This is a genomic window from Mesorhizobium sp. ESP6-5 (assembly GCF_020164695.1).
GTDB lineage: Bacteria > Pseudomonadota > Alphaproteobacteria > Rhizobiales > Rhizobiaceae > Mesorhizobium > Mesorhizobium australicum.
The window spans coordinates 115,343-172,478 of record NZ_JAIUGR010000009.1 but is presented as its reverse complement, the minus strand read 5'-3'; the positions used below and the strand labels follow the sequence as shown (position 1 = coordinate 172,478).

The 57,136-nt window shown below is 60.2% G+C and carries 52 protein-coding genes and 2 pseudogenes (2 of these 54 cut by a window edge); 22 read left to right on the top strand and 32 right to left on the bottom strand.

All coding sequences use genetic code 11. The annotated features are described in order from the left end of the window. Positions 1-484: the end of a M81 family metallopeptidase gene (locus LB524_RS16865; protein WP_224528433.1), read on the top strand. 998 nt of this gene lie to the left of the window's left edge; only the last 484 of its 1,482 coding nucleotides appear in the window; its start codon lies off the left edge, out of view; the stop codon is at positions 482-484. Between the two features lie 23 nt (positions 485-507). On the opposite strand, the gene LB524_RS16860 is transcribed toward LB524_RS16865, so the two are convergent. Further along, positions 508-948, bottom strand: coding sequence for an Lrp/AsnC family transcriptional regulator (locus LB524_RS16860; RefSeq protein ID WP_140787409.1), 441 nt, complete (start codon positions 946-948; stop codon positions 508-510). 134 nt (positions 949-1,082) lie between these two features. On the opposite strand from LB524_RS16860, the gene rocF reads away from it, so the two are divergent. Continuing rightward, entirely contained in the window at positions 1,083-2,015 is a 933-nt protein-coding gene (gene rocF / locus LB524_RS16855) for an arginase (protein ID WP_224528430.1), read from the top strand. Between the two features lie 2 nt (positions 2,016-2,017). After that, positions 2,018-3,073, top strand: coding sequence for an ornithine cyclodeaminase (locus LB524_RS16850; protein ID WP_224528421.1), 1,056 nt, complete (start codon positions 2,018-2,020; stop codon positions 3,071-3,073). 52 nt (positions 3,074-3,125) lie between these two features. On the opposite strand, the gene LB524_RS16845 is transcribed toward LB524_RS16850, so the two are convergent. Genes LB524_RS16845 through LB524_RS16830 form a run of 4 tightly spaced genes read right to left on the bottom strand, consistent with a single transcriptional unit; the run spans position 3,126 to position 7,133 of the window. Beyond that, on the bottom strand, positions 3,126-4,058 hold the full coding sequence (locus LB524_RS16845; protein WP_224528416.1) for a 3-keto-5-aminohexanoate cleavage protein: 933 nt from the start codon (positions 4,056-4,058) through the stop codon (positions 3,126-3,128). Positions 4,059-4,100: 42 nt separating this feature from the next. Continuing rightward, a complete protein-coding gene (locus LB524_RS16840) occupies positions 4,101-4,949 on the bottom strand; it encodes a carbohydrate ABC transporter permease (RefSeq protein ID WP_140793789.1) in 849 nt (282 codons plus the stop codon). After that, positions 4,946-5,881, bottom strand: a complete 936-nt coding sequence (locus tag LB524_RS16835) for a carbohydrate ABC transporter permease (protein WP_140793787.1) — start codon at positions 5,879-5,881, stop codon at positions 4,946-4,948. Before LB524_RS16835 ends, LB524_RS16840 begins: the two co-directional genes overlap by 4 nt. Before the next feature lies 1 nt (position 5,882). Beyond that, positions 5,883-7,133 (bottom strand): extracellular solute-binding protein, encoded by a 1,251-nt coding sequence (locus LB524_RS16830; RefSeq protein ID WP_140793785.1) that lies wholly within the window; start codon positions 7,131-7,133, stop codon positions 5,883-5,885. Positions 7,134-7,270: 137 nt separating this feature from the next. Here LB524_RS16830 and LB524_RS16825 point away from each other — a divergent pair, with 137 nt between their 5' ends. The 4 genes from LB524_RS16825 (at position 7,271) to LB524_RS16810 (ending at position 12,063) form a co-directional block, all read left to right on the top strand. Further along, positions 7,271-8,206: a BadF/BadG/BcrA/BcrD ATPase family protein gene (locus LB524_RS16825; protein WP_224528413.1), complete on the top strand. Its 936-nt coding sequence runs from the start codon at positions 7,271-7,273 to the stop codon at positions 8,204-8,206. After that, positions 8,203-9,225: an SIS domain-containing protein gene (locus tag LB524_RS16820; RefSeq protein ID WP_224528411.1), complete on the top strand. Its 1,023-nt coding sequence runs from the start codon at positions 8,203-8,205 to the stop codon at positions 9,223-9,225. Before LB524_RS16825 ends, LB524_RS16820 begins: the two co-directional genes overlap by 4 nt. 140 nt (positions 9,226-9,365) lie before the next feature. Next, positions 9,366-10,571, top strand: coding sequence for an ROK family transcriptional regulator (locus LB524_RS16815; protein ID WP_140793780.1), 1,206 nt, complete (start codon positions 9,366-9,368; stop codon positions 10,569-10,571). Positions 10,572-11,922: 1,351 nt separating this feature from the next. Continuing rightward, the gene (locus LB524_RS16810; protein WP_181171522.1) at positions 11,923-12,063 is read left to right on the top strand and encodes a hypothetical protein; all 141 of its coding nucleotides are present in this window, start codon (positions 11,923-11,925) and stop codon (positions 12,061-12,063) included. A 5-nt stretch (positions 12,064-12,068) separates the two neighbouring features. Here LB524_RS16810 and LB524_RS16805 read toward each other — a convergent pair whose 3' ends face one another. Beyond that, positions 12,069-12,275, bottom strand: a complete 207-nt coding sequence (locus LB524_RS16805) for a hypothetical protein (protein ID WP_140793778.1) — start codon at positions 12,273-12,275, stop codon at positions 12,069-12,071. Positions 12,276-12,692: 417 nt separating this feature from the next. Here LB524_RS16805 and LB524_RS16800 point away from each other — a divergent pair, with 417 nt between their 5' ends. Next, positions 12,693-15,377 (top strand): PAS domain S-box protein, encoded by a 2,685-nt coding sequence (locus tag LB524_RS16800; RefSeq protein WP_140793776.1) that lies wholly within the window; start codon positions 12,693-12,695, stop codon positions 15,375-15,377. Beyond that, positions 15,367-15,864 carry a response regulator gene (locus tag LB524_RS16795; protein ID WP_224528408.1) on the top strand — a complete coding sequence of 166 codons (498 nt, stop codon included), beginning with the start codon at positions 15,367-15,369 and terminating at the stop codon, positions 15,862-15,864. The genes LB524_RS16800 and LB524_RS16795 overlap by 11 nt, the downstream gene beginning before the upstream one ends. A gap of 468 nt (positions 15,865-16,332) precedes the next feature. Here LB524_RS16795 and LB524_RS16790 read toward each other — a convergent pair whose 3' ends face one another. After that, positions 16,333-17,067, bottom strand: a complete 735-nt coding sequence (locus LB524_RS16790) for a Crp/Fnr family transcriptional regulator (RefSeq protein ID WP_140793774.1) — start codon at positions 17,065-17,067, stop codon at positions 16,333-16,335. A 209-nt stretch (positions 17,068-17,276) separates the two neighbouring features. On the opposite strand from LB524_RS16790, the gene LB524_RS16785 reads away from it, so the two are divergent. Next, on the top strand, positions 17,277-17,381 hold the full coding sequence (locus LB524_RS16785) for a putative RiPP precursor (protein WP_224528406.1): 105 nt from the start codon (positions 17,277-17,279) through the stop codon (positions 17,379-17,381). 313 nt (positions 17,382-17,694) lie between these two features. Next, positions 17,695-18,018: an ArsR/SmtB family transcription factor gene (locus tag LB524_RS29090; RefSeq protein WP_224528404.1), complete on the top strand. Its 324-nt coding sequence runs from the start codon at positions 17,695-17,697 to the stop codon at positions 18,016-18,018. Positions 18,019-19,947: 1,929 nt separating this feature from the next. Here the strand turns inward: LB524_RS29090 and LB524_RS16775 are convergent. The 3 genes from LB524_RS16775 to LB524_RS16765 form a co-directional block, all read right to left on the bottom strand. Further along, on the bottom strand, positions 19,948-20,808 hold the full coding sequence (locus LB524_RS16775) for an NADH dehydrogenase ubiquinone Fe-S protein 4 (RefSeq protein WP_224528402.1): 861 nt from the start codon (positions 20,806-20,808) through the stop codon (positions 19,948-19,950). Positions 20,809-20,882: 74 nt separating this feature from the next. After that, positions 20,883-21,392 carry an Hsp20/alpha crystallin family protein gene (locus LB524_RS16770; protein ID WP_224528400.1) on the bottom strand — a complete coding sequence of 170 codons (510 nt, stop codon included), beginning with the start codon at positions 21,390-21,392 and terminating at the stop codon, positions 20,883-20,885. 87 nt (positions 21,393-21,479) lie between these two features. Further along, positions 21,480-21,956, bottom strand: a complete 477-nt coding sequence (locus tag LB524_RS16765) for an Hsp20 family protein (RefSeq protein WP_224528397.1) — start codon at positions 21,954-21,956, stop codon at positions 21,480-21,482. Between the two features lie 1,066 nt (positions 21,957-23,022). On the opposite strand from LB524_RS16765, the gene LB524_RS16760 reads away from it, so the two are divergent. Next, a complete protein-coding gene (locus LB524_RS16760) occupies positions 23,023-23,232 on the top strand; it encodes a helix-turn-helix domain-containing protein (RefSeq protein ID WP_224528394.1) in 210 nt (69 codons plus the stop codon). A 301-nt stretch (positions 23,233-23,533) separates the two neighbouring features. Here the strand turns inward: LB524_RS16760 and LB524_RS16755 are convergent, their stop codons facing one another. From LB524_RS16755 to LB524_RS16735, 5 genes are all read right to left on the bottom strand, one after another. Next, complete coding sequence (locus tag LB524_RS16755; protein ID WP_140792077.1) at positions 23,534-24,319, bottom strand: anti-sigma factor family protein; 786 nt, start codon at positions 24,317-24,319, stop codon at positions 23,534-23,536. After that, positions 24,306-24,839, bottom strand: coding sequence for a sigma-70 family RNA polymerase sigma factor (locus LB524_RS16750; RefSeq protein ID WP_224528392.1), 534 nt, complete (start codon positions 24,837-24,839; stop codon positions 24,306-24,308). The genes LB524_RS16755 and LB524_RS16750 overlap by 14 nt, the downstream gene beginning before the upstream one ends. A 938-nt stretch (positions 24,840-25,777) precedes the next feature. Next, a complete protein-coding gene (locus tag LB524_RS16745) occupies positions 25,778-26,266 on the bottom strand; it encodes a hypothetical protein (RefSeq protein WP_224528389.1) in 489 nt (162 codons plus the stop codon). A gap of 259 nt (positions 26,267-26,525) precedes the next feature. Then, complete coding sequence (locus LB524_RS16740; RefSeq protein WP_224528386.1) at positions 26,526-27,083, bottom strand: SH3 domain-containing protein; 558 nt, start codon at positions 27,081-27,083, stop codon at positions 26,526-26,528. Between the two features lie 263 nt (positions 27,084-27,346). Beyond that, positions 27,347-27,754 (bottom strand): hypothetical protein, encoded by a 408-nt coding sequence (locus LB524_RS16735; protein ID WP_224528384.1) that lies wholly within the window; start codon positions 27,752-27,754, stop codon positions 27,347-27,349. 1,050 nt (positions 27,755-28,804) lie between these two features. On the opposite strand from LB524_RS16735, the gene LB524_RS16730 reads away from it, so the two are divergent. Beyond that, positions 28,805-29,206, top strand: a complete 402-nt coding sequence (locus tag LB524_RS16730) for a BA14K family protein (protein WP_224528680.1) — start codon at positions 28,805-28,807, stop codon at positions 29,204-29,206. A gap of 34 nt (positions 29,207-29,240) precedes the next feature. Here the strand turns inward: LB524_RS16730 and LB524_RS16725 are convergent, their stop codons facing one another. Continuing rightward, complete coding sequence (locus LB524_RS16725; protein WP_224528382.1) at positions 29,241-29,690, bottom strand: cupin domain-containing protein; 450 nt, start codon at positions 29,688-29,690, stop codon at positions 29,241-29,243. A 174-nt stretch (positions 29,691-29,864) separates the two neighbouring features. Between LB524_RS16725 and LB524_RS16720 the strand changes: the two genes are divergently transcribed. Further along, positions 29,865-30,974 (top strand): helix-turn-helix transcriptional regulator, encoded by a 1,110-nt coding sequence (locus tag LB524_RS16720; RefSeq protein WP_224528380.1) that lies wholly within the window; start codon positions 29,865-29,867, stop codon positions 30,972-30,974. 258 nt (positions 30,975-31,232) lie between these two features. Here LB524_RS16720 and LB524_RS16715 read toward each other — a convergent pair whose 3' ends face one another. Next, entirely contained in the window at positions 31,233-31,694 is a 462-nt protein-coding gene (locus tag LB524_RS16715; RefSeq protein WP_140792130.1) for a cupin domain-containing protein, read from the bottom strand. Between the two features lie 105 nt (positions 31,695-31,799). On the opposite strand from LB524_RS16715, the pseudogene LB524_RS16710 reads away from it, so the two are divergent. Continuing rightward, positions 31,800-33,363: pseudogene (locus tag LB524_RS16710) on the top strand (winged helix-turn-helix domain-containing tetratricopeptide repeat protein). A 637-nt stretch (positions 33,364-34,000) separates the two neighbouring features. Here LB524_RS16710 and LB524_RS16705 read toward each other — a convergent pair. Next, positions 34,001-34,747 carry a hypothetical protein gene (locus tag LB524_RS16705; protein WP_224528369.1) on the bottom strand — a complete coding sequence of 249 codons (747 nt, stop codon included), beginning with the start codon at positions 34,745-34,747 and terminating at the stop codon, positions 34,001-34,003. A 378-nt stretch (positions 34,748-35,125) separates the two neighbouring features. On the opposite strand from LB524_RS16705, the pseudogene LB524_RS16700 reads away from it, so the two are divergent. After that, positions 35,126-35,683, top strand: a pseudogene (locus LB524_RS16700) (cysteine hydrolase family protein). 125 nt (positions 35,684-35,808) lie between these two features. Here the strand turns inward: LB524_RS16700 and LB524_RS16695 are convergent. Then, positions 35,809-37,143: an FAD-binding oxidoreductase gene (locus LB524_RS16695; RefSeq protein WP_224528367.1), complete on the bottom strand. Its 1,335-nt coding sequence runs from the start codon at positions 37,141-37,143 to the stop codon at positions 35,809-35,811. Positions 37,144-37,310: 167 nt separating this feature from the next. Here LB524_RS16695 and LB524_RS16690 point away from each other — a divergent pair, with 167 nt between their 5' ends. Further along, on the top strand, positions 37,311-38,219 hold the full coding sequence (locus LB524_RS16690) for a LysR substrate-binding domain-containing protein (RefSeq protein ID WP_224528366.1): 909 nt from the start codon (positions 37,311-37,313) through the stop codon (positions 38,217-38,219). 402 nt (positions 38,220-38,621) lie between these two features. Here the strand turns inward: LB524_RS16690 and LB524_RS29010 are convergent, their stop codons facing one another. Continuing rightward, entirely contained in the window at positions 38,622-39,425 is an 804-nt protein-coding gene (locus LB524_RS29010; protein WP_224528364.1) for a hypothetical protein, read from the bottom strand. A 51-nt stretch (positions 39,426-39,476) separates the two neighbouring features. Further along, positions 39,477-40,121 carry a winged helix-turn-helix domain-containing protein gene (locus LB524_RS16680; RefSeq protein WP_224528362.1) on the bottom strand — a complete coding sequence of 215 codons (645 nt, stop codon included), beginning with the start codon at positions 40,119-40,121 and terminating at the stop codon, positions 39,477-39,479. A gap of 119 nt (positions 40,122-40,240) precedes the next feature. Here LB524_RS16680 and LB524_RS16675 point away from each other — a divergent pair, with 119 nt between their 5' ends. Continuing rightward, positions 40,241-40,498: a hypothetical protein gene (locus tag LB524_RS16675; protein ID WP_140792142.1), complete on the top strand. Its 258-nt coding sequence runs from the start codon at positions 40,241-40,243 to the stop codon at positions 40,496-40,498. A 465-nt stretch (positions 40,499-40,963) separates the two neighbouring features. Here LB524_RS16675 and LB524_RS16670 read toward each other — a convergent pair whose 3' ends face one another. Both LB524_RS16670 and LB524_RS16665 read right to left on the bottom strand, forming a co-directional pair. Next, the gene (locus LB524_RS16670) at positions 40,964-41,107 is read right to left on the bottom strand and encodes a hypothetical protein (RefSeq protein ID WP_181171421.1); all 144 of its coding nucleotides are present in this window, start codon (positions 41,105-41,107) and stop codon (positions 40,964-40,966) included. A gap of 999 nt (positions 41,108-42,106) precedes the next feature. Continuing rightward, positions 42,107-42,619 carry a ferritin-like domain-containing protein gene (locus tag LB524_RS16665; RefSeq protein WP_141907417.1) on the bottom strand — a complete coding sequence of 171 codons (513 nt, stop codon included), beginning with the start codon at positions 42,617-42,619 and terminating at the stop codon, positions 42,107-42,109. A 561-nt stretch (positions 42,620-43,180) separates the two neighbouring features. Between LB524_RS16665 and LB524_RS16660 the strand changes: the two genes are divergently transcribed. Further along, a complete protein-coding gene (locus LB524_RS16660) occupies positions 43,181-43,804 on the top strand; it encodes a chemotaxis protein CheB (protein ID WP_224528361.1) in 624 nt (207 codons plus the stop codon). 278 nt (positions 43,805-44,082) lie between these two features. Here LB524_RS16660 and LB524_RS16655 read toward each other — a convergent pair whose 3' ends face one another. Further along, positions 44,083-44,403 (bottom strand): DUF982 domain-containing protein, encoded by a 321-nt coding sequence (locus LB524_RS16655; RefSeq protein WP_224528359.1) that lies wholly within the window; start codon positions 44,401-44,403, stop codon positions 44,083-44,085. 387 nt (positions 44,404-44,790) lie between these two features. Next, positions 44,791-45,186: a class I SAM-dependent methyltransferase gene (locus LB524_RS29085; protein ID WP_224528345.1), complete on the bottom strand. Its 396-nt coding sequence runs from the start codon at positions 45,184-45,186 to the stop codon at positions 44,791-44,793. Positions 45,187-46,191: 1,005 nt separating this feature from the next. On the opposite strand from LB524_RS29085, the gene LB524_RS16645 reads away from it, so the two are divergent. The 3 genes from LB524_RS16645 to LB524_RS16635 all read left to right on the top strand — a co-directional run bounded on the left by LB524_RS16645 (position 46,192) and on the right by LB524_RS16635 (position 49,020). Then, positions 46,192-46,428: an FAD-dependent monooxygenase gene (locus tag LB524_RS16645; RefSeq protein ID WP_224528343.1), complete on the top strand. Its 237-nt coding sequence runs from the start codon at positions 46,192-46,194 to the stop codon at positions 46,426-46,428. Between the two features lie 649 nt (positions 46,429-47,077). Continuing rightward, positions 47,078-47,527 carry a hypothetical protein gene (locus tag LB524_RS16640; protein ID WP_224528711.1) on the top strand — a complete coding sequence of 150 codons (450 nt, stop codon included), beginning with the start codon at positions 47,078-47,080 and terminating at the stop codon, positions 47,525-47,527. 647 nt (positions 47,528-48,174) lie between these two features. Then, positions 48,175-49,020: an SDR family NAD(P)-dependent oxidoreductase gene (locus LB524_RS16635; RefSeq protein WP_224528341.1), complete on the top strand. Its 846-nt coding sequence runs from the start codon at positions 48,175-48,177 to the stop codon at positions 49,018-49,020. Between the two features lie 108 nt (positions 49,021-49,128). Here the strand turns inward: LB524_RS16635 and LB524_RS16630 are convergent, their stop codons facing one another. The 7 genes from LB524_RS16630 to LB524_RS16600 form a co-directional block, all read right to left on the bottom strand. Then, entirely contained in the window at positions 49,129-49,428 is a 300-nt protein-coding gene (locus tag LB524_RS16630; RefSeq protein WP_224528326.1) for a hypothetical protein, read from the bottom strand. Positions 49,429-49,570: 142 nt separating this feature from the next. Further along, a complete protein-coding gene (locus LB524_RS16625; protein WP_224528323.1) occupies positions 49,571-51,589 on the bottom strand; it encodes a sensor histidine kinase in 2,019 nt (672 codons plus the stop codon). A gap of 291 nt (positions 51,590-51,880) precedes the next feature. Further along, positions 51,881-52,777 (bottom strand): carbohydrate ABC transporter permease, encoded by an 897-nt coding sequence (locus tag LB524_RS16620; RefSeq protein ID WP_224528320.1) that lies wholly within the window; start codon positions 52,775-52,777, stop codon positions 51,881-51,883. Between the two features lies 1 nt (position 52,778). After that, a complete protein-coding gene (locus LB524_RS16615; RefSeq protein ID WP_411909919.1) occupies positions 52,779-53,630 on the bottom strand; it encodes a carbohydrate ABC transporter permease in 852 nt (283 codons plus the stop codon). 274 nt (positions 53,631-53,904) lie between these two features. Further along, positions 53,905-55,233: an ABC transporter substrate-binding protein gene (locus tag LB524_RS16610; RefSeq protein WP_015316625.1), complete on the bottom strand. Its 1,329-nt coding sequence runs from the start codon at positions 55,231-55,233 to the stop codon at positions 53,905-53,907. A 39-nt stretch (positions 55,234-55,272) separates the two neighbouring features. Then, positions 55,273-56,328, bottom strand: a complete 1,056-nt coding sequence (locus LB524_RS16605; RefSeq protein WP_015316626.1) for an ABC transporter ATP-binding protein — start codon at positions 56,326-56,328, stop codon at positions 55,273-55,275. Positions 56,329-56,968: 640 nt separating this feature from the next. After that, positions 56,969-57,136, bottom strand: the 3' end of a protein-coding gene (locus LB524_RS16600) for an O-antigen ligase family protein (RefSeq protein ID WP_224528319.1). 1,320 nt of this gene lie beyond the right edge of the window; 168 of the gene's 1,488 nt are visible here — the last part of the coding sequence; its start codon lies off the right edge, out of view; its stop codon occupies positions 56,969-56,971.

Below are 57,136 nucleotides of genomic sequence, written 5' to 3'. Positions count from 1 at the left end.
TGCGTGTTTTGGCCCAATGGTTGATGCCGGGACAGTTAACCAGCTATCAAATGCGAAGATCGGTGATACCGTTTCCGTTTCCCTGGGCGGCAAGATGGACCCGCGCTTTGGCGGACCACCATTGCAGGTTGAGGCTAAGCTTTTGCGTCTAAGCGACGGAAAGCTTGTAGGCACCGGGCCGCAGTTGGGCGGGCTCCAATTCAGTTTTGGTCCCACGGCCGTCATCTCGGTCGGTGGAGTGAAGGTGCTCGTCATCACTGAGCGCTCGCAGTTGCTGGATCAGGAGCAATTCCGAGCCTTTAGCATAGAGCCGACGGCACACGACGTCATCGTTGTGAAATCCCAACAGCATTTCCGCGCGGACTTTGAATCTATCGCTGGAGAGATCATCATCTGCGATTGCGGTGCCCTGTCGACGATGGACTACGTCAAAATGCCGTTCAGGAACGTGCCGCGGCCGATTTACCCGCTCGACAAATTCTAGTGCGACGATCCCGACCGCCGGTACTATGTTAGGCGTGCTCGCGTCGTGCGCGGCGTAGCTAGCAGAAGGCTGGTTTCGCTCCCGGTTATGCCGCCAATCAGGCGGATGCGGCGCAGCACCGCATCGAAATCAGTCAGCGAGGCGGTTCCAAGTTCCACAACCAGATCCCAGCGGCCGTTGGTGGTATGGATAGTCGACACTTCGGGAAACCCGCCCAGTGCCCTGACGACGCGGTCGGCGGCATGACCCTCAATTTCAATAAGCATGATGCCCCGAATGCGTTGATCGACGGCGTCCGCGCGCAGCACCACCGTGTAGCCGATGATGTCGCCGGATCGTTCCAGCCGCTCCATGCGCGTCCTGACCGTGGCGCGCGAGACGCCGAGATCGACGGCAAGATCAGACACGCTGCGCCTGGCGTCATGCCGAAGCAGGGTCACAAGGCGTTCATCGAGAGCGTCCATTGAGGTACCATTTTGATCAATTTCGCTGCCATTACGATAAACAATGCTTTTCGGATTGCCAATTCACCTGCTTCATACCGCCGGCTCACCGTGATCTCATCCCGGCCATTCGAAACTTGGTCGTCGGGAAAACAATGCGTTGCAAAATCGTCGGGGCGCCAGTGCAAGATGGCGCTGGCAGGATGGGATGCGAGATGGGGCCGAGCGCGCTCAGGACCGCCGGGCTGGCCGAGGTGCTGGCCGGCCTTGGCCATATCGTCGAGGATCTGAGCGCCGTCCAGCCGCTTCCGGCAAAGCGCGTCGTGCATGGCAATCTGGCCCTGAAGGCCCTGCCCGAAATATCGGCCTGGACATCTGCCATCGCCGAAGCCGCCTATGCCGCAAGCGAGGACGCCATGCCGATCTTTCTGGGTGGCGATCATTCGATCTCGGCCGGGACCATCGCAGGCCTCGCGCGCCGCGCCGCCGAAACCGGACGTCATCTGTTCGTATTGTGGCTCGACGCGCATCCAGACTTCCACACGCTCGACACCACCGCCAGCGGCAATCTGCATGGTGTTCCGCTTGCTTACGCCAGTGGTCAGCCCGGCTTTGGGGGCTATTTTCCGGAGCTGCCGGCAGCGGTCGATCCCAAGCGTATCTGCACCATGGGCCTGCGCAGTGTCGACCCGGCTGAGCGAACGGCGCTCAATGAGGCCGGAGTAACCGTGCACGACATGCGCGCCATCGACGAGCATGGCATCGCTCCGCTGCTGCGCGCTTTCCTGGCGCGCGTGTCGGCGGAAGACGGCCTGCTGCATGTCAGCCTTGATGTCGACTTCCTCGACCCGTCGATCGCTCCGGCAGTCGGCACCACCGTTCCTGGCGGCGCGACTTTCCGCGAGGCACATCTGATAATGGAGATGCTGTCCGATAGCGGCCTCGTCTCAAGCCTGGACCTTGTCGAGCTCAATCCCTTTCTGGACGAGCGTGGCCGCACCGCGACGCTGCTGGTCGACCTGACGGCCAGCCTGATGGGCCGCCGCATCATGGACCGCCCCACCCGCAGTCATTCCGGGAGCTTTTAATCATGAACACGATGAAGCTGAACGTCGTCCCCTTCGTCAGTGTCGACCGCATGATGAAGCTGGTGATCGCCATCGGTGTCGAGCGCTTCCTGACCGAGCTCGCCAGCTACATCGAGGAAGATTTCCGTCGCTGGGAACTGTTCGACAAGACGCCTCGCATCGCCTCGCATAGCCATGACGGCGTCATCGAGCTGATGCCGACAAGCGATGGGCGCCTCTACGGCTTCAAATATGTCAACGGCCATCCGAAGAACATGCGCCAGGGCCTGCAGACGGTGACGGCCTTCGGCGTGCTCGCCGATGTCGGCAACGGCTACCCGATGCTGCTCACCGAGATGACCATCCTGACCGCGCTTCGCACCGCTGCCACGTCCGCGGTCGCCGCGAAGTATCTGGCGCCGAGCGGCGCGCGCACCATGGCCATCATCGGCAATGGGGCCCAATCTGAATTCCAGGCGATCGCCTTTAAGGCGCTGACCGGCATCGATCGGCTCAGGCTCTATGACCTCGACCGGTCCGCCTCGCTGAAATGTGCGAAGAACCTGGCCGGGATGGGCTTCGACATCACCATCTGTGGGAGTGCACAGGAGGCGGTTGAAGGTGCCGGGACTATCACGACCGTTACCGCCGACAAGCAGAACGCCACCATTCTCACAGATAACATGGTCGGGTCCGGCGTCCACATCAATGCCGTCGGTGGCGATTGCCCCGGCAAGACTGAACTGCACAAGGACATCCTGCTGCGCTCTGACATTTTCGTCGAGTTTCCGCCACAAACCCGCATCGAGGGCGAAATCCAGCAACTGGATTCCACCCATCCCGTCACCGAACTCTGGCAAGTGATCGCTGCCAAGGCGCAAGGTCGGCGAGACGCCAAGCAGATCACGCTCTTCGATTCCGTCGGCTTTGCGATCGAGGATTTCTCGGCACTGCGATATGTTCGCGATCAACTGCAGGCGACCGGCCTCTATGAGGAGCTCGATCTGCTGGCCGACCCCGACGAGCCGCGCGACCTCTTTGGCATGCTGCTGAGGGCGGCCCTGCAGCCGGCAGCTTAATGAATCGGCCGAGCTAACGGAGATCGGTGACCGCGCTCATTGGTGTTTTACCTTAGAAAGAGACCTTGTCGCCGCCCTTGAGCTGCAGGATCCGCCGCGCCTCGTCGGGGGTGGCGATGGAGGCGCCGAGCCCCTCGATGATCTGGCGCACCTTGTTCACTTGCTCGGCGTTGGATTTTGCCAGCTGGCCCTTGCCGATCCACAGCGAGTCCTCCAGCCCAACGCGCACATTACCACCCAGCGCTATGGCCTGCGTGGCGATCGGCAACTGGCTGCGGCCGGCGCCCAGCACGGACCAATGATAGTCATTGCCGAACAGGCGGTCGGCGGTGCGCTTCATATGCGCGACGTCCTCCGGATGGCTGCCGATGCCGCCCAGTATGCCGAACACGCTCTGGACGAAGAACGGTGCCTTGACCAGGCCGCGCTCGACGAAGTGGGCAAGCGTATAGAGATGGCCGATGTCGTAACACTCGATTTCAAAACGAGTGCCGCTTTCCGCGCAGGTGCGCAGGATGTGCTCGATGTCACCAAAGGTGTTGCGGAAGATGCGGTCGCGAGAGCCTTCGAGATAAGGGCGCTCCCAATCATGCTCGAAGGTCTTGAAGCGCTCCAGCATCGGATAGAGACCAAAATTCATGGAGCCCATATTCAGCGAGGCGACTTCCGGCGCGAAGGTCGCGGCCGGCTTGACCCGCTCCTCGACGCTCATCGTCGCGGCGCCGCCGGTGGTGATGTTGATGACGCAATTGGAGCGCTGCTTGATCACCTTCAAGAAAGGCGCAAAGGCCTCGGTCGACTGGTCGGGCCGGCCGTCGGCGGGATTGCGCGCATGCAGATGTACGATGGCTGCACCAGCCTCGGCCGCCCCGATCGCGGCGTCGGCGATCTCTTGCGCGCTCACCGGCAGATGCGGCGACATTGACGGCGTATGGATCGAGCCGGTGACCGCGCAGGTGATGATGATCTTGTTCTGGTTCGCCATTTGAAGGTATCCTGGTCCTTTGAGCGCTTGGTTCACCGCGCCTTATTTCACCGCACCTTGCGTGATGCCTGAGATGAACTGCTTCGACAGCACGACATAGAGCAAGGTGATCGGTAGGGCCGCCAGCGTCAGCCCGGTGAACAGCACGCCCCAGTCGGTGGTGAATTCGCCGACGAAGACCGTGAGGCCCTGCGGCAGCGTCTTGAGATCGTCGGACGTGATCAGCACCAGCGGAAAGAAGAAATCGTTCCAGATCGGCACCGCATTCTGGATCGCAACGATAACCAGGGCCGGGCGCGCCAGCGGCAGCATGATCGAACGCATGATGCGAAATTCGCTGGCACCGTCCATACGCGCCGACTCCTCCAGTTCGCGAGGCAAGGTCCTGAGAAAGCCGGTCATGATGAACACCGCGGAGGGAATGCCCATGGCAACATAGACCAGCACCAGGCCGGCATAGCTGTCGACCAGGCCAAGCGAATCCAACTGGATGAACAATGGAATGATGGCCAGTTTCAGCGGCACGGTCATGCCGCTCAGGAAGAACATCAGCACCAGCGCGCTCAGCCTGAACTGGTAGCGGGCGATGGCATAGGCGGCCATGGTGCTGAACAGAAGGACCAAGGCCACGGCGGCCATGGTGATGCCGAGGGAATTGGCGAGGTAGCGGACGAAATTGGTTTCGCTCCACACACGCTCGGCATTGGCCAGCGAAAAGTGCGCCGGCAGGGCAAAGGGCGACGAGAAGATCTCGGCATTGGTCTTGAAGGATGACATCACCATTACGAACAGCGGATAGATCATGATCAGGGCATTGATCGCCAGCATCAGCTGGATGGCCCCGTTCTTCAACAGCTCGCCGGGTTCCCTGGTGCCGACCGCTGCGCTCACAGTTCGATCTCGCGACGGCGCAGATAGCGAAGCGCGATTGCGGTAACGCCGGCAACGATGACGAACATCATCACCGCCAGCGCGCTGCCCTGGCCGAAATCTTGAATGCCTGTCGTCGTCGAGCCGAAGGCGGTGCGGTAGAAATAGAGGCCGAGCACATCCGTCGCGCCGCCGGGGGACCCGGTTAGGCCGGCCATGACATAGGGGATTTCGAACCAGTTGAAGCTGCCGATGAAGGTCAGGATGGTGACGATGGTGACGCTCGGCGCAATCAGCGGCCAGATGATGCGCGTCATCAGCACATAGTCGCCGGCGCCATCGAGACGGGCAGCCTCGATCACCTCCTTGCCGATGCGCTGCATGCCGGCGAGCAACACCAGCGTCGGGAAGCCGAGCCAGTGCCAGACATTGGCGAACAGGATGCTGCCCAACGCGGTGTTTTCATTGCCGAGCCACGGGATGGCACCGATGCCGACAAGCGCCAGCGTCTGGTTCACAAGACCAAACAGCGGATGCAGGAACAGTTTCCACAGGAAGCCGACGATGACGGCCGACAAGACGACAGGCAGAAAGACGATGACTTGGTGGATGCGATGGCCGGGCAGCGCCTTCAGCAATGCGTAGGCAAGCAGGAAGGCGGTGCCGTTCTCGAACACCATCAGGGCCACGAAGGCGATGATGTTGTGTTTCAGGGCGTTGTAGGTCCAGCCGCTATAAGGCTGTTCGAACAGCACCTTGCGGAAGTTTTCGAAGCCGATGAATCCGGTCGGCTGCAGGCCGTTGAACTCATAGAAGGCAAGCCGGAAGGCCGAGAGCAGCGGCCACAGCACGAACAGCACCATGACCACCAAGGCTGGTGTCAGCAGTGACGCGATCCAGAGTGACCGGCGCCACGGAAAAGCTTTTGTGGTGTGGCTCCGGCCACTGCTCATCTCACTTGCCCTGGAAAGGCTTGTACCATTTGGCGAGGCCGTCGGTCAGGTCGGCGGCCAGTTGGTCCGGGGTGATCGAACCCGACATCATCTTGGTGATGTCGCCCTGCAGCAGCTCCGATCCCGTCGGCTTCTGGAAACGGAAGTAGACGACATTGATATGCGGCATGGCGGTCTCGTTCAACTTGGCGATGTGGGCGAGCAGCTCGTCCTTAATCACTACGCCCTTGATCGGCGAGATGTTGCCGAGCAACGCCGAGAACTTGTCGCCGAACTCCTTGGTGCCCATCCAGTTGACCAGCTTGAGCGCGGCCTCCTTGTTGGCCGACTTGGCGTTGACGGCGTAACCGCCGTCAAAGAACTTGGTCGCCTGCGGCACACCGCCGGCCTTGGCCATTGGCGGGGCGACGAAGTCCATGTTGATGGCGGGGTTCTGGGTCCGGTAGCTGGCGATGTCGAAGCTGCCGCCGGCCAGCATCGCCGCCTTGCCGCTGATGAACAGCTGGCCAGCGGTGTCGTAGTCGATGCCTTCAAAACCGGGAGGCATGTAGTTGCGCAATTCGAGCAGCTTGCCGAGTGCCGCGATGTAGCGTGGGTCCTTGAAGGTGGTCTTGCCCGACGTCAGATCTGTGACAAAGTCCTGGCCGAGGAACGGGTTGGTGAAGATGGCGACGAACATCTCGTTGAACCAGCTTGTCCCCATGCCGTTGGCCAGGGGATAGATACCCTTGTCCTTCAGCGCCTTGCTGACGGTTATGAATTCGGCCCACGTGGTCGGCGGGGTCAGTCCGGCCTTGGCGAAGACGTCCTTGTTGATGAACAGACCGAGCGTCTGCGAGGCAAAGGGCAGGGAATAGACCTTCTTGTCGGCGCGGTAGGTGCCGGCCACCAGCGCATCGGCGGGCTGGTTGGCGAGTGAAGGAATCGTGGTCAGATCCTGCGGCTCGAAATAGCCTGCTTTCACGAACTGCTCGAGCCAGCCATAGGCGTGGGTATGGATGACATCGCCACCCTTGCCGGCGGCCAGCGCCGTGGAGACGATGGTCGGATAATTCTCGTCCGGGAACGACTCGAAGTTCACATGGATGTCCGGATTCTCCTTGGTGAAATCGGTGAAAAGCTCGTTGTAGGCGGCCTTGTCTTCCTGACGCCAGGTCCAGAACGAGATGTCGGTAGCGTGAGCCACGCTTGCCGTAAGTCCCCATGCGAAAGACGCGGCCGCGAGGGCCAGACCAATCCTTCTCCTGCTCATGTTGCAATCTCCCAATCGCGCTTGATGCGCTTTTACGACGATTACCAAATCATAGTTGTTGCCGTCTGGGAAGATAGTTTGTAAAGTTTCCTAACTAAGTTATCGGACGCTGCAACCCGCTTTGTCCGGCATGCGCGGTGGATCTCTTGACTCAGAAAATCATTGCAGGCGTGGATATAGGCGGCACCAAGACGCGCATCATGGCGTGCCTGGGCGAGCGCACGATCGCCGACGAGGTGCTGGTCACGGAGAGTTGGCGTATTCGGCAGATGGAAACCGATGCCACGAGGCTCGCCAACATCGTCTTCGGGTTGTGCGGTGGCGTGGCGCCCGTTGCGCTGGCAGTCGGCGCGCACGGCTGCGACACGGGTGAACAATGCCTGCGCTTCCAGGCGCTGCTGGCGAGCCGGACCGGCGGCGCGGTGCAGGTGGTCAACGATGCCGAACTGATGGTGCCCGCCGCCGGCCATGCCGACGGCATCGGCGTCGTCGCCGGCACAGGTTCCATCGCGGTGGCGCGCACGGCCCAAGGCAAGATGCTGGCGGCCGGCGGATGGGGCTGGATCCTCGGCGATGAGGGCAGTGCGCCGGCTTTGGTCCGCGAGGCCGCCAAGGCGGTCCGCCACAGCCTCGACAGGGGCGAGGATGGTGACCCGCTGATTGCCGCACTGATGCACGAACTCGATACCGATGACCAGACCAAGCTCGGCATCCTGCTCAACGAAACGCGCGGTGCCGCGGTCTGGGGGCGCTATGCCAATGCCGTGTTCGACGCGGCCATCGCAGGATCGGCTCTGGCCATCCGCGTTATCAGGGAAGGTGGGGCAGGACTTGCCGCGCTTGTCGAACTGTTGATCGAACGCGGCGCCAATCCTGCTCTGGTCGTGGCTGGCGGCGGTGTCATCTCGGAGCAGCCGATGCTGATGAAGGCATTCGTCGAGGCCATGGCGGAAGTGTCGCCGGCGAGCCAGATTGTGCTGCTGCGCGAGCCGCCGGTGCTCGGCGGGGTCGCCTTGGCCCGGCGGCTGCTCGTCGGCCAGGGCTGTCCTCCCACATTGGAGCTGTTTGAATGATGAAGCGTATTGGCTATCGCCCGGCGGTGACGCGCCAGACGGAAAGTCTCGAGATCGGCAGGCGCTCAGTGGCCGCGGCACTCGACGGCCTCGATCTGCGAGCCTTTGCCGGCAAGACGATCGGGCTTGCCGGCATCGGCGCCAGCTACCAGGCGGCGCTGGCCGGCGCGCTTTATCTGCGCGCCTCCGGCATCAGGGCCTTCGCCTATACGCCGACAGAGCTCTATGGCCGCACGGATGCTGCCGCCGATGCCTTTATAGCATTGTCGGCCTCCGGGCAGAGCCGAGAAATTTTCGATGTCATGCGCGAGGCATCCGCGTCGCCCCGCGTGGCAGTCTGCCGTGGCAGCCACAATCCGCTGGCTGATTTGACCGGCGCTGTTCTTGCCACGGATTCGGGCGACGACAATGGCGCCAGCTCGACCGGCTATACCGGGACCTTGCTGGCGCTTGGCATGCTGATCGACAGCCTTGCCGGCAACAGCTTCGACTGGACGCGTTTGCCCGGCGCGGTCGCGACCGTCCTCTCCGGTGCGGAACATGCTGGCGGTCAGGCGGCGCGCCTGCTGCAGGGCAGAACATCCATAGACATCGTCGGCGCCGGTGTCAGCTTCGCCAATGCCGGCGAGGCGGCGATGCTGATCCGGGAGGCTGTTCGCGTGCCGGCGTCCGGATGGGATACGCTTAACTATCTGCATGGACCGATGGAATCGCAGGATACGGCGACCGGATTGATCGCCATCGGCGATGGTCGTGAGGTGAAGATCGCGCAGGATGTCGCCGGCTTCGGCTGCCCATCAGTGCTGGTCACGCGGCGCATGGACGTCGTTTCGGCCGATAGGCTGGTGGTGATTTCCATCCCGGCCCTTGGAAATACAATCGCCGATGCCATTCTGGAGATCGTCGCCATCCAGCTTGTCGTCGGCGATATGCAGGACGCCGCCGGCCTGACCGACATCGTTTTCCGTTACCGGCAGACCGATACCAAGCTGAAGCCGTGGTCGCCGACGGAAGTCTGACATCCTTGTGCGGACGTCGTGTAAATTGCCAAACCGGCCACCAATGGGGCATTGAGGATGGGATGCGACTTTGAGTCTTGGCGGCGTTTTCGCTGCACCGACCGGAGACAGGATTTCAGGGCAAAGGTCGAACGGCTGAGATGACGGCTGCGGAAATCCCCAATCTGACCGACAGCGCCCGAGCCGTGCTGCGCGTGCTCGCCGCCCATGGGCCGGTCACGCGGCCGAAGCTCGGTGCCATGCTCGACCTGTCGAAGCCGACGATGTCGGCAGCCGTGTCGGAGCTGAGCGCGCTCGGTCTCGTCGCCTCACGCGGCCTGGAACGCGGCGCCATTGGCCGCACCGCGACCATCTACGGCATCGGCTCGGGAGCGGGCTACGCGATTGGCATCGATGTCGGCGCCGCCCAGGTGCGGGCGGTTGCCTATTCGATGGACACACAGAAGCTGGCATCTGCGGAAGAACCGATTCCGGAAGCCAACGCCGGCGATGCCGACGAGGTCGGCGCCATCGTCCTGTCGGTGGCGCATGCCACGATGGCCAAGGTCGGCAAGAGTTTTCGCGCGCTGCGGGCCATCGCCGTGGCGGTGCCGCGCATTGTATCCAATGATCGTTTCGACCGCCCTGGTGGGCCGTCCGCGGTGCTTGACCTGCTGCGCCGTAGCATCGAGGTGCCGATCATCCTGGAAAACAACGTAAACTGCGCGGCTATCGGCGAAATGCATTTTGGCGCCGCGCAGGGCCACCGGACCTTCGCCTTCCTGCAGGTGGGCGTACGGATCGGGCTCGGCTTCATCACCGAAGGACGCTTGTTTCGCGGCGCTGGCGGTGCGGCCGGCGAAATTGGCCGCATGCCGTTTCCGTGGTCAGCCAGCGAAACGCCCTATCGTGAGGGGCTCGAACATTATCTCGGCTCACGGGCGCTGATCGAGCGTTGCCGTGCCGACTGGCCCTCCGGAGAGGGGGCGCCGCCGGATTCGGCCAAGGGTCTGTTCGCGCGCGCGCTTGAAGGGTCACGGCCGGCCATAGTGGCCGTCGAGCGTCATGCCGCCGATATCGGCAGGCTGGCGGCCGGCTGCATCGGCATGCTTGATCCCGGATTGATCGTGCTTGGCGGCGGGGTCGGCCGAAACCCGCTGATGACGGAAAGTGTTGGAAGGGTGGCGGCGGAACTTGCATGGCCCACACGGATCGCCGTCAGTTCGCTTGAAGATGGCGGCACCGCGCTGGGGGCGGTGAAACTGGCCATGGACTACAGCCTCGGACTGATGCTGCGCGAAGGCCGGCATCCGGCTGTCGTGCTGCCGCCACTGTCCGAGTTGCAGACGGAAGCAAGGAACACTTGATAAGAAGGAAAGGCAGGCCCGGGGCGCGCCTGCCTTCGATGCGGGATGACGCCGTGCCCTACGCGGCCGCAGCGGCTGCGCGTCGGGGCCCACAACGGCAGAAGCTCGATGCCTCGTGGAAAAAGAAGCAGAGCTATGCAATCGCGATGAAATCTGACGAGCCCTGGAGTTGTCAGGCATGCGTTTAGGTGCCTGCGTGATGCCCGCAAGGTGATGACGCGCGCGGAGTTCACAGCCTATGTGCGCGAGCACGTTGATCAGCTTGTCGGTCGAGCCTTCGCGCTCGACAGTTGGCGATCTGATGTTGAGGCGGCTGCCGTTGAGTAGACTGCCGCCGATCGGCGCGCCCGAGGCGCCGCGTCGCGCCCTCAACAACTGCCAAAGCAGAGACGCGCTGAAAACCGCACGCGAATGCGCTCCTCCCGGCTCTTGCGGCATTTTCTCGTGCAGAAAACGGGGCGCCGCGCGGGTGTTGCTTAATGCGGTTCCACAGTGAACCCTGCCGTCTGTTCGAATGACGCCAGTCCACAGCCACAATGCTAGTGTTGTCGAAGCTTTGGGCGGTTGTCAGTTAGGCTCGGTGGCGTGGCACCTTGCACCGCGAAACCGCCTCGCCGATGCTTTGGGTAAACAGATGCCGAGGCACCGCCATGAAACGAATCTATGAAACGCCTGTTCTGACCAGGCGTGAATGCTTGTCGGCTGTTGCGGCCGCGATCCCGCCGTCGGTTTTGATACTCACTCCGCCCGGCTAAGGAACCGCCTTGTTATGAAGAGGCCAGCTGGCGGCTGGCGGCGTTTTGACGCTTGGGCCCGTTGGCGATGAGTTCCCTGAAGACTTGACACCAAAAGCGGTAGTCCACATTTCGACCGGCGAAATTCGCCTCCAGTGCGCAACAGGCCGCGGAGATAGCCGCCTCCGGTCCGCAGAGTTCGATTGCTGCTCTGACGGCGCGCCCATCTCCCACCGTGCCATGCGGCCGACAGCGCGACCACCCTCGAATTTCGCGCTGCTGGCTCCGGTCGGCGGGCAAACTCGTGACTCGCATTCTAGCTATGGCAGCCTACAGAGCCACTGATCCATACGGAGCAGCGGTTAGTCAGAGGTATAGGACTGACCGCCGAACGTCCGACAATCCTCATCTTGGAGGACGAACCTCTGATCGGGCTTGAAGTCGAGGCTTTCTGGTCGAAGCGGGCTTCAACGTCGCCATGGCTGCAAGTTGCGCTGGGGCAGAGAAGGTATTGGAGGAACTCCATCCGGACGCTGTCGTACTCGACGGGCCGGCACTGCCGCCGCTGCGCTTCCGTACCTGCCTGCCCGGCGGCTGCATCGTCGACCTGAGTCTTGATGGGACCTTGGCCACCCTGCCGCGACGGCACCAGCCTCAAGGTCAAGGGGGCCGCGGATGGAGGCAAGGAGACGGTGCTTGCCCTGGCGCTGAACGGCTTTCCCAGCGCGATCGACAGGATGGTCGCGCTGTGGAAGTAGACGTTCTATTCCCCGTATCGCTGCTCCAGCGCTTCGGCAATTTGTTCGCAAAGCAACTCCCCGCTGACAATGGTGACGTGGAGACGCATGCGTGCGCCCTGGGGATCGACCATCGTGACCGCCGCGCCGCGGTCGGAGTATTCGAACGTGTCCAGAACCTTGTGAATGACGAAGTCAGCTACATTGGGCTCCGCGCCGGCGTGGTCTTCCACGGCCTTCCTCCATCCCGAAATTACTGGTGCGTCCCTTTGGTCGGCAGTCGTGTGCCTAGGAGGTCTCCTCTGACAGCTGCCCGACGGATAACATATGTAGCGGATGTATTAGCGTCGAGAAGAATATTACCGCTCCGCAGCTCTATTGCGTCATGTTTCTGGAGCGGGCGGCCTCTCGGCAGAAGCCAAGCCGGGAAACCCAAATCTTTGACGGGCTTCTTTCTGGATAGGTCTGATAAGCGCCAGGTCGCGGTGATGTGCAAGGCTGCGGCGAATGGCTCGAAATCTTCGAGTTACCGGATTTGCTAGCCCAGCACCGGCTCACGCCTTCCCAGCATCAACATTTAATTGTGCAGCCCGTTGGAACCTGTTCTGAGATCGGGCGTTGATGTGCGTTTAGGGGAAATTCAGGCTTTCATGGAACAACGAGCTTTGCCCTCCAGCATTTCTGGCGCGAAATCCTTGGGCCGTCGGGAAGTGGAAGGGCAAGGTGCGGTCCTGCTCCCCGGCAGCGAGACGGAAGATTTCTTCGAGAATGCAGCCGTTGCTCTCCACCTGGTGGGGCATGATGGCACCATTTTGCGCGCCAATCGAGCCGAACTGGAATTGCTCGGCTATGCCTCGGAGGAATACATCGGCCGCAACATCCGGGAATTTCACGCCGATCCCACCGCAATCGACGACATTTTGAACCGTCTCTCTCGGCATGAGCACCTTCAACATTATCGCGCGAGGCTGCGCGCCAGAGACGGCTCCATCCGTTGGGTGGAGATAACATCGAACGTGCGTTCGGATGACGGTCGGTTCCTCAACACGCGCTGCATCACCATCGACGTGACTGAAAAGGTCGAAGCGGAAGAGTTGTTGCGCGAACAGGAGCAGAGACTTGCCCTGACTTATCACAGCGCTGGTGTGGGAATCGTGGAAGCCGACGCCGAAGGTCGGCTGCTGCGTGTGAACGGGCATCTGTGCCGTCTTTTGGGCTATAAGCAGGAGGAGCTTGTTGGTCGATCGATTTTCGATCGGACCTTTCCTTCCGACGTCGAGGCGGATCGCGCGAAATATTTCCAGCAGGTTGCCGGCGAGATCGAAAGCTACACAATCGAGAAGCGGTTCGTCCGTAAGGACGGATCGCTTTTCTGGGCAGTCGTGACGTCTTCCAGCGTTTACGACAGCAGCGGACGGTTTCGTTACGCAGTACGGGTGCAGCACGATATCAGCGAGCGAAAAGCGATTGAGGCGACACTCGCTCAAAGGGCCGAGGAGCAGGCTGCGCTGCATCGATTGACGGAAATGCTGCAGCACGCCCTTACCCGCGAAGACGTCTACGAGGCTGCGCTCGGCGCGATCCAGCGCGGTCTAAGATGTCAGCGCGCTTCTATTCTGCTTTTGGAAGGCGGGATCATGAAGTTTGTCGCGTGGCGCGGCTTGTCGGACGCGTATCGAAGCGCCGTGGAAGGCCATTCGCCCTGGTCCGCAGCAGACCACGACCCGCCGCCCATTTGCATCCGCGATGTGGAACAGGCAGAGCTCCCCAGCACCTTGAGACACGCAATCCGAACAGAAGGCATCGGCGCGGTTTGTTTCATTCCGATAACCGAAGGCGGGCGTCTGTTGGGCAAGTTCATGGCCTATTTCGACGAGCCGCATGATTGCTCTGCTGAAGAGATTGAAGTCGCTCGGACAATCGCGCGTCAGCTCGGGTTCGGCATTGAGCGTGTGAGGACACAGGATTCGGCCCAGCGACTGGCGGCAATCGTGGAGTCGTCCCATGACGCCATCGTGAGCAAAGATCTCAGAGGCGTCGTCTCGAGCTGGAACCGCGGTGCCGAGCGCTTATTCGGTTATACGGCCGCGGAGATGGTAGGCAAGCCCATCACCACTATCATTCCCGAGGATCGGCTGGATGAGGAGCCGCTGATATTGGGTCGCATCCGCAACGGCGAACTCGTGGATCATTTCGAAACGGTTCGCCGCCGCCAGGACGGAACGCTGGTGGATATCTCTCTTACAATATCGCCGGTGCGGGATGCGTCAGGCCGTACCGTCGGAGCTTCCAAAATCGCCCGAGACATAACTGAAAGAAAGGTAGCGGAAACGAAGATACGAGACAGCGAGCGCCACCTTCAAGACCTGCTCGCCGCCATTCCTGCCGCGATCTACACCACTGATCGCGACGGGAAGATCACCTACTTCAATGAAGCGGCGGTGCAACTCGCCGGCCGAACGCCCGTGATTGGCACCGACGAATGGTGTGTGACATGGAAGCTTTACTGGCCGGATGGGACGCCGCTTCCCCACGATCAATGTCCGATGGCTGTCTCACTGCGTGAGGGGCGGCCCATCCGGGGATATGAAGCGGTGGCCGAGCGGCCGGATGGTACCCGGGTTCCCTTCATCCCATATCCGACTCCTATGCGCGATGCGGCTGGAAACATCACCGGCGCCATAAACATGCTGGTCGATGTGAGCGAGCGTAAGCAGGCCGAAAGCCAGCAACGGATCTTGCTCGACGAGCTCAATCATCGCGTCAAGAACAACATGATGATGCTGAAGTCCCTGCTTTCGGTGGCCGCGAGGACGAGCAAGAGTTCGGAGGCTCGGATTGTTCTGGATGAGGCCAGCAAGCGCGTCGCCGCCATGGCTGCCGCTCAGCGGGTCCTCTATGACACGCCCGATGCCATCAACTTCGGTGCTGAGCCTTTCCTGGGAGCTGTTTGCGAGACGGCAAAACAGATGTTCCCTCCAGCCGTTCAATTGGTCTGCCAGGCAGATCCGATCCAACTGCCAAACGACATTGCGATGCCGCTGGCGCTCGCTATCAACGAGCTTTTGATCAATGCCGTGAAGTATGGCTTGCCCGGAAATGGGCATGGAACCATTCGCGTTTCCATCAGGCAAAACGGCCGACGCATTGGCCTGGTGGTCGAGGATGAGGGCCCGGGCTTCGAATTGGATTCTGTGCGCTCCTCTTCGTCAGGCCTGCGACTGGTCGAAGGCTTGGTGCGACAGATCGGCGGGACTTTCGAAGTCAGCCGGCACCCGTCCAGATGCACCGTGACCTTTCGTCAGATGCCCCAGGAGAATGGCCTTGCCAGCTAAAGCAGCAATACATGAGTTGAGCCACGCGGCGGACGTCAATCGATCCTTCAAGCCGCGGGTGGTGTTCTCCCGGGATGATATGAGCGGCGGACAGGCCGAAACCACTCGGAGCCAAGTGATCTTGGTCGTCGAAGACGATTATCTGATCGCGCTGGACATAGAGGCCGGACTGCTGGCCGAAGGCTTCTCGCTGGCAGGCCTCGCGACCAGCGCCGATGAGGCGATAAGCATGGCGCTCTCGACCAAGCCGGTGCTTGCCCTCATGGATATCCGCTTGCTAGGCAAGCGGGACGGCATCGAGGCCGCTCTGGAATTGTACCGCGATCTTGGCATACGATGCATCTTTACGACGGCGCATGGTGATCGCGACGTGAAGCTTCGAGCTGAAGCGGCCAGACCGCTGGGATGGGTGCAGAAGCCTTATTCGATTGCGACGCTAGTCGCAGCCATTCGAAATGCTTTTCAGGAGCTCGAGAAGGAGAGCTGAACGCGGGGGGAAGGTCATTAACAGTTGGACGCGCCGAGCGCGCCACGTCAGTGCTTGGTCCCTGCAATATCCGCCCCTCGGCAGCACGGCTGAGGTCACTGTGCCGAAACAATTCGCCTGCTGTGCGGACCTCCGGATCCTTAGAATGCTCCATTCAAAGTTTCGGAGGCGGAGGTTGGGGCTTGGTGGCAGCCTCTCCAGGCTCGCCGCTGGTTGAGGTCCGGGCCTCAACACCCCGCGTTTCTGCCGAGGGGCGCGACCGACCTTTTTTAGGGCCAAAGATGCCACGCAGGTAGACAAGCTCAGGCACGTACGGATCGACCGCGAATCTCGCGTGGTCATCGACGCGGAGCGCAGAGCCGGTGAAGCGAAGACAGCTCGTTTAAGCGCCCATCGGCTGGCGCAGCGTTCCGTCCTGCATGCAAATGTCGAGCGGAAGACATGTATCGTGGGCAGGCTGGCGGCCTATCATGCAACGTCAGGGACAGAACTCTCGCGTGGCTGGGCATGTAATTTACGGAATGGGCGCTGCTCTTCCTCGCCGTAAGCACCGTTTGACACAATGACCAATCCGGCGCGATCGAGGATCTCAACCGCACCACGTTTGGCGCTGATGAGGCCTCGATATTCCAGCATTTGCATTGCCGTGGTCACGCCGGGGCGCCTGGTTCCAAGCATCATAGCCAAGAATTCATGGGTCAGTTCGATCCTATTGGAATCAACGCGGTCATGAGCCATCAGCAGCCAACGCGCCAATCGCTCTTCGATGTTCGAGCGGCTGTTTACGAGCGATGTGCGTGACGACTGAATCATGAAAGCGTGAGCATATCTCAACACGGTATCGCGGAGGCTCGAACTTTCGGCCAGTGCCGTGCGGAGCATTGTTGCTGACAGGCACGATCCGTTGCTGGCGATTTGGATAAAAGTTTGGTCTGGCGACCTGTCTTGGCCGAGCGCCAGTGCAAGACCAGTCATGCCCTCGCGTCCGATGACGCCGACTTCGCTTTGATGTCCGCCGGCCAGCGTGGCGACCACGGAAGCAACACCCGCCTCTGGAAAATAGACAAGTTTGATGGGCTCATTGGCCACCACCAACGGCGTCTTGATGCCGAGAATGACACGGTGCAATGAAGGCCGCACCAGCGCGAAGTCCGCGGGCGTTAGTGCCTTCAAGATATGATTGCGAAAAGTGGATTGCGGCATAGCTCTCTTCCCATTTCGGGCAAGAGCATGGTTCTCTCTCACGGTCGGACGCATCCGGCGAAAACGGCGGCCGATAGGCCACCGTATACCCCCTGTGCTGCGAATGCAAAAACGAGGGTCGACGCAAAACTGGTGATCTCACGACGGGCGATTGACAAATCTCGCTGCCGCAACGCATTTTGGGTTCGAGGTAAGCGAGGAGCACCACCATGAAGAAAACCTATGAGAAGCCTGCTCTGACCAAGCATGAACGTTTGTCCGCTATTACGGCCCTGACTTCTTCGTCGATTACCGTTACAGGCCCGATCGACTAACTGAAACATCTGCCTTTCACCACCCGCCCGCTGGCTCAGGCCGGCGGGCTTTTTTGCTTGCGGCGGGAACCAATTCTATCTGGCCAGGTTCACTCCCCGGCGTCCCTCGACACCCCCCGGACAGGAGCGCCGGAAAGTTGCTCGACAGCTTTCAAACAAAGCCCGCCACCGTCCCCTCAGTGGCGGGCTTTGGTGTGTTTAGCGCGGCGAGGTGGACTTGAGTACCTACGTGAGACAGCGTCTCGCTGAAATCAAAGCTGATCCTTCGCTTCGGAGGCGTTCCCGCGTCAGGCGGCGGCTTAGGCTAAAACAGATGTCCCTTGCTTCGGAGCTGTTTGCAGCCTTAGGTTTCCGCAAACGGCTGCTGATCGTCATCTACCTGGTTGAGGGGGAGCGATCCGTTTCCGACCTGGTGGCACTGATTGGTGGGTCACGGACCGCCCTTTCACGGCATTTGAGCGGTATGGCCAAGCTGGGTATCGTCCAAGCCCGCAACCAAGGTAGCCAGCGCTGCTATTCCTGTGTTTCGAACGAGGCGAGGATGCTTGTGCGCGCTCTCAGCGACATCGCTGACAGGGACAAACTTCCGATGGGAAGACGGTCGGGAAAGGGATCATCTTCGTGGCGCCAGGGATAATGCGATGACCAAAGCCTGTTGGCTCCGGCCGGCGAGCTTTTTGTGCGCGGGAACTTGTCCGGTAGCGGAGGTTAAGTGGTCGATTCCTTACAGGATGCATCCACTAAAGAAGCCCATCGCGGGAGGCCACGCGGCGGCTTTTCGTTTCATAGCGGCACAGTTTCATTGGCACCGAAATTGCAGCGTCTATCTCAGCTTGGGTCACCAACGCCCAGGCAGTCCCTTTTACTCATCCCCAGGGACGCCCGCCGCTGCCGTGAATGGGGCGGCGGGCAATTTGGGCAAAACACGTCGAAGTGCTATTGTGATCCACAACTGGACGGAGGCGTCGCATGCGAATCCTCGTGGTTGCAATCGTGGAGCTTGTCTTTATGGCGGGCGGCTTGTGGCTGGCGGCGGACTGGGTGGTTAGCCGTCCTGCGCTGATCATCATTCCCGGTTGACATGCGCCTCTTTTGGCCGCTGCAAGGTTGCAGGCGGCTCTTCAAAGACGGTCCGGCGCCGGTAGCAAGGGGAGTGAAGTCGGCCGACGCAGTGCCTGAGAGCTACCGCGTCGGCCAGGCGACCTACAGGTCCGCCGCGCGCTGACAAGACAGAATGATGGTCACGCCGTCAACTCATTGCTGGGACTTCAGTCGGACTCGCTGCAGCCAAGATTCGGGGTATTATCCCGTCTTCTTCTGTTTGTCAGCGATGGGTCCCGATGGGCAGTTTGAAGCGCATACTTCCGCCTGGATTCACCACTCAAGAGCTTATACGAGCTGTACGTCCCGACTGTCGCCAAGGGGATGTGATCTCTATCGGGGAAACCATCCAGGAGCTTCGCGCACGCGCGCCTGGTTGCGCCGATACCGACGAGGCCCTTACGGCTGCTATCGTGAAATTCGCAACTGGTAGGGCCATGGCGGTCAGCTTCGATGGGCGAGAGCGTCCAACGTCGCATTGACACTGACCAAGAACCCCCATCCGCTGCCAATGTGTCGTTCTAATACGCATGTCCTGGCACCAGCCTTGCACGGCCATTTCATCTTGGGAGAAGATGAAAATGGCTCTATCCAATCAGCTGCTTGACGAACACCTGACTTTTCAGTGTCCGAGCTGCAAAACCCCACTGGTAAGGAAAGGCTCCTGGGTCAAGTCCGTAACGACGTTCACCTGCAAACGATGCGGCGAAAGGGTACGGCTCTCGTACAGCGAGAAGCTTGAAATTTTCAGGTTGGGTGCCGCTGCGCGCGACACTGGAACCTGACGTCGCGTTGTCTTCTTTGTTCGTCCGTTTGAATGACCCGGGTCAATGGCCACGATGCTAATTTCAGATAAGCTGGCTACGGTTTTGCCAGTTAGGCTCGGTGGTTTTGCCCTGCGAGATCAAACCACCGAGCCGCCGCCTGGTCAGATGGGCCTCTCCATGCGGGCTGCAACATACCATGCAAAGGTCTAGAGCTAATTAGCTATAACTAATTGAATCGCGGTTGGGTAACAATCGCGGACGTGAGGGTCGGAGTATCGAGTTGAGATTATGGCCGGCGGGTCGTTGTGTCTTCGCAGGTGGTCATGGCCCAGGTGCCATTCAAAGCGGCAGAAGCACACCTCGGCCAGCCGGTCACATTGAGGCATTAGGAAGAAAACTGGCTGCGTGTCACCGAAATAAGAGGCGGGAAGCGAACCTTCGCTTATGTTCCGTCGGGTGAGGGCGGCATGAGCACTCGCCGCGTCAAACTTCTCGACAAGCGGCTGAGCAGCCAGTCCAAACGTGATCTCGGTCTCGGAGGCTATTCAGAAGCTTTTCGCCGACGCCAAGGCGATCGGGATCAGCAGTACCGAGTTCGAGGATGGCTGAAATGGGCGGTCTCCGGACGGTCCGCTATCGGAGGTCGAGGATCAAATAGCGGCCGTTGAAGGGCTCCGATTCAGCGACGGCTTTCGACCTCATTTGCGTCGGCTGAGACGCGGAGGCGCATTGTCGTGGGAAAGCGGAAGGCGGCATAGGACGGCGTCGCCACGCCGATCAGCCATTTGCCGTCGCACTGAGAGCGAGGCTCTCTTGCCTGAACCATCCCGGTTGGCGGCAACCTCGCGTTCGAGCGCGAGCAGCGCCTGCTCGACCTCATCGAGACGCGACGGCCGACTGTTTTCAGGCATGCCCTCATTGGTCGCCTGGTCGATCAGGTACTCCGTCAAGACCCAGTTCATCAGGATCGAGCGCTTCGCCTCCAGCGGCAGCGTCAGATCGCGGACCAGGTCCATAGGCGATGTCCAGCCATCCGATCCGGAGGGATCGTTGCGATTGGCGGCACTGTCGAGGGCGCGCCCGTAGCTCTCCTGAAGGACGGCAAGTCCGAGCCGCTCAAGCACAGCATCTGAGGAAGCGCGCGTAGAACTCCCGGCCTGTGCAGGCATCTCATCGAGCCGCAGGCAACGGCCCTTGCCGACCAGCGCGGTCGGCGTCTGGACGACATAGGTCAGGCCCTGCCGCTCGGCGTAGCGGATGGCCGATTCCAATGTCGGAAAGCCAAGCTCGACCTGGGCCAGCGTGTCGTCGCCGCTCGTATAGCCCATCAGCGGCTCGATGAACGGCGCTGTGCGTCGCTCGAAAACGAGGCGCCAGCCCTTCGAGCGGGCCTTGCCGAACGTGGTCACCGCGCGCGACGGCTTGTAGATGCGCGCGACCGCATCGTCTGTGAAGAGCGAGCGCCCCATCGAAAGGGGCTTGTGCAGGTTGTCGTTCGACGGCCACCCCTGCGGGTCTGGCATTCTGGTTGATCTGTCGACCTGTCTCGTCATCTCCATTGTTCATCCCTCCCTGTCTGGCGAAGGATGCTGCCGGCGGCGGCAGCTGGCCCGCCGCCGGCGCCTGCCATGCGTTAGCTCTTGATGGCGATGCGCTTGACCTGCGACTGCGCCCTCTCGCTCTTGGGCAAGGTCACGGTCAGCACACCATTGCTGAAGCGCGCGTCGACCTTGTCGTCCTTGACCTCGTAGCCGAGTGGGATGCGCCGCTCGAAGTGGCCATAGAAACGCTCGGAGAACTGCCGGTCCTTGTCCTCCGTCTCGGAGTGTTTTTCACCCTTCAACGTCAGCACACCGTCGTCGAGCAGAACTTCGATGTCCTTCTCTTCGAGGCCAGGTATCTCGGCTGTCACCTTGATCTCCTTCTCACTGTCGGAAATCTCGACGCTCGGCCAACCGCCGCTGAAGGCGGAAGGAGTGTTGAAAGAGGGAAGGTTCGAGCCGAAGCCGCGAAAGACGTCGTCGAACAGCCGGTTCACCTCGCGATGCAGGGACAGGAATGGGTCGCGCTCGCTATCGCGGAACACAGTTGGAACCTGGTTGCCGTTGCCGCGGTTCCAGGGGATCAGATCACGGACATTCATTGTTCTTCTCCTTCTGTTTGTTCGTTTGTTCCCGCCAGCGCCGGGGATTGCCCGACGCCGTGCCCAATTGGCGCTGTGGGAGCGGCTTCAGGCGGCCTGCTTATCGGCCTCGATCTGCTTCGTCTCGACCTTGGGCAGCGCCTCGCCGGCCGCAATCTCGATCTTGCGGGGCTTCATTTCCTCGGGAGTCTCGCGCTTGAGATCGATCGCCAGCAGGCCATTGACTAGGCTTGCGCCTATGACCTTCACATGGTCGGCCAACTCGAAGCGGCGCTGGAAAGGACGCTCGGTCACACCGCGATGCAGATACTGGCCGGTGTCGTCGCCAGCCTTTTGACCGGACACCATGAGCATGTTCTGCTCCTGGGTGATGGTCAGATCGTCCTGCGAAAAACCGGCCACCGCCATGGTGATGCGGTAGTCGTGCTCGCCAGTCTTGACGGTGTCATAGGGAGGCCAGTTGTCGATAGTTTCGACGCGGCTTGCAGCCTCCAGCGCGTCCAGCACTCGGTCGAAGCCGATGCTCGACCGGAATAGGGGAGAAAAGTCGAGAGTGGTTCTCATAGCCACATCCTCCTTTGAGCAATATGGATACAAGGTCTTCTGCCACCGGATGCTCTCCGGCCGGCATACCGGCCCCGATGGCGCCGGCGGTCATGATTTAGTTCACTGGATTGGCTGTTCAAGAGGCCGGCGTCTTACTATGCCTTTAACCGGAACTCGACTGGGTGCTGATGTCTTGGCACGTCTTCACCAGCCAGACTTCAGCGACTGACATAAAGATCGGACCTGCCCCTCGGCGACGCCCGATTGAGATCAGCACTCTGCGATGAGCAGACCAGGACTCGCCCGCTGCCGTACTCAAGCAGCAGGCCCAGCGCATCGCGTCCCACCTGCTCAAGCTATTTTTGAACGGCCTGATAACCTAGGAGCAACTTCTGGACGCCGAGAGGAACCGGGCCGGACGGCTAGAGCATCCGCTTCCGCCCCAGAACGTTGTGGCCGACAGCCAGCTGCACGTCGGCTAGGAAGTTTGCCCAGCTCCCCGGCCGGGTGCCGCCTGCCTTTTCACAGACGGAAGGGAAGCAATTGAGGAAGCGTGTGTGAAGGCTGGAGCAGGCGCTGAAGCCAGCCAGTTCACAGCCGCTGTCGTGAACGAGACAACTGAGGTTGGTGATGTCGGAGCTCAAGTTCCGCACCCCGTCGAGCGAGAGCCAGGTAGCGCCAAACTCATGGTCTGGATGGACGTCCGCCCGGCCTTCACATTGTTGGCCATTTGGAAGGCGGCGCGGTGGTGCCGCGGTGCCCGGCAAGACCGGCCGTAAGCACAGAGGCTCTCCCTGTGCTATTTGCTTACGATCAAGTCCACCAACCGAGGATCTACGATCGGGGAGCCGGTATATACCCGGACAAGTTCCTCAGCGTATTTTCGCCACTTGCTCTCCGGGATGCCTTCTTCCAAGACCGATTTTTGGAAGGTCGTCCTCAGAATATCCGCATCGAGTGCTGACAGTCCGTGTTTCGCCATGTTTCCTTCGTGCCCCCCGGCCCGGCTGCATCTCGAATGTAAGCCCGTAGGGGACCTGTTTCCCGAAGCTTCAAGCCGCGCGGTCAAGCGGCCTTCCTTTTGATGGACCGCAACCTCCAGGAGAAGGTGTCGGTCACCGAGATGGCGGCCAGATTGAATTGCTCCGGGCGCCAGCTGGAGCGTCTCTTCGGCATAGAGTTGGGCGCAAGCCCCATGGCCGCCTATCTAGCTCTGCGTGTGCACGATGCGAAATCGCTTCTCGACGCCAGCGATCTGCAGATCGGTGAAATCGCGTTCCGATGCGCCATCTAACGTGAGCGGTCCGGCATAAACCCCGCGGAACGCCGGACCGCTAAGGAAGTGCTCGCGCGTTCGCACTTCCTCGATCGAAAAGGCTTAGAGCTGCAACGCCGCAGTAACCGTATTCATTGGCGCCCAACCGATGCGCTGAATTTTGCAAGGCCTCACGTCGACCGCAAGTTTGTGTCCTGCGAAAATCAAGCCGATTCCGCTCGCAAATTCCAGTTTTCAGTCACCTACTGCCGAGCTTCCAAAGCCCTCAATTCCGTGCTCCTGAGCCATCCGTTCGTCCCTGCTACGGCCGATCAGCAGCTTAACCTCTGACCTTGGGGGCGACATTCCTGCGGCTAGCCACTTCGATTTCCTTTGCTTCCTTCTCTAGGCGATCCGGCGTGGCAGAACCCATCAGCGCATATGCCGTGCCACCTGACTGCCAGTACACGGTGGGCACTCGACCGTCAGTGGCCGGAGTTGGGGGGACGGCGTCTTCCCCGTTCATGGGAACTGCCACCAGCGTAATGCGGCCGACGCTTGGGGTATCAGCCGTCACAACCAGGCTCTGCTTCCCGTTCCAGGGTTGAACCTGAACGTCCTTCACCTGCCAAACAGTCGGAAGAGCGGGCATGCTTATGTTTACCGCTCCGATCAGCCGTTCGATCTTATCCTGCTTCGGCTCGCTGCCCTTCTCAGGGCCGGCATTGAGCTGGGCGACCCGTAAGGCGTCCCGCGCGGCGAGAATGAAAGTTTCATCCGCCTTTTGACCGCCTTGGCGAAGCGGCTCGGTCAACGAATTGGCTGACCAGCCCAAGAAGACCAGCGCCGCCGCAGCCAGCTGCAATTTGAACACGGCAAATACTTTCCTTCGTCGGAAGGCGTTCTCCAACTCCCGGGCCCTGTCCAGGCTTGCTCGAGGGGGAAACAGGCGCTGGGGCTGTAGATTGCGCAACGCTTCCATGCGCTGTGCTTGTGCGAATACCTCCGCCGCTGCTTCGGGCTCGCGGGCAAGACGCGCCTGGAGTTCAGACCTCCGGGACGGCAACAGCTCGCCGTCAAGAAACCGGTTTATCTCCTCTTCGGAAATTCGGTCACTTGGCCACATCACGGCCTCCCACTATCTTCAATTGAGCACGTGCGGCGTCGTTCGTCTTTTCCATATTGAGTTTCAGGGCAGTCCGGCCGCGGCTCAGACGAGACATCACTGTTCCCACGGGAACCCCAAGCACCGCGGCAGCATCCGAATAGGTGAAGCCTAAGACGGCGACCAAATGAAGCACTTCGGCTTGGTCAGACGGTACTCCCTCTAGCGCCCGTTGAACGTTGGAGAGCTCCGCGCAGTGTTCTTGTGATGGCATCAGCAACGGGTCGCATTGTTGGGCATAAGCGGCCAAGCGACGGCGCTCAGCATCAGCTCGGACAGCGCTGGTGAAAAATGTGTTCCGCACGATCGTGATCAACCACGGCATAAGCGGGCGCGACGCGTCGTAGGTGCGCGACAACCCGAGTGCCCGAACAAGCGCCTCCTGCACCAGGTCATCCGCGTCGGTGTCATTTTTTGTGAGCACCCTGCTGTAGCGCCACAGGTCCTCCAAGTGTGGAGTGACGTCGAAGTTCACCTTCATGGCCCTATATACTGACTGGGAGCCGAAACTATTCCAACCCACTCGACTACAATTTGCTTGGCTGCCGGTCTGATCCTGCCGATGGGATCAAATCGTCGCCTGGGACTGGATCCATCAACCGTGTTTCCAGCCACTCGCTCTCTCAATGAGATAATCGCGACTGACATTCATCTGGCTCGCCAGAGTTGCCAGCCCATCTACAGTTTTTGGCGCCAGTGGCACACCTAGCGGATTCCGCAACATAAAGGCTGCGCAAGGTCCGAGCGCTGCAATCCGCTACTTCGTGGCCGGCCGTGTCATTCCTGGCGCCAGACAGTGGATGATCCTTTCGACGAGGGAGGCCCAGCAGTGAAAGGACAACCAAGGAGGGCCTGCTGGGCCTGACAGGCGAGGGGCGACTAGCTTGCCTGTCTTGGAATATACCGGACAGCACCGGAAACTATTCCAAGGCCGCCGGATTTTTGCCCGCCCATGCCGAGACGGATCACAGCTGTATCTCCTTCTCGGGGGACGAAGAGATCGGCGCGGGCGTTAAAGAGATTAACGCCCCGACACCTTCAAGCGTCGTGCTTGGCATCGGGAGTGAATGGGTGCCGCCAAGCTGGATGATCACCAGCTCAGGCCGCTCTATCTGAGGCTGCGGGCAAACCAAGGCCGATGTCTGCAAGAGGCAAGCGAGAATGACCGGAACTAACAATCGGATCGGACGGACCGGTGCGAAAACCTCTTGCTGCCAGCAAAAGTAGGACAACTGCGAGCGCGACCAACGTGATCACGATAGCAGTTTTGAAAATCTCTCTCATGCCTTCCCGTTCAAGATGGTGAGAGTGAGCCTGCTGACATGAGCGGTGGCTCCCAGTCGATGTCGAGGCCATGAAGGCCTCGCACCAACCCGGTCTTTGACGAGGTCAGCAGCACAAGCAGGGCCATTGGAATTTCTATTTGCACGCGCTACTCGCCTGCAATGCGGCGCTCAATCCCATCAGGGAATATGCGTACTGGGTTTGGGTGCCCCTCCAAGACGTGGCGAAAAGCTTCATGTTGCTCCCGGCCCGCATGGCACTGACCATTGACCGATCCTCATTGGCGTTCTGAAGCCAGGCATTGTTGTCCTGCGTGAACATCGAGAAGCGCTGGTCTGCGATCACCACATGGATGTCTGACCCTGGCTTGAGCCGATACCCCATGATTGCGTCGGGCTGTTCCTCGACCGGTGTGCGCGAGACCGTTATGAAATTTTCGCCATGATCGATACCGGCCGGCAGTTTGGAAACGGGGACACTCAAGACATAGCACCTTGTCTTGTCAGCGCGATAAGAATAGACGCCCCAAGCGCCGTGCTGCGAGAGGAGTCTTGGGGCAGCCTGCACCCAAGTGATGGAAACTAATAAACATGCGACGCCCGCTCCAACTGATTTGATGCCCATTATTCCTTCCAGCTTAGCAGCGCCATAGAGTCCCCGAAGGGTTTTCGCCTGGCAAAATCGGCTTTCGGCTCCACTTGGTGATTGGAGGCTCGTGACCCCGTCAGCTTGCCATCACCACGATTCACGAAATGGTGAGTGGAAGGCTCCGGCCCGGAACAGGCAGCACGTTGTCCACAAGATAGGGGGTCGCTCAACAATCCGTCCTCTGGAATGCTTGCCTGTGATCGTCTGCAAAGCCACTCGACCCGCGTGGGCCACTTCAAAGCACCTCGCCGGGATAGACGCCCCACATACTCGTCTGCCTGATGAAGCCGGATTTGGGCCCTAGTCCAACAGCACACCATTGTCCGTCGCATCGGGTCAGTTCTACCCGCACGCAAGGCTGCAGCCAGGCAACAACCGAACTTCCAATGGACGGTTTGTCGCGCAGGGCAACGTTGTCCTTGGCCCAGGGCGCGACAACGCCCGCCCTGCGGCCTGACAGAAGCGCTCCATGAATCCATCCGCTGGTTCCGTCCCAGTCTCTGACCCGTCGCCAATTGTCATACTGTTGATAGACTTCCAGCGGCATTCCCGGGCGCATAAGGACCCATTCAACTTGGTACCCCATGCCAGGTCCGACACGAAGGTTGGCTGATGAGGCTCTAAGCGTGGCAAAGCGAGGCAGAACAAGAAGACTAGCCTTGGGGTGGAGTCCAGTCGCCGTTGCGGATCCTGCGAGCGATGCAGCTATCAGAATGAACCGGGCAAGAGAGATAGACCAGTGATGCCCGGCTTTGCTGAGGACCTTCGGGCCGAGATTCGCCGTCGCTTTCATGCAATCTGCCACGGAATGTGGAAAGGCAATCTCGCATAGCCACAAACGAGAGCGTTGATTGCCGGACGCCGTCCTATGCTCTTGTAGAAGCCCGACTGAGCTTTGAGGCGAGGTGGATTCCAATGCCGCGAGAAGATGCACAATTCGTCGTCCAGGTAGCGTCTGGCTCGGGCCACCGCACTTCAAGTCACCACGGGTCTCAGGTCAGGGCTTACGGGTTGCGACATACGCCTGTTGAGGTTCTCGCCAGCAGACGTATGGCATCAGCCCTTCGTCTGATCCTCAGACACAGTGCTCGTCGGAATCGCGTCCAACGCGATCAGTTTTTCCGCGCACAGATCGGCGGCGCCCGGTGCATCCTTTTTTATTCCGGCGAATTTGACCCACCCACCGTCAGTAATGAAACCATCCCTCTGGTAGGAAGACGTTTCCTTCAGCTTGGCCAGATTTTGGCTCGCGTCGGATGCCGTGATAAACTTTTGGACACACAGATTGGCGGCCAGTTCTGCCCTGGCTTTTATGGCGGAGGTCTTGGCGATTTCCGCCGCCGTTCCTGCCAAGGTCCAGCCGCCGGCAGTGAATCCGATGATCATGGTGAGGACCACGGCGCCTACCAGTGACCAGAACCAGAGCGTCTTGGAAGGCCGATATTCTTCGAAGGGTTGCGACATTTCCTGGTTCTCCGTTTTGTTTGTTCTCTGTGGACTGGGCCAACCCCGGGTGCTCAAAAGCTTACTGCTGGCTGTCCAGCAGGTGGAGGGGTGGGGCATCTCACCGGCAGAGCTTCCGATTTGTCTGATGCACAATATACTTAGCAATCGCGGAATTTATTCCACGCCGGTCACATGTTTCCGAAGGCAAGCGCTACAGCCCTTGCCCTCAAGACGCGGATGGGCCTAGTGATCTGATAATAAGAACCTTTGCAAATCCCCGGCCTGGCGCGTCTGGCGGTCAGCAGGGAGATACCGATTCGCTCGAACTCCCAACTATCCGTGGCCGGCCGCAGTGGATTGACGAGACCCTGACTTGGGCTTCGGCGCGCAATGTTCAAGCTGCCCGAACAAACTGCTTCAGCTCCCTTCAAAACGCGAGCAAGGAAAGTGCCCGCCGCGGCACATTCCCGAACAGCCTTTCAGGATGGAATAGTTTCCCGGCATGCTCAGTAGATGGGGTGCGAGTAAGTTTCGATGTGCCTCGAGGCCATCGGCGGCCGCAAGGAGTGGTAGCGCGGGCTAAGTCTTGGGTAGCCAGCGCTTTGCGCTTAGGGAGGAGCGCCTTCCTATCAGCCCAGCGGCTGTTCCCTGGCCGCTGGGCCGGTCCGCATTTGTGAACAGATCGGCAGTCTTGACCATGGATACATTGCTTGAAAGCAGAAGATATTACCCGTCTATTTGCCCAGTCTGCGCGGGAACGGCACTCGAAGCCGATCTCCGGACGCAGCTGTGCGAATTTCAGTGCGGCTTTTGCGGGGCCTACGAAATCACTGGCGCCGCGCGCTCCGTAATGAAAGGCATCTCCCAGGAGTACAGGGAGTTGTGGCTGTCTCAGGCCCGAGACCGGGCTGTGGGTTCGCGGCACATCCCTCTCCTGGCTTGTATCAACGAAGAACCGGAGACGGCAGGCCGTCGTTGACACAGGGGAATGCTGCCGAGAAGTCCAACGCGCGAGCTCACGGCGGTTGCAATCCATCAACCAATGGAGACTTCAATGAAAGATATTCGATGATGCGTAGCATGCTAGCAATTGTAGTTGCCTTGGGAACCGTCGTTCCGGCCAGTGCTGTGCCGGCGTTTGTTCCAAAGGTCCAGTCCGCTTCCTCGGACGTGGTCCCTGTTCGGTACGATCGAAATCGCCTGATGTTTAGAAGAAATCACGGGTACTGGCGTGGTCATCGGGGCTATAGACATCACCGTCCCGGATATCGGCGACATAACGGCTGGTGGTTTCCTCCGGCAGCATTTGCGTGGGGCGCCATTATTGGAGGCGCCATGAGTCAGCCGCACGTGGTCGGCAATCGACACATCCGCTGGTGCTATGATCACTATCGCTCATACAGGGCATCCGACAATACATTCCAGCCATATCACGGTCCGCGCCGGCAATGCCGATCGCCCTACGACTAAGCCGTCCATAGGCTTCGCCAGTTGCCCAGTTTGGCTATGGCTCAGCGATCGTAAAGGGTGGCCCGGTAATCTCCATATCGAACTGGGCCGCAATCTCCTTGATAGCCGCTAGGTCGCGGGGAATCTCCAGTCCCTGCACGGCAACCGCCGGGAAAAAACTTTCGAGACCACCCGGGGACAGAATGGCGATCCATCGCGCAGGCTCGATGACGACGAACGTGTGTTCAACGCCAGCGGGGATGTAGAATATTTCTCCGTCGGTACGTTCGGAAATTTCCCCCGAGCACCAGAAGCGCAGCCGCCCTTGGAGAATGACGAAGAGTTCGCCGGACTGGAGATGGCGGTGGCGCGGCGGTCCGTCCCCCGGGCCAGCAGCGGATGCAAATGCCCCGAGCTTGCCGCCGGTCTCGCGTACCGTCAGAAGCGTTTCGTAATGCGTACCGTTCCAATCGGTTCGAGTACCAGGTGCTGCCCACGTTTGCATCGTCGCCACATGCGGTTGGAGTGAAGCTTGACGGCGTCACGAAAGCTACATTCAGACCCTAGGCCGTCGCCTCGTATGAACATATGAGATGCGGCGAGGAGTGCTTGTCAGCAAAGCCGCCTTCCGGCAAACTGTAAAACCCCTTCAGGCGAGGGAGCGGTGAATCCGGCACGCATGCACGACTTCGACGGCATGGTTGGGCAGATCTACGATGCGGCGGTCGAACCTGGCCGCTGGCGGCAAGTTCTCGAGACGCTGTCGGATTTCCTCGAGGGCGCCGCCACCAAGCTGACGTTTCAGAACGCAAGGACGTTGCACAGTGAGGCGAACTCGGTTCGCATGCCGCCGGAGGCGGACCTCAGCTATGCGCAGTACTACTACAAGACCAATGTGTTCCTGCCGCGCATCGCCAGGCTGAGCGCCGGCACGCTGATCCCGATTTGGGACCTCCTGCCGCGCGAGGTGTATCAGCGCTCGGAATTCTATAACGACTTCTGCCGGCCCGGCGACATGTGCCACTCGATCGGAGTGGTGTTGGCCAACGAGCCGGACGTGCGCGTCGTGTTCACCTGCGGACGGGCCGACGCGACAGGAGAGTTCGGCCCCGAGCACCTTGATCGGCTGCGCCGTATCGGGCCGCATCTGGTCCGGGCGGCGGGCGTGGGACTGCGGCTCTCGCGTGCTGAGATCGTCAGGAGTGCCAATGTCGAGGCGCTCCACCGCATCGCCCAGGGCGTGCTGATCGTGGCGGCGAACTGCGAGATCCTGTTCGCCAACCGGGCCGCCGAAGCGTTACTCACCCAGGCTGACGGGATCAGGATCGAGAAATCGTCGCTGCACGCGACCAGCCCTGCGCATGCCGTGCAGCTTCGCCGGTTGATTGCCACGGCCGCAGACCGGTCGGAGGCCGCGGGCGGCGATATAGCGCTCACGCGCCCGGCGCCGCGCCGGCCCCTGAGCGTGCTGGTGGCGCCGCTCAAGATCGAGTTGACGTGGTTCGTGCCCGGCCGCCCAGCCGCGATCGTGTTCGTGGCCGATCCGGACAGCGCGCCGCGCACCCTGCAGGGCCAGTTGCGCGATCTCTACCGGCTAACCCCGGCCGAGGCGGCCGTGGCCACTGCGGTCGCCCGTGGTGAAGGGCTGCAGGCCGTTGCAGACGAAGTCGGCATCAGCCTGACCACGGTGCGCACCCACCTGCAGCACGTCTTCGAAAAGACTGAGACGCGGCGACAGGCAGAACTGGTGCGCCTCATCGCCGCCAGTGGGTTCTACGAGCGACACTAGCTGCACCGAAGCGAGGCTTGGCCCAAGCTGGTAGCAGAGCCTTCTGCAACTCGACGATTAGCACTAACGCCGATCCAAGGTTCTGATCCTCACTGTCCCTCTGCAGACCGGCCGGTCTGCTTTCGGGCTCCAATCAGCCGAAGCGTATCCTCACCATGGAGAGAGGGGCCGACCCTATCAGAAGGACTCGTTTGGGGTAGTTTCCCGCCGCACGCTCTGGCCGCGGGTTATGTCTGGACGGCTTTTTGCCAAGCGTGCTTACGCGCGCGTTGTCAAAGTTGAGAGCTGATTGGTGTCGTAGCGGTTTCGCAATTCGGCAAGCGCTTTTGGATTTGGCGCACCCTGTGCCGTCAGTTTGGCGAGTTCCTCGAAATAATGCTCATGTCCGGGCGGCGAGACGGTCATCAGGACACGAGCCGGACTTTCACTGATATTGGTGATGTTGTGCGGCACCCCCGGCGGGATGAACAGATAAGTTCCGGGCATTGCGCGAATCGTCCTATCGCCGACATGCCACTCACACTCGCCCTCAAGCAGGTAAAAAGTCTCTTCCTGCACTCGGTGAACGTGCAGCCCAGTGGCGAAACCCGCCGGAATCGTCCAATCGAACATGCTCGTGTGTTTGGAATTTTCGGCGGTGACGAGGAAAACCATAGGGTGCCCACGTAGCATGACGCCCTTCTTCTCATCAGGCATGCGAACAACGGTTTCGGCGCTCATTTGATCCTCCACCCAAGTGCTTACCATTGCAAGCACCTGTCCAAGATCTGCGGTTCGCGCCGGAAAGTGGTGAATTTCTTACCAAATATCTGCTAAAATCGTCGAATGACAGTGGGGAGCGACTTCTACCAGTTTGGCCCGTTCCGCCTCGATGCGCAGGTGGGCCTTCTATACCACGGGACCGAGCCGACGATGCTTGGGCAGCGTGCCGTGGCGTTGCTGTGCCGGCTGCTTGATCACGCCGGCGTACCGGTGTCCAAGGATGCGCTGGTCGAGGCCGCCTGGGGCGGATTGGCGGTCGCCGATAACAATCTAACGGTGCAAATCGCATCCCTGCGCCGGGTGCTGGCGGAGACAGGAGATGCCAAGCCCTGGATCGAAACGCTTCCGCGCCGCGGCTATAGGTATGTCGGACCGGCCGTTGCCACAAATGCTCCTGACGCTTCAGCGGCCGCCCGGGCCATATCCGCACCGATATTACCTGACAAACCGTCCATCGCCGTTCTGCCATTCTCGAACCTGAGCCACGATCCGGAGCAGGAGTACTTCTCCGATGGGATGGTCGACGACATCATTACTGGTCTCGCGCGCATCAACTGGCTTTTCGTCATAGCGCGGAATTCCACCTTTACTTACAAGGGACGCGCCGTGGATGTGAAGCAGGTGGGCGGCGAGCTTGGCGTGCGCTATGTACTCGAAGGCAGCGTGCGGAAGGCCAGCGATAGGGTGCGCGTGATCGGCCAGATGATTGACGCTTCGACCGGCATGCACGTTTGGGCAGAGCGCTACGACCGAAGTTCCCGCGATGTTTTTGCGCTCCAAGACGAGATCGCGCTGTCCATAGTGGGCGCGATTGCGCCGAGCTTGCGGAAAGCGGAAATCGAACGTGTCAGGCGGAAGCGCCCTGATAGTCTCGACGCCTATGATCTCGTTCTGCAAGCCCAGCCCGACGTCGATTCAGGTATGCCGGAGCAGGTAGCCAGAGCTTTGATGCTTCTTGAGCGCGCGGTTGCGCTCGAACCCACCTATGCGCTTGCACATGGCAATGCTGCGATGTGCCACCACTGCTTGTTCCTTCGCGCCGGCCTGCAGGAGGCCAACCGTGCTGCTTCGATCCGCCACGCCCGATTGGCCATTGTCCATGGACAGGACGATGCACTTGCCCTTACGTGGGCCGGCTTTTCGATAGGCATGGATGCGCACGATCGCGCCGCTGCGTTCACGGCATTGGAAGCTGCCCTCGGCATCAGCCCGTCATCGGCGCTGACCTACATACTTGGCAGCGTCGTTCTCGGATGGGCAGGCGAAGCCGAACGCGCCTTAGAATGGAGTGAGCAGGGTATGCGGCTCAGCCCCTTCGATTCCTGGGCCTGGGCCGCATTCGATGCGCAAGCAATGAGTCACCTGCTGCGCGGCCATTACGAAGAAGCTTGTCACGCAGCCTATAAATCGGTTCAAGCCAAATTCGGCACATAGCATCACTTATGTGCAATTGGCCGCTGCGCTAGCCAAACTTGGCCGGCTGGACGAAGCGAGGGCCGCCGCCGCGCGTGTCCGTGAACTGCATCCAATGTTTCGCTACAGTCGACAGTTCGCCGCGGTTAACTGTGCCCCGGCGCTCGCGGACTGCCTTGGTCACGCGCTAAATATTGCCGGCCTGCCGGAATAGCGTGCATGGATTCTGCACGTCTTCATATTCACCGACTCGCGCCATCATTCATCATCTTGGAGGGCTGCGGCTCAGGCGGCGATGTCGGGCCCGGACAAATCGGTCTGCTTCTGAAAATTTATCCCCAGGAACTGGAAGGTCTATGCTCGTCCCCACTCAAGTCCGACAATTAACCCCGGAACGAACGGTAAGTTTCGGGCAGTGACAGCATAGCGCCAAACGGCGAGGAAGAGGCGACTGAGAACGGTAGCCTACCGCGGAGCGTTCCCCATAGACGCACCGTCCGGACACGGCGCCGAAGCGGACTTCCGCTGCAATGCCAGCATTGCGCCTAAATCGGGACAACGAGCAGAGCACGGCGCATCAGAGGAGCGCATTAGGCCGCGTCGCGGCAACCGCAATGGGAACCAGCGGCTCCTGGAATTTTGCGTCAGCTGGACTTCAAGCATAAAGCGCCGGCGCAGAGCGAAGTTGGCCAACGCCGCCTCAAGCTGTCGGATGTTTCGCTAACCAGACGAACCGCTGGCGCGCCTGAACGCGGCAACGGGAGGCTGGTTTTCTGAACTTTGGCCGACTAATAAGCCGAGCCTTGATCAGAAACCGGCCGCATCGCTGTTTACGATCGATGGAGGATTTCCTAACCGGTCCGAGCCAGCATCGCCTGCAAAGCGCTCCGCATGCTCCCGCTGGATATGCTGAAAAATCCCCCGTAGGGCTGACTAAGGTCTGCGATAACGAACATAACGCTGCTGAGTGAGATCGCGCTTAGAAGCATAAGGGTCAATGTCAGTTTCGTTCGTGGAGCGATGAGACCGTGGCAGGCGAAAATGATCATCAGCCACACGATCAGAATTCCGTAGAAGGGCTGCAGCAATTCACTGCGCGCGGCTTCGATCACGCTGAGACGGGCCGTAGAGACTTTATCATATCGGGCACGGCACATCGCTGCGATAGCCGTGTGTTGCGGATCGGCTGGCATGAGTTCGTTCACCTGGAGACCGATCTTGTTCATTAGCTCTTGAAGTTTCGGTGTGGCGCCCACAACAGGCATACGCGACGTGTCAGGGTAGGAAACACCGGTGGGCCGAGCTTCGTTAGGCCAAGTGCTCGCAATAACGGCAGCGGTGTAACCTGCTAGGTCGACGCGAATGCGCGCGGCGTCAGTTCCGTAGTCATGTAGGCACGCATCCATGAGGTCAAGCTGCAACGCATATTGCTGCCGGTCGAGGGCCGAATTGTCGTAGGCCTGCTTCACCGACGCGGTGAGAAGACCGAGAACAACCGCCGCAAAGGTCGCAAGCAAACCTACGGTTAACTGCATCAGCAGCGTGGCTTCCGGAGTCTGGTGCTGCGCGGGAAGCCAATCCCGGATAAGGATGCCCAACCCTGCTCCAACGCATAGCAGCAGAAAGACCACTATTGCTGAAAACACCTCTATCACATTGCGCCTCCATCGACTGTCCAATCCGCCCGCGATCACCGTACCTTCGTCTTTGTCGCGCGTAACCTCTCATTCTGCCACAGGACCCAAGGTGATATAGCCGGTCCCGCCCGCTGCCGTTCCACTCCGGTACGTGAGGGTAAAGTCGTCGAGCGTATGCCGGCCGGCGCCATGCTGAACCGTTGCGGGCATCGGCGATTCTCGAAGACGCGTTTCGAAAATTCGATGTCGGTCTCATGCCGCCGTGGGCGGGCCATCCTTTTAGTTGGCTTTACCTCGGTGGAATACTCTCTTCTCACGTGGCTTTCGGGAGAATGTTTAATGACTACAGCACTCATGATCATCGATGTGCAACAGGGGATCCTCGCGAATCTGGTCGATGGCGGTCAGCAGGTCGTTATCGACCGCGAACTCGAAGCCGTTGCGGCCCGGCTTGGCCGGTTGAAACTCGCTGCGGAGGCGGCTGGCGTACCGGTCGTCGTCGTTCAGCACGACGGGGACGCAGGGCACCGCCTCGAAGTTGGGTCGCCGGGCTGGCAGCTGCGCGAGGAGGTGTCCGCGATCCAGGACACCATCCTCATTCGCAAGCGGAGCTGCGATGCCTTCCACAACACCGATTTAGCCTACCGGATTCGAGAGCTCGAGGTTGACCGCCTGGTTATCGGTGGCTGCATGACTCAATTCTGAGTTGACACGACCACGCGCCGCGCCGTCTCGGAGGGATTTGATGTGACGCTCGTCCGAGATGGGCACACTACGGCGGATTTCGGTTCCCTCTTGGCCGAGCAGATCGTCGATCACCTTAATCGGGTGCTTTCGGGGTTCGACGCAGGCCTGAAGAAAGTAGGCCTTCTGCATGCAGATGAGATGCGCTTTTGACGATTTCGCGCTGATGTGTGGCCCCGACGCTCTGGAATTGAAACTCCATTGCGGTGCGGGCGGCAAACAGGACAGCAAGGATCACCCAGCGACTGCGCGCGGCTTCCCCAACAAATATTCGGAATTTATGCAGGCCTAATATTCTGGTTCAACCGGAAGAAGTTGGTCGGGTCGTACTGCTTCTTGATGGCGGCGAGACGCGCATAATTTCCGCCGTACGCTTCGCGTACGCGCTCGTCACCCTCATCACCAAGATTGTTGGAATAGACACCGCCGGTAGAGAATGGCCTGACGGCATTCCACAAATCGCGCGCCCAACGCATATTTGCCTCGTCATCGGCCGGATCGTCCCAGATGGCGACGGGAAAGCAGTCAAGCGCCGCATCGCGATTGCCGTAGGGTGAGTGCGATGCAGGCACGCGAGCGATCGCGCCGCCGACCTGCTGGAAAACCAGCAGGGAGTAGCGATTGGGAGCTCTTGCGTAAGTGTCCAGCAGCGCGTCAATCGCACCATCACTAATCTCCCGCAGGAACTGCGCTTTCCAGTAATAGCGTCGTCCGCGTGGAAAGAGGCTGTCGCCGGCCGATTGAATCTGAAGATAAGGAACGGCTTGAAGTCGGCTTTCGATGGGAGATCCGAACTTCATCAGCGGTGCGATGACGGGTTCGCCCGCTTCGGGTGATCCGATATAGCAAGCCGAGATGCTGAACGCGAAGTCGCCCGAGGGCAGCGTGACAAGTGCTGCGTCGACGCTCGCCTCGTCCGGAGCGTCACGGGAGAATTCGTGGTAAAACCGCATGGCCTCGCGCGCTTGATCGTAGGCGTACAGCACCGACCCCACCAGAAGAGCCGGGCCAAGCGCGTGTAGCCGGTATTCGAACGCCGTAACTATGCCGAAATTGCCGCCGCCGCCACGCAAGGCCCAGAACAGCTCGGGATGCTCGCCGGCGCTGGTTCGCAACAGTCGTCCGTCGGCCGTGACGATCTCAGCCGCGATCAAATTGTCGCAGCTCAGACCGTGCTTTCGTCCGAGCTTGCCGAAGCCTCCGCCAAGCGTGAGACCGGCAATACCGGTGTCGCTGTTGACACCCATGGTCGTCGCAAGACCGAAGGCTTGTGTGGCTGCGTCGAACTCGCCGAGGTTCACACCGGCTTCGGCTCTGGCGATGCGGCGCTCAGGATCGACGACAATCTTCTTCATGCGGGAAAGATCGATCACCATCCCATAATCGCAGACGGACAACCCGGCGACGTTATGGCCGCCGCTGCGAATTGCGACGAGAAAGCCATGTGACCTGGCAAATGCCACGGCATGCACGACATCTTCAGGAGTAGCGCAATAGACGATTGCCGCAGGGCGTTTGTCGATGGCTCCGTTCCAAACCGCGCGCGCTTGGTCGTAGCCGGGGTCTCCCGGCAAGATCACATCGCCCAGTAGGCCCTTCCGTAGCTGTTCCATCGCCGTACTCGAAAGAGATGGGATGGTTCCAACAGCACATCGGTCTGTCGTGGCATCTCCATTCCGCCGCCCTCGTTCCAAGAGGATTAGGGTCGCACAGGGTCCACCCTTCTGCAAAAGCGAAATTCTTAGCTGCTAGATGAGGGGAATTCATCTAGACTGACGGCATGACAAACGGCCCGCCTCTACGCGCTTTACACGCCTTCGAGGCGGCCGCTCGGCACGGCAGCTTCAAGGCGGCAGCGGTGGAACTCGGCGTGGTGCCGACAGCGATCAGCCACCAAGTCCGCCTGTTGGAAGAGATATGCGGTCGCAAGCTGTTCCAGCGCCGACCGCGCCCGCTCGTGCTGACGAGCGCGGGAGCGCGACTGTTTCCTATCCTCCGCAACGGCTTTGATCTGCTCGCCGGCTCCCTTACCGCAGTCGCCGAGCCGGATCCTCAAGCACCATTGCGGGTGACAAGCCCGAATGCTTTCGCGAGCCGATGGCTGGTTCCTAGGCTCGAGAAGTGGCGAGAGGCCAACCCGGCGGCAGTGCCGCTGGAGATCATCGGGACGGACACAGTTCTCGACCTGCGCGCCGGCGCCGCGGATGTGGCGATCCGCTACACACGAAGCCCGCCTTTGGGCCTCGCGGCGCAAGAGATCTGCCGCGATTCCTTCTTTCCCGTTTGCAGCCCCCGTTTGCTGGCAGGCGATAAGCGGGAAATTAAGCGTGCCGCCGATCTCCTGCGTTATCCGTTGATCCATTTTGACTGGATGAACCGGGATCCGGAGGCTCCCACCTGGCGCCGATGGCTAGCGACGGCCCGTTCAATAGACCCGGAGCTAACTGCCGACAAAGCCTGGGATTTGAGTTTCCGCGAGGAACTGCATGCGATCGATGCGGTTGTGGCCGGGCAAGGAATAGCGATCTGTAGTGACGTCGTGGTCGGTCGTGAACTGGACAACGGCATGCTCGTCAAAGCGCATCCATTGTCCTTGCCGGGCTACAGTTTCTATGTCGTATGGATGCAGCACAGTCCGCGATCCGCCGTGATAGAGTCGTTTCTGGCGTGGATGAGAACCGTCGCATGATACTGGCGGACCGGGTGGGCAGCGCGACTTTGTGATCTGACCCGGGCGAGCAGCACCCATTGCCTGAGGGGGCCCCGGGCAGAGCGGGGAGCCTATGCCTCAATCGCCGACATAAGGCGCGGGAAGCGAACCTTGCCTACGTTTGCCTGAGGAGGCTGGCACTCGCGGGGCGGTCCGCTTCGCGCCCTCATCTCGGACGTTCGGCAAACTTTACCTCGCTCGAAAGCGACGGTCTGCCCAACGCAACATGAGTGCGTTGCTCGATGATGGGCCTGATCCAGCAATGACCCCGCATGTCAGGTTCCAACATGGAGGTTCTCATGTCGATGATCATTGCCGTCGTCCTTCTTACTGCTCACATGCATCCAAATGCAGCGATGAGTTTCTCGGACCGACTGAATCCTAGAAAAAGCCGGCCTTTCTGAAACCGGAGAGGAAGAGCTCGAAGGATGACGGGTCTGCGAAGGGAAGGTGGGCAAGGTAGCCAAGCGAGAGGTCCGGTTGCCGGCTCAGTGTGGCCTCGACTGCGACATGCGCGTTTGCCATCTCGCCCAGATGTGCGTAGGCCGCCGCAAGAAAGGCATGGATGAAGAACTGGTCGCCGGCCTTCCGATAGGCGTCGATGGCCTCGGCATATCGACCGAGCAGGAACAGCGCGCTGCCCTTCACCTCCCAGAACCAGACCGGGGGCAATGGGTCGAGCAGTATGGCCCTTTCGAGGACCGCCAAGGACTGCTGCGGCTGGCCGCCGTAGTTGAGCCAGCTTGCATAGTCTCCGGCAATGTTGACGTCGTGCGGATTGAGCGTCCGGGCCTGCTGGAAATACAGTCCGGCATCCCCATGCTGGCGCATATGTACAAGCACGAGACCCATGCTCTGGTTGCAGATGCCGTCATTCCGGTCGAGCAGGAGCGCCGTGCGCGCAGACTGCAAGGCACTTTGCAGCGTACCAGGATCGCGGTCGTACCAGAAGCGCGCAACCAGGCACTGCGCCAGATAGGCATGACCTTGAGCAAAAGCCGGATCGAGTTCGGCGCTCCGGGCGAACATGGATTCGCCCTTGTCCATTTCATACTGATGGTAGTGCGCGCGACCCTGCAAGTAGTAGTCGTAGGCGGCCCAATCGGCCGGCGGCGTTCGCCGCGAGCGGGTAGTCGCATCTGCCTCGGCGGCGCCTTGGACAGTTGAAGCCACGAGGGCCGCCACCTCCTCCTGAACCGAAAAGATGTCCTCGAGCGCTCGGTCGTAGCGTTGAGCTCACAAATGGAAGCCGCTGGCGCCGTCGATCAGTTGCGCCGTGATCCGGATGCGGTCCCCGAGCCGTCGCGCGCTGCCCTCGACGAGGTAGCGCGCGCCGAGTTGCCGGTGGACTTCTGCGGGGTCCGGCGCTGGCCCACGAAACTGAAAAGATGAATTGCGCGCGATCACCAAGAGCGACCGGTATCGAGCAAGTTCAGTGATGATATCTTCGGTGATGCCGTCGCTCAGATATTGTTGGTCCTGATCGCCGCTCAAATTGGCGAAGGGCAGCACCGCAATGGCGGGTTTACCGGATGGCGCGATCGGTCGCTGCACTGAACCTTCCACGCGCTCGACAGGCGCGGTGAAGCGGTAGCCGACGCGAGGCACGGTGGCGATCCAATCGCCACCTTGGCCGGTAGGGCCGAGCGCCTTCCTCAGCGTCGCAATCTGGACGGTGAGATTGCTTTCCTCGACCGCCAGGCCCGGCCAGGCAGCTTCCATCAGCTCGGCCTTGGTCAGGATGTCGCCGGGCCGGGCCGCAAGCGCGGCGAGCAGCGTGATGCCGCGATGCCCGATGGAGATCGGTATGTCCTGCCGCAGGAGCGTCCCCTTCTCAGGGTCGAGCACGAACGGACCAAAGGTAAGGTGAACCCGTTGCATCGCGCCATATTAGACGTTTCGGAATTTTTCGGAACAGTTTCGGCCGCGCTTTAGTACGCAGCTCCGCTCATCCGCCACAGTAACGTCGCCGTTAGCAGCACCAAGAAAGGATGAGCCAAATGAGCACGCAGCTTTTTCTTACCTCAAGATTATGCCAGTCTTTCTGGAGCGAACAGCCGACGTGGACGACTGGACCGGCATCGGTCTGGGCGAGACTCATCGCCCTGCGCGGCCTGGTCGCGGTCTGGCGCGAGCGCATGTACTATCGCGAGGAGCTGAAGCGACTGGCCGAAGATGGGCCTCAGCGGATCGACGACGTCGGTCTTACCCTGGCTGCCGTCGAGGCGGATCTTCAAAAGCCGTTCTGGCAGGCGTGATTTGGATCCATAGCTGTGAACTATTATCTGCCTGACTAGCAAAGTACTTGGGGACTTCAAACTCGGGGTGCCGCACTCGAAAGTGTAAGCTTATTACCGCTGCAAATGAGCCGCTGAGCAGCGGCTTTCGGGGAGTGCGGTGGGGCTTGGAGAATCCGCGATGGGGGTGATGGCGGCCATTTCGCTTGCATCGGCTAACGTCTGCTCCGCTATTATCGTCACATTGAAGGGCCCAGTCCGCACGCGACCCCGCCGCAGTTAGCTCCATCTAGTTACCCTCCCGGCCAGTCAAGGCCGAGGAGAAATGAGATGGGTCACTCTCACTATCATGCTGCAGCTCGTGACCGCCGCCTGGAAGGCGGGAAAGACCGTCGGAAGAAACGCCCTTTGACACTGAAGCAGATATGGTCAATCCGCTTCTTCTTGGATCGAGAAGGGAGGGTTCGCGATTGCGCTCTTTTTGATCTAGCCGTCGACAGCAGGCTTCGTGGCTGTGATCTGGTTAAGATCAAGACGGGAGACTTCGAGCCCGATAAGCGCGGCGATGAGACCACATTCGACGGGCGCACCAGAACCGCCGCGGATGAACTTATCAATGTGCTTCTGCATGTTTCATTTCTAGTTTCTCCTCATGGCATAGGCATCGACATTTGCCGCTCCGTTAGGTTCGTCTACCTCTTACACTGCAGCGCTTTTCAGCAGCCGGATCTTTCGTCGATCGTAAGAAATTTAATGATCGCTTTGAGACTTCGGAAGCCTTCTTCTGAATTAAGCCTTCCTGCTCCGCACCCGAGACGCTCGGCGGCTCTTTGCTATTGACACAGTCAACTTGCGGCTGGTGCAAAGCAACAGGAGAGTGTCATGAATTCTTTCGTGAAAACCTTCGCCAACATTCTTGCGAGCAGCGCAGTCATGCTTTCATTGTCGCTTCCGGCAACGGCTGCTGGTGGCGTCGGTGCTGGTTCCTCGGTCGGCGGCGGCGGCATCAATGCCGGAGCTGGTGCATCGATCGGCGGCATCGGCGCTGGGGATGGCACGTCGATTGGCGGCGCTGGTGGCGTAAACGCGGGTGCTGGAGCCAAAGCCGGTGGCCCCAGCGGCGTCGGCTTAGTGCCAATGTTGGTGGGACGGGCGGCATCAACGCCGGGCGTGGCGCCAATGTCGGCGGCACAGGCGGTGTCGGCGCAGGCGTGGCCATTGGAAACGAAACGAATCCCAGCAATCCGTCGAACCCGAGCACCCTCTCGAGCGCCAACATTCGGGGTGCAGTGGCTCAGATGTCAGGCTCGCAGGTAACGCGCATGAAGAAGCGGTGCTCCGACGTCCTCAGCGATGAGGGGACTTATGACCGGGACCTGCGCCAGCTCTGCCTGGTGATAGCACGCCGCCGAGGCTGAAGGGGAACCAGCCGTGAGGTTTTGGCCGCACTCTCCTGGCCTCCGGCCGGTCGGAAAGCCCGCCGTCAAGGCGGGCTTTCTGTTGCCGTTTCACTGCGGCACATTTGGACGGGCACCGAAAATTGCGTTCTTATCCTCAATGTATGGAAGCCATCCGCCGGCACGGCGACCGTCAGAAGCCTTGCGGATGACAGAGACCGTTGTCTCGTTCCTAAGCCGCCTCGGCAGCGACGTTCACCGCTGACTCGGCGAGCTGCGTGAGGGTTTCGTCGGTGTCCTTTTCCTCGCCAAGGGTAAGCTCAAGAAGCTTAACCGCTTCGGCCATGCCGAGCTCGCTAGCCCAGGTGCGCATCGTACCATAGCGGGAGATCTCATAGTGTTCGACTGCCTGAGCCGCCGCAAGGAGACCAGCATCGAGAGCCGGAGAGCCCTTGTACTCGTCCATGATCTCGGCGCCTTCCTCCGTTATACCCATGATGGCGGCGCAGGTCTTGCCCTGGGGTTTCTTGCCGAGAGCGCCGAATATTTTTTCCAGTCGCGCTACGTGCTCCTGGGTCTGGCCGCGGTGCTTTTCGAAGGCTGCCTTAAGGTCAGGGCTTTGTGCCGCCTTGGCCATCTTGGGAAGTGTTGCCAGGATCTTCTTCTCGGCGAAATAAATGTCCTTCAAAGTGTCGATGAAGAGTTCGTTCAGGCCTTTCGTCGAGGCCTTTTTGGCGGTTGCCATGACTGTCTCCCTTTTTTCACTGCCTCACAAAACGGGGGCGGACGAGAAACAAAATTGCGGCAATCCAGTTCCATCGGGATTTGACTAGCGTGCCGAACGGCTTTTGCCGGCTGCGCGCGCAGATCCGGGCATCAACGGCAAGGAGCCGAGTTGAATGCGCCTGGCGTTAGCCGGCGCCCGTTCGCGGGAGGGCATCTGGAGAGCCTTTGGGTGCGAAGCGCCATCACCAGCCAGGTGAACCCCGAGCGCGTAGATACCAACGCGAGCCATGCAGCCGATAGCGAACACAATCGCCGATCGGCCGGTTCACAACAGACCCCGGCCAGTCAAGTACAGACCGTCTCGCACCGCAATATCATGCCGCGTGCACCATGTAGCCTGTCCGACGCCCGATGAACCGCGCCTTCTGCCGGGTACGGCCCCCTCCGTACCCATTTAGGATGACCGGAGGTCCGGCTCGGTGGTACTCATTGAGGGACCGCTGGGGGAGAAATATTGTGCTATCGCGAATGCTTTGAGGTTATCCTCGCGAAGTTGGTGCGAACCTGTTAGCCCTAGTCGATGCATATCGCGCACGCTCAGCACGAACATGGCCCTTTCTTCGTCGCTATCGGCGCATCTGGATCGGATGGCCTCAGCGACATCAAAGACCTCCTTAGCAACCTGCCCAATGACCTGCAGGCCATCGTCCTCGTGGTCTTGCATCGGCCCAGCGATAAAGTGAGTCACCTGAGAGAGGTTTTGAGTAAGAGGTCACTAATGCCGGTTATGGTCGCCGATGAAGATGACGTCTTCCACGTCGGACGCTGCTACATCGGCCAGCCAGACGCGCACCTGTCATTAGCCGCTAGAAGCAATGTGAAACTTGTTGAGGGCGCTGGACACATACATCGCGGGCAGACCGTCGACATCCTCTTCAATTCTGTGGCCGTTCACGCCAAGACGTGCGCAATCGGCATCGTGTTATCGGGCTCGCTGAGTGATGGCTCACGTGGACTTGCCGCAATAGCCCACGCCGGCGGTGCAACGATGGTCCTTACCGAGGCCGGCGAGATCAAAGCCGGGATGCCGATGAACGCGGCAATGTATGATGGGCCGCTCGACTTCACCGGTTCTGCCGATCAGATCGCCGGTGAGGTCATCCGAAGAGTGCGGCGAGCTCAGCCCCAGCCACTAATTGTTTAGATCCAAGACGAGGGGCAATTGAACCTGATATTTCGGCTGGTTCGACGGTCGGCAGCTCGCGTGCTGCTGGTCAGGGTCCCCGAGACCCGGCCGGGCTCGCTTTCCCGCCAGTGAGGGGGGCCGACTGGCGATCGGCCAAGGCGGCCGGCGCGTATGCTGGGTTTGGACCAGCGCAGCGCACTCCGACGTCCTTCGCGCTGCTGGCCAAGGGCAAACTTGGTCGGCCCGGGCTTTTTTTTGAGGGCGCGGGCTTCCAGGTCGCAGGACGCGCTTGTTGGTTAAATCGAGCGCGGCATGCGATCCTGGGCATAGATGGAGCGTGCCAGCACGTCTAGGCGCTTCAGGGCCTCACTCGGTTGATCTGAAACAATCATGTCCTGATCTCTTGCGGCTTTGACAAAGGCTGCGAAAGCGATGGATTGCCGGCAGGTTCCTGCCTGAGCCTCCTCCAGCAAACGCAGTGCCTGTCGATAGGAATGCAAGTGCTTGTTCTTCCATGCGGCCGCATCCATTGCCGCTCGGGCTTCGACCACTGACTGGATGGCCGTCGCCGCTTGGAGGTTCGTAAACCTAATCTTCACAGGCAGGAAAGCACTCAAGTCAGACCCTCCTCCTTGACGGTGATAAGGCCTTCCAAACTTTTCAGGCTGAAATTGGTTGCAGTAGCCGCTCCTTTTGTGCAGAACGGGTCTTGCTCGTCGCGATCTGGTGATCGCAGCGGCGCGGCTTTTTTACTTGCGCCAGGTGCCGGTGGTGCGTGCTTCGGGGCGGGTGAGCGACTTCCTGCGGGCCTGCATTCAACCCTTTTGCCTAGGCGATTTCCCACCGGCTCCCTGGCGCGTTCAATCAGCTTCGTATGGCTGTCGCGACGATCCTTGCCGTTTCCGAGGTCGGTCTGCGAATCTCGAATTCCTTGAACCCGGCATTTCGTAGCGCAGCAATTACGTCATCTGGGTCGCGCGGAGTAAAGATATCCGCCGGCATGTTCAGCCGGTCCATATGGACCTTGGGGAGGAAGCCCAACACGATGCGCCCGCCTGGCACCAAAACGCGCGCACCGCTGATCCAGCTTCAAGGCTTTGCCAAAAGTATACCGTATGAACGCTTAGTGTCTTGTCGAATGTCGAATCCCGCAACGGCAGTTTTTCTACTGTACCGACGTGGAACTCGGCTCGTCCGGCGCTCACAGCATCGGCAAACCGGCGACGGGCGGTTTTTACCACGTCTTGAGAGCGATCAACACCGCAGACCAATGTTGCGCCACGGAGAAGGCGAGGCAGTGCTGTGCCGCCCCCGAACCCGACCTCTAAAACTCGATCTTCTGGCACCAACTGAAGTTGATCGAGAGCGTAGCTGTTCAGCCTTGCGTTGCCGCGATTCATTCCTGCGCGGACAAGCCAGCCGCCGATCCCCGACGGCCAAGAGAGCTGCTTAGCGATGAACCTTGGCGCCAATAGAGTCTACCCCCCGGTGACGATCATAGAACGGTTCGCCGGGGACGAGCAACCGTCGACGAGCTTCGGCAGGGCTTCGGTGCCGTGCTAGTGGTTACGTGTGAGCCTGTTCTCAGTCGTATCAACGAACTGATTTAGAGGGCGCAGCAATGGCAGCTTCGATGCAGAACATTGGAAACTTACCGCCAGCCTCCAGGCATTCTCGAAGGCTTGAGGAATTGCGAGATTCTGCCGCTGAAATCCGGAAGCGACATGTCGACGTGAAAATTTCGGGACTTGAGGCTGCGAAAGAGCTCGACAATCTGGTTAAACATACTCGAGCTTCCTAGAACGGTTGCTCGATATCTAGCAACCGACCCTGCCACCGCTCACACTCCAGAACCTGCCCGCTACCAAGACCTCTCCGGTGGCGGGCCCTTTTTTGAGCCCCACAGAATTAGAACCGGTGTTGCCGTTGGCTTCTTGTGGGCTGCGGAACATCTGGCTGCGACCATGGTTCGGGAGCTGGCCGCACCACTCCCGCGGCCTTCCCAAGTGGCTTGCCCGCTGGCTTCGGTCAGCGGGCTCTTTCATGCCCGGAACATTGTCCCGTAGGGGAGGTTAACCATACGGTGGTCGATTCCCTCTGGGATGTAGCCACTCCATAAGGAGGCCCGTCGTCGGAGCGCGCGCGGCGGGCTTTCCTCATGCTGTTTCACTACGGCACGGATCCACGGCACCGAATTTGCATCCTATGCTCCGCCAAGGCCACCAACGCCCGAGCAGTCGCTTTTTACTCATCTCCAGGGACGCCCGCCGCTGCCGTGAATGGGGCGGCGGGCAAATGAGGGCGGTCCGTTAACAGAAACAGTAGTCACCGCTGATATCCCAATCAGGCAGTTGAGGTGACGAGCGGTCGGAAAGATACCCGGGGACATCACCCGACGAGGCAGGATGAATAAGCAGAACTACTCTGAACCGTTTGCCGAACACGCCGGGGCGACATCAGTCGATGTGGCCATTGTCGGCGCCGGACTGGCCGGCACCACCCTGGCAACGGTGTTAGGCAAAGCCGGGCGCAAGGTCGCGCTCATTGATCCGCACCGCGTACACCACGACGAGTTCCGGGCAGAGAAGACCCGCTTGGAGCAGATGCAGTTGTCGACAAGCTGGGGCTCGGCCCTGTCATAAAAACCCTGGTCACCCCGACAAACGAAATCCAGGTCTTCCGCTTCGGACAGCTCTTTGAGCGTAAGGAGAACGCCGAGTTCGGATTCTCCTACGGTCCGCTGGTGAACGGCCTGCGCGAGGCCCTGCCGCCACAGGTGCTTCTGATGGTCGGGAATGCTTGGGTCCACGGATCAGCAACAGTTCTGTAGACAAACATGTTTGCCCGCATCCGGTTGCCTATTCGGAACACGGTCAAAAAGGGAATGCGGTCTCTAACTCTCCGAGGATAGAAGGTCAGCGAGCGAGGGCCGAATTGCTGGGGCGAGACCGCAAGGTCGAACCCGATCGCCAGTGCGCCCCAGCATGCCCATGCCGATGCCTGTGGGCATATACGGTGGTCAATCTGCCATGGTTTCCTCTTTCAGAGATAGCGTTCGCCGTCGCCTCGGTGCTCGAAACAGAACCAATGCGGCTGATGGCGAGGCCGAGCAAAGCCGGACCCTCCGTGCTTCGCGCAGCCAGTGTGCTCGCACATATGCCCTAGGACTCTGGCGCGCTCGCGCGGCACGGGCGTTATGCCGTCGGGAAGCCTGATTGGTTCGTCGCTCATCTGCGCAAAGATTCCATAAGGCCGCTTGACGGGCAAGGAATTTGTTCCTTTTCTGTTCTCATGGCGCACGACCCGATCGACACGCTGGGGAAGGCGACCCGGCACAACATGCTTGTGAACGGCGTTGACCCTCCGAAGCTGAAATTCGATTGCAACCGGTGCAAGCCCTCGGTCGAGATTACGCTCCTCGAGGTCCATCCCGACCACCTTCCCAAGAGGCTGATGATCTACAAGCCGATGAAGGTGGACGGCAAGATCACCCTGGTACACCGAAAGCTTTCGGGGATGAGCGAGCGCCTGAGGGTCCGTCTCGCGTATCATCGCGGCTGGCAGGTCGTCGACGGCAGCACGATCGTGGACACCTTTGCGACTAAGGAAGACGCGTTCTGCTGCCTGGTCGACCGCGGCGGTCGCGTACTTCTGGCGTGGCGGCGAACAATCCTAGCGGTCAATCAAAGCCGTGTGATTTCTCAGCGGAATTCCAGACTGACAACGCCGGCCGTATTATGAAAGAATTCCAAGGGCCGTCGGCTGACCGATGGTTCTGGTTTAGTGGCTCCTCGAGCGGGAGCGTTGAGACCAAGAATGAAGCCGTGTTCTGTGTTGAGCGCCTACACCCGCAAGGTCGCCGGGGAGATCGGCGACTTGGCCAAGCAAGTGGCTCGGGGGAAGTGACGCCGCGCCCGTGTTCCGGTGAGACCTATCCCGACTGAGATGGTGCGGACGCGGCACCTCGCCTGAGCTTGACCCGACCGAGTAATGCCCCCATCACCCGCTCGAACCGCACCGCGCCCTCGTGGTGGCTACCATACTCTTGACGCTCGGAATATGTTCGCATGGTAAAATGCCGGTGAACGATGACCGCAACCGCCAGACGGCCGTCCGTTTATCTATGCTGGTTGATCCCAGCGCACTCCTGCACCTGCCCGCTACCAAGACCTCTCCGGTGGCGGGCCCTTTTTGGGCCCCCACCAGAACCATCAGAATATGAGCCGGTGTTCGCCGTAGGCTTATCGAGGATGCGTTGGGCCTCCTCACGGGTGAGGCCGCACTTCGATCTCGTCGCAATCGGTAGCTGTTAACAGGCTTTAGAACGTCTGTAATATTCTGCACTGCAAGACAGGGCAGAGCGATGATCCTATTTGGAGAACGGTGAGATGCGTTTTGAAGACAAGGTCGTAATCGTCACTGGGGGCAATTCCGGAATCGGACGTGGAATAGCGCGGTACTTCGCCAACGAAGGGGCCAGACTTGCTCTTGTCGGTCGTGACGGCACCAAGGGCTCGGAAGTGGAATCGGAGATCGCGTCTGCCGGGGGCAGAGCTAAGTTCTTTCAATGTGATCTGGCAAGCGAAGCGGCAGCGGCGGAAATGGTGGACAAGGTTGCTCAATGGGGCAGCCTGGACGTCGTCGTGAACAATGCCGGGGTCGGCTCCCGCAGGTCAGGCATCGAGGGCAATGAATCGCCGGGCCAGCGTTGGTCGAAGTTGCGCGGCCCCAATCTCGATTCGACCTACTTCGTCTCCTCCTACGCGCTTCCGGTGATGCGCGACTGCGGCGGTGGGTCGATTGTAAACATCTCGTCGACGGCCACACTGCACGGAAACTGGGGACTGTACGGTGTTGCGAAGGCGGGAGTGGAGGCGCTCACACGCTCGCTGGCGGTGGAAGGTGCGCTATTCGGAATTCGGGCAAATTGTGTCAGCCCCGGCTGGATCGCAACAGAGCTCGATGAAAAAGAACCTGCGTCGAGCACGAATTCCTCGGGCGAATGGGAAGTCCCGCCGGGTGTCTTCAACCGCATGGGAACGCCTAGGGAGATTGCTGCAGCGGTGGCCTTCCTTGCAAGTGATGAAGCATCCTTCATCACCGGTCAGACGATTGTGGTCGATGGCGGATTGTCGATCCTCGATTACGCGTCCTTGTCGCTGCTCAAGACGCGCGGTCCTGCGCTGTTTTCGGGAAAACTGGCAGCTACGTCCAACCAGCAGGAACCAAACTGAGAGAATTAAAAGCGCCCATCACCGGTGCAAGGTCGGATCGCCGCGCCACAACACGCCGACATCATCGACGAGGTCGGCGTGGGGCCGAGCGACCTTTTCGATGTCTGATCAGTCGACCAATTCCAGTAAAAGATAGTTTCCTGGCACGGCATCGGCCGGCCAATCGGTGCAACAAGCTTCAATCGCAGCCTTGTTTGCCTGCATCCACACGCTCGCCGCTTCATCCTCGTCTTCATCCGGCTCCAGGTCATCGTGAAAATTGGCGTCGTCCCAGCCTTCCAGCGCGAACATTCCATCCGCTCCCTGTTCAGGCGATATCCCCGCTGCGGCAAAGACCGCGCTTGCTGCGTCGATCCCGCGCTGCTTCTCTTCCGGGGAAGCTCCTTTGATTTCTAGCCGAAGCCTCATAGCGTGCCTTCTGTGGCTATCTTGCCGAAAGTGAACAAAATAAGAACGTATGAGTCAATAGGCTCTTGACGAGAGGACAATATGGTCCTTATCCGAGCACTGTGCTCGGGCCTGCCCCCGGGGAGAGCTTCGCTGGAGATTTCTACGATTCTGCTCCGGGGGTGTCGTCATTGTCTACCGCGGGATTGGCCTGAGACGCGGAATTCACGCGCATGGTGCAGACCAGTCCCGATTTCTGGAACTTCAGAGTGACGCGCCCTGACGTGCCGGACGCAAACACGCGCTCGAGGAGCTGCGTGCCGAAGCCCTTTCGCTCGACCGGTTCAACAGGCGGACCTCCCCGTTCGCGCCATTCCAGATTGAGCCAGCGATGCTGTTTTTGCCCGAGGAGCTTCCACTGAATCGACACCGTGCCGGTCTCGTTCGACAGTGCTCCATACTTGAGCGCATTCGTCGTAAGCTCATGAAAAGCCAGAGCGGCCGAAAGAGCGACGTTCGGCGGTAGCCAGACCGACTCGCCGCTAATCTTGAAGCGGTCGATCGGCGCGTGTGAGCTGACCGATGTGGCAACCAGATCCTTGACGTCGGCGCCACTCCAGTTCTGCTGGATAAGCAGGTCGTTGGCCCGGGCCAGCGAGACGAGACGGCTGGAGAGCGTGCGTCCTGCTTCAGGCAAACTTGTGGCGTTGCGCAGTGTCTGGGAGGCAATGGACTGAACCACGGCAAGGATATTCTTCACGCGATGGTTCAGCTCGTTGGTCAACAATTTGAGCTGCTCCTCGCCGCGTTTGCGTTCTGTGATGTCGAGACTGATTTGTACGGCCCCTATGATGCGGCCACCGGGGTTGCGAATTGGGCGTGCGCTGGAAAGTAGAAAGCGCTCGACACCTGACGGCAGCGTGTAGGCGAACTCTTCATGATCCGTCAGGTGCCCGCGCATGGCGCGGCTAAGAGGGCGGTCTTCGCGGCTCACTATGTTCCCGTCCTTGACGGCCACGGTGTCGATGACGAGGTCGGGTCTGCCGAAGGATTTGTGCGCGTCGGTTGGCAGGCCCATGAGTTCGGCCGCGAAGCGGTTGCGGATAACCTGAAGAGCCTTCGGATCGTAGGTAAACCAGACTGCCGCCGGCGCTGTCTCCAACACCGCCTCCAACTCGTAGCGCCGTTCGGCGATCGCCCGCTCTGCATCCACCATCGCCTGGGCGATGGCAGCGAACTCCGTAACCGAGGTCGACAGGGGTTCGACGCTGCGGCCATGACCCAGCGCTTCGGCCCGTGTCGCCAGTTCAGCGGTGGCCTGGGTGAATCTCTTGCCGACGAAATATCCCAGAGCAACCGAAACAAGAAGCGAAAGGAGACCTATCCCGCAAATCGCGGCAAGCGAGTGCCATAGCGGCGCCTGCGCTGCTGAAAGCGGCACGTTTGCGGTGTAGAACCAATCAGAGTGCGGAGACCTGTAGTAGCCTGCCAGCAGCGTCGCCCCTTCGAAGTTGCGGGACGTGAATGAGCCCGAGCGCCCAACTATCTTTTCCACGTATTCGGGCAATCCGGGCTTTCCGGTCCATTCGTCATGCAACTTGGAACGGGCAACGTAATTTCCGTCGCGATCTCCCACGCCCACCGTCCATCCTTCCGGGACAGCCCGCACCAAAACATCGCGGATCCGGGCAGTCGGTACAGAAAGTGAAAGAAGCAGGTCCTCCCCCTTAGGAGCGGGCACCCGAATGGCAACAGCCACGCGGTATTCGCCTGAGCTTTTGTCGGTGAAAACATCGCTGACGAAAACTCCGGAACGGTTGAGTTTATCGCGGTCGACAGCTTCTATCGGTGCGACCGACGGCAAGGCGGCACCGTATCCGATTTCAGTGTTCATCAGCTGATTGCGGCCAAGATCACGCAGGATGATCGTCCGGTCCGTCCCGTGGACAAGATCGAGCGCCTCGCGGTGGAAGCCTTGCAGATCGCCACTGGCGAGCGCGGGGGATTTGGAAAGGCCGTCGAGGATGGTTTGGAGATTTGCCAGCTCGCCCTCTACAACAAGCGACACCTGGCGAGCCGTTTGCACGGCATCCTGCTCAAAACGATATCGTTCCTGCAGTGCATATTGGCCCAGCAAATAGCCGGCAAACAGCCACACCGGGACAACTGCGGCGGCGATCAATCCAAGCAGATGCGATCGAACTGATCGACGAGGCAAGTCCATATCCCGTGCCGGCTCAGGAACGCTCAACCATAATCAGCGGACCAGGAACAGCAAGCGTTAGTTCACGCGAATATAATGCTTCCCTCAGCTCGTCGCGGGAACCACAAGGATGGAAGCATCACGTGGTGCGGCATAGCGCCAGCGCTCGTCGCTCCAGCCACAGCCGTCTCCTTCGCGACCGCAGTGACGTAAACTCGGTGCGCGGTGGCGCACGCCATAAGGTGCCACGCCGCTGGCTACTGCCGTGGGCTACTCCTTGACCGCGCCGGTCATTGACGACACGTAGTGCTCGACGAAGAAGGAATAAAGGATCACCACCGGCAGCGAGCCGATCAGGGCGCCGGCCATGAGCGAACCCCATTCGTAAACGTCGGAGCGGACGAGCTCGGTCAGCACGCCCACCGGCACGGTTTTGTTCTCGGACGACTGGATGAAGGTGAGGGCGTAGATGAACTCATTCCACGACAGCGTGAAGGCGAAGATACCCGCGCTGATCAGCCCTGGCACCGACAGCGGCAGCACGATCTTGGTCAGCACTTGCCAGCGGCTGGCGCCATCGATGAGGGCGCATTCCTCCAGTTCGAAGGGAATGGAACGGAAATAGCCCATCAGCAACCAGGTGCAGAAGGGCACCAGGAAAGTCGGATAGGTCAGGATCAGGGCAAAGGGCGTGTCATAAAGCCCGAGATTGAACACCATCACCGACAGCGGAATGAACAGGATGGATGGTGGGACGAGATAGGCGAGGAACACGGCCAGCCCGACCTGGCGCGAGCCGGAAAAGCGCAGACGCTCGATCGCATACGCAGCCAAGACTGCAGCGATCAGCGACAGCACGGTAGCGGCGACCGAAATAATCGTCGTGTTGAGTAGCCAGCCGGGATAGGAGGTCTCGAAAAGCAGGTAGCGGATGTTCTGCAAGGTCGGGTGGACTACCCAGAACGGGCTCGATGTGTCGTAACTGGTCATTTCCGCGTTGGGTTTGATCGCGGTGATCGTCATCCAGTAGAAGGGAAAGAGCAGCACGATGACGAAAATGGCCAACGGCCCATAGATCGTCACCACGCGACGCGGCATGCTTTGCAGATAGGTCATGCCACCTTCGTCGCCGCCGGCTGCATTTGCCTTGGGATCGATCAGAGCCATCTCAATCTCCGCCGCCTTGCTGCCACCTGCGTCGCTGCAGGCCGAAATAGCTGAACAGGATCGCGCCCAGCAGGAACGGGATCATCGCAACGGCGATGGCTGCGCCTTCGCCGAGCTGCCCGCCCGAAATGCCACGTTGGAAAGAAAGGGTCGCCATGAGATGTGTGGCGTTCACCGGGCCGCCGCGCGTCAGCACATAGATGAGCTGGAAATCGGTGAAGGTGAACAGCACCGAAAAGGTCATGGTGATGGCGATGATCGGCGTCAGCAGCGGCAAGGTGACATAGCGAAACAGCTGCCATCGACCGGCGCCGTCCAGCGTGGCGGCTTCGTAGAGTGATTGCGGGATCGTCTGCAGGCCGGCAAGCAGCGTTATGGCGACGAAGGGAATGCCGCGCCAGACATTAGCCGCGATTACCGAAGCGCGCGCGTTTTGCGGATCGCCAAGGAAGTTGATGTTGTGGTCGATGAGGCCCATCTGCTTGAGAGCCCAGGAGATGATCGAGAATTGCGAATCGTAGATCCACCAGAAGGCGATCGCCGACAGCACCGTCGGCACCACCCAGGGAAGGAGCACCACGGCGCGGAAAAACGATTTGAACGGCAGGTTCTCGTTGAGCAGCAACGCCAGCCAAAGGCCGAGGGCGAACTTCAGGATAGACGCGCTCACCGTGTAGAGAAGCGTGTTGAACACGGACAGCCAGAATACGCTGTCGTCCCAGAGGTATTCATAGTTCTCCAGGCCGATGAAGACGCCCGGCCTGCCGATGCGGGCGTCGGTAAAGCCGAGCCAGACGCCCAGCCCCAGCGGATAGGTCAGAAAGACCAGCAGCAGCGCCACTGTCGGCAGCATAAAGCCAAAGCTGAGCAGGCCACGGCTTTCGGCAATTCGCGACAAGAAGGAGGGGCGGGGCGGGGCGGCGGTTGTCGCGGCCATGAAAGGGCTCCTGTGGCGGGTATCGAGTGTCGGCAGTCCTTCGACTTTCGTGGACTGCTGGCGCGCGGGCCCATTGGTCCGCGCTCTCTCCTTGTGGGCGCGTGCCTTTCGGCGGCACGTCGCGACGCCTGCTGGGGTCGACCGGAAAACAACAGGCGTCTTCCCCTTCGAATGGAAGAAGACGTCCAGACTACACCCGGTAATACCTGTTGGCGCGCTTTTCGGCCTCTTCCATTGCCTCCTGCGGTGTCGCCCGACCAGTCACCGCCTTGGCGAACATGTCGACCAGCACGTAGTCGGCCATGGTCGCGGCGGACGCGTAGCCGAGCGGCCCTGCGTAGCCGTTGTTGCGCAGCGTCGCTGACGCCTTGGCATAGGGCGCATAGTTTGGATCGGCCTTCCAGATCGGATTGTCGTCGTAGGCCTTCAAGGTCTGGCAGCAATAGCCGGAAGAGCCCTTGATCCATTCCGACATCTGCGGTTCCTCGAACATGAACTGCAGATAGGCCTTGGCCGCGTTGGGATAAGGCGTGTAGTTGAAGATTACCGCCGAGGTGACCTGGTAAAGCTCCACCGCCTTGCCGATCGGACCGATCGGCAAGCTGGCCGTGCGGATGTCCTTGGCCATTTCAGCCAGCTTGGGATCCTTGTCCTTGTTGATCCGGGCTGTTTCATAGGCCGAGATACCGTTGGCGATGACCGACAGCTCGCCGGCCAGGAAGGCACGATTGTTGTTGACGTCGAGCCAGCTTTCGGTGCCTGGGATGAAGGTCTTGTAGAGGGCCTGGGCATATTCGATCGCCTTCAGCGTCTCGGGACTGTTGATCACCACCTTGCTGTTCTCGTCGACCATCTTACCGCCATGGCTCCATAAGAGCCAGTGGGCGTAGTTGTTGCCGTCACCGACGCCGTGGCCATGGGTGAAGCCGGCTGGGTGGCCCTTGGCTTGCAGAGCCTTGCACAATTCGAGGAAGCTGTCGGTGTCCTTCGGGAACTCGGAGAAGCCGGCCTCCTTGACCCAACTCTCGCGGTAGACGATCGCGTTGCCTATGGTAGCCAGCGGCAGCCCGATGAACTTACCGTCCTTGGTGGCGTAGCTCTTTGGGCCCTCGTGCCAGCCGCCATATTTCTTGCCCAGATAATCTCCGAGATCGGTCACATCGAGGAGCTTGTCGGGATATTGGAAAGGATCGTCGAACCAGACGAACATCAGGTCGGGACCCGAGCCGACATTGGCGGCGACTGCCGCCTTGGGACGAATGTCCTCCCAGCTCTCCTTGTCGACGCGCACCTCGACACCGATAGCCTCGGTGAATTTCTTCGTCTGCGCCAGCCAGGCGTTCTCATCGCCCTGGACGAATGGTGACCAGCGAAGGAGCCTGAGCTTGGCTCCCTTTTCGGGCGTGAATTTCGGCCCATCCTGGGCAAGAGCTGGCGTGCCAAGCAGCCGGCTACCGATTGCCCCGGCCGCCGCAGCACCGGCACTGGTGCGGATCACGTCTCTTCTGGTGTATCTCATGGCCATTTCCTCCTGTTTGATTGGCTGACCTCGGCATGTTCAAAGCCGGCGACCCGTATCTGCGTCAAAGAGATGGACCAGGCCTGGCTCGGCGGCGAGCCTGACAGTTTGGCCCGGCTGGAACGGGTGGCGCTCCCGAAAAGTCGCGACGATCTCTTCGCCACCAGGCGCGCGGCCGATGATCTGCAACTCCGACCCGGTCGGTTCGATGACGGAGATGGTGACGGGAAAGCCTTGGTCGCAGAGGCGCAGATGCTCTGGCCGGATGCCAAGCACTACTGGACCTCCACTCAGGCCTTGCGGCGTCCGCGGCAAGTGTACGGCGACGCCGCCGCTGCCTTCAAAGCCACTGGCACCAATGCGCCCTGTCAGCATGTTCATGGCTGGAGAGCCGATGAACATCGCGACGAAAAGATTGTCCGGGCGGTCATAAAGATCGAGCGGGCGCCCGATCTGCTCCACATTGCCGTCATGCATGACGACGATCTTGTCAGCCATCGTCATCGCCTCGATCTGGTCGTGAGTGACATAGACGGTCGTGGTCTTCAGGCGCTGGTGCAGTTCCTTGATCTCAGCGCGCATCTGTACGCGCAGCTTGGCATCGAGATTGGAGAGGGGCTCGTCAAACAAGAACACCTGCGGGTCGCGAACGATCGCCCGGCCCATCGCCACGCGCTGCCGCTGCCCGCCCGAAAGCTGCCGGGGATAGCGCGACAGAAGCGGCGTGAGGTTGAGAATTTCCGCGGCACGTGCAACCTTGGCATCGCTCTCCTGCTTCGAGGCACGCTTCAACATCAGGGAGAACGCCATATTCTCTCGCACCGTCATATGTGGATAGAGCGCGTAGTTCTGGAACACCATGGCAATGTCGCGCTCCTTGGGGGCGACCGCGTTGACAACGCGCCCACCAATGGCGATCTCGCCGCGCGTGATGCCCTCTAGCCCCGCGATCATGCGCAACAGCGTCGACTTCCCACAGCCCGACGGGCCGACGAGCGTGACGAACTCGCCATCTTCTATGTCGATGCCGACGCCATGGAGAATCTCGGCGGCGCCGAAGGACTTATAGACATCGCGGATCGCAACGGACGCCATCGATTACCTCCCGGGCGATGAGACGCCTGCAGGAAGACGTCCACTTTACATACGCAGCTTCCGGTCTTGCCGCGCCCCTCCATCTGAAGTGGTAGCGCTACCAGCAGTGCGTGTAAAGCACGGCCGGATCTCCCCCGGACTGAGGGATCTAGATCGGGTTTCCAATATTTCGAGAGGCACTCGGCCGCTCCGGACAAGCGCAGCATTCCATCGGACATCGCGGTCTCATCCTTGTGCACTCCGATTCTCCAAGTATCGCGGAACAAGGCGGCGGCTAGACCGGGAGTGAAACGGTTGCGCGATCTGAGGCGGCTCGTCGCTCTACGACCCGGAGCCGGGCGGCAGGCGGTTAGTCTATCTACGGACCCCGCTCAACGCGTCAGGCGCACAATGCTTCCGACTGGCAACCCTCGATCGGTCCCCTCCAAATAATCCCGCGTCCGATGGGTTTGGTGATCCCATTTTGAAGCCCTTTCCGATCAAGGGAAGAGAATCGGGTACCTGACAATCGGTAAGACGAATACGGTTCCACCCGACAGGGCAACTAACCCATCCGTGACGGACATCCGAGGGCTCGATCAAACCCAAGGCGGCTCTGCGGCGGGGCAAAGGCCGATTCGGTACGATACTCCTGTCGACGTTATGTCGGCCGACTTTCCCGGACCGGCGCAACTGTTTGTCCGCAAGCCAAGTATGTCCCTGAAACTAGAAAGATCATTAGCGTCGAATCTAGAATATCGTGGCCGACAAGGATACCTGTCAGGCCACCGACAAGATAAACTATCACTGTGACTACGACCATGGTCGC

Excerpts from the sequence above, each read along its gene's own strand:
- LB524_RS16615 (WP_411909919.1), bottom strand. The coding sequence starts at position 53,630 with ATGCTGCCGACAGTGGCGCTGCTGCTGGTCTTTCTGACCTATCCGCTG.
- LB524_RS16635 (WP_224528341.1), top strand. The coding sequence starts at position 48,175 with ATGCGTTTTGAAGACAAGGTCGTAATCGTCACTGGGGGCAATTCCGGA.
- LB524_RS16725 (WP_224528382.1), bottom strand. The coding sequence starts at position 29,690 with ATGCAAACGTGGGCAGCACCTGGTACTCGAACCGATTGGAACGGTACG.
- LB524_RS16830 (WP_140793785.1), bottom strand. The coding sequence starts at position 7,133 with ATGAGCAGGAGAAGGATTGGTCTGGCCCTCGCGGCCGCGTCTTTCGCA.
- LB524_RS16605 (WP_015316626.1), bottom strand. The coding sequence starts at position 56,328 with ATGGCGTCCGTTGCGATCCGCGATGTCTATAAGTCCTTCGGCGCCGCC.
- LB524_RS16620 (WP_224528320.1), bottom strand. The coding sequence starts at position 52,777 with ATGGCTCTGATCGATCCCAAGGCAAATGCAGCCGGCGGCGACGAAGGT.
- LB524_RS16760 (WP_224528394.1), top strand. The coding sequence starts at position 23,023 with ATGGACCGCAACCTCCAGGAGAAGGTGTCGGTCACCGAGATGGCGGCC.
- LB524_RS16800 (WP_140793776.1), top strand. The coding sequence starts at position 12,693 with ATGGAACAACGAGCTTTGCCCTCCAGCATTTCTGGCGCGAAATCCTTG.
- LB524_RS16735 (WP_224528384.1), bottom strand. The coding sequence starts at position 27,754 with ATGTCGCAACCCTTCGAAGAATATCGGCCTTCCAAGACGCTCTGGTTC.
- LB524_RS16750 (WP_224528392.1), bottom strand. The coding sequence starts at position 24,839 with ATGAAGGTGAACTTCGACGTCACTCCACACTTGGAGGACCTGTGGCGC.
- LB524_RS16665 (WP_141907417.1), bottom strand. The coding sequence starts at position 42,619 with ATGGCAACCGCCAAAAAGGCCTCGACGAAAGGCCTGAACGAACTCTTC.
- LB524_RS16680 (WP_224528362.1), bottom strand. The coding sequence starts at position 40,121 with ATGCAACGGGTTCACCTTACCTTTGGTCCGTTCGTGCTCGACCCTGAG.
- LB524_RS16675 (WP_140792142.1), top strand. The coding sequence starts at position 40,241 with ATGAGCACGCAGCTTTTTCTTACCTCAAGATTATGCCAGTCTTTCTGG.
- LB524_RS16835 (WP_140793787.1), bottom strand. The coding sequence starts at position 5,881 with ATGAGCAGTGGCCGGAGCCACACCACAAAAGCTTTTCCGTGGCGCCGG.
- LB524_RS16850 (WP_224528421.1), top strand. The coding sequence starts at position 2,018 with ATGAACACGATGAAGCTGAACGTCGTCCCCTTCGTCAGTGTCGACCGC.
- LB524_RS16630 (WP_224528326.1), bottom strand. The coding sequence starts at position 49,428 with ATGAGGCTTCGGCTAGAAATCAAAGGAGCTTCCCCGGAAGAGAAGCAG.
- LB524_RS16785 (WP_224528406.1), top strand. The coding sequence starts at position 17,277 with ATGAAGAAAACCTATGAGAAGCCTGCTCTGACCAAGCATGAACGTTTG.
- LB524_RS16720 (WP_224528380.1), top strand. The coding sequence starts at position 29,865 with ATGCACGACTTCGACGGCATGGTTGGGCAGATCTACGATGCGGCGGTC.
- LB524_RS16610 (WP_015316625.1), bottom strand. The coding sequence starts at position 55,233 with ATGAGATACACCAGAAGAGACGTGATCCGCACCAGTGCCGGTGCTGCG.
- LB524_RS16660 (WP_224528361.1), top strand. The coding sequence starts at position 43,181 with ATGCATATCGCGCACGCTCAGCACGAACATGGCCCTTTCTTCGTCGCT.
- LB524_RS16740 (WP_224528386.1), bottom strand. The coding sequence starts at position 27,083 with ATGAAAGCGACGGCGAATCTCGGCCCGAAGGTCCTCAGCAAAGCCGGG.
- LB524_RS16715 (WP_140792130.1), bottom strand. The coding sequence starts at position 31,694 with ATGAGCGCCGAAACCGTTGTTCGCATGCCTGATGAGAAGAAGGGCGTC.
- LB524_RS16755 (WP_140792077.1), bottom strand. The coding sequence starts at position 24,319 with ATGTGGCCAAGTGACCGAATTTCCGAAGAGGAGATAAACCGGTTTCTT.
- LB524_RS16790 (WP_140793774.1), bottom strand. The coding sequence starts at position 17,067 with ATGCCGCAATCCACTTTTCGCAATCATATCTTGAAGGCACTAACGCCC.
- LB524_RS16730 (WP_224528680.1), top strand. The coding sequence starts at position 28,805 with ATGATGCGTAGCATGCTAGCAATTGTAGTTGCCTTGGGAACCGTCGTT.
- LB524_RS16640 (WP_224528711.1), top strand. The coding sequence starts at position 47,078 with ATGGCGCACGACCCGATCGACACGCTGGGGAAGGCGACCCGGCACAAC.
- LB524_RS16845 (WP_224528416.1), bottom strand. The coding sequence starts at position 4,058 with ATGGCGAACCAGAACAAGATCATCATCACCTGCGCGGTCACCGGCTCG.
- LB524_RS29085 (WP_224528345.1), bottom strand. The coding sequence starts at position 45,186 with ATGAATCGCGGCAACGCAAGGCTGAACAGCTACGCTCTCGATCAACTT.
- LB524_RS16810 (WP_181171522.1), top strand. The coding sequence starts at position 11,923 with ATGGGACCTTGGCCACCCTGCCGCGACGGCACCAGCCTCAAGGTCAAG.
- LB524_RS16765 (WP_224528397.1), bottom strand. The coding sequence starts at position 21,956 with ATGAGAACCACTCTCGACTTTTCTCCCCTATTCCGGTCGAGCATCGGC.
- LB524_RS16670 (WP_181171421.1), bottom strand. The coding sequence starts at position 41,107 with ATGCAGAAGCACATTGATAAGTTCATCCGCGGCGGTTCTGGTGCGCCC.
- LB524_RS16770 (WP_224528400.1), bottom strand. The coding sequence starts at position 21,392 with ATGAATGTCCGTGATCTGATCCCCTGGAACCGCGGCAACGGCAACCAG.
- rocF (WP_224528430.1), top strand. The coding sequence starts at position 1,083 with ATGCGTTGCAAAATCGTCGGGGCGCCAGTGCAAGATGGCGCTGGCAGG.
- LB524_RS16645 (WP_224528343.1), top strand. The coding sequence starts at position 46,192 with ATGAATAAGCAGAACTACTCTGAACCGTTTGCCGAACACGCCGGGGCG.
- LB524_RS16690 (WP_224528366.1), top strand. The coding sequence starts at position 37,311 with ATGACAAACGGCCCGCCTCTACGCGCTTTACACGCCTTCGAGGCGGCC.
- LB524_RS16775 (WP_224528402.1), bottom strand. The coding sequence starts at position 20,808 with ATGGAGATGACGAGACAGGTCGACAGATCAACCAGAATGCCAGACCCG.
- LB524_RS29090 (WP_224528404.1), top strand. The coding sequence starts at position 17,695 with ATGTCCCTTGCTTCGGAGCTGTTTGCAGCCTTAGGTTTCCGCAAACGG.
- LB524_RS16745 (WP_224528389.1), bottom strand. The coding sequence starts at position 26,266 with ATGGGCATCAAATCAGTTGGAGCGGGCGTCGCATGTTTATTAGTTTCC.
- LB524_RS16860 (WP_140787409.1), bottom strand. The coding sequence starts at position 948 with ATGGACGCTCTCGATGAACGCCTTGTGACCCTGCTTCGGCATGACGCC.
- LB524_RS16820 (WP_224528411.1), top strand. The coding sequence starts at position 8,203 with ATGATGAAGCGTATTGGCTATCGCCCGGCGGTGACGCGCCAGACGGAA.
- LB524_RS16815 (WP_140793780.1), top strand. The coding sequence starts at position 9,366 with ATGACGGCTGCGGAAATCCCCAATCTGACCGACAGCGCCCGAGCCGTG.
- LB524_RS16695 (WP_224528367.1), bottom strand. The coding sequence starts at position 37,143 with ATGGAACAGCTACGGAAGGGCCTACTGGGCGATGTGATCTTGCCGGGA.